The 44,380-nt window shown below is 69.7% G+C and carries 33 protein-coding genes; 7 read left to right on the top strand and 26 right to left on the bottom strand.

What is annotated here, in order from left to right:
• A partial coding sequence (locus ACZ6ZQ_RS28195; RefSeq protein WP_469771310.1) for an LAETG motif-containing sortase-dependent surface protein occupies window positions 1-963 on the top strand: 963 nt, incomplete at its 5' end.
• Window positions 964-1,114: 151 nt separating this feature from the next.
• A complete protein-coding gene (locus ACZ6ZQ_RS28200; RefSeq protein WP_469771311.1) occupies window positions 1,115-2,734 on the top strand; it encodes an IS200/IS605 family accessory protein TnpB-related protein in 1,620 nt (539 codons plus the stop codon).
• A 35-nt stretch (window positions 2,735-2,769) separates the two neighbouring features.
• On the opposite strand, the gene ACZ6ZQ_RS28205 is transcribed toward ACZ6ZQ_RS28200, so the two are convergent.
• From ACZ6ZQ_RS28205 to ACZ6ZQ_RS28240, 8 genes are all read right to left on the bottom strand, one after another.
• A complete protein-coding gene (locus tag ACZ6ZQ_RS28205; protein WP_469771312.1) occupies window positions 2,770-4,614 on the bottom strand; it encodes a GMC oxidoreductase in 1,845 nt (614 codons plus the stop codon).
• Window positions 4,615-4,653: 39 nt separating this feature from the next.
• Window positions 4,654-6,279 (bottom strand): succinic semialdehyde dehydrogenase, encoded by a 1,626-nt coding sequence (locus ACZ6ZQ_RS28210; RefSeq protein ID WP_469771313.1) that lies wholly within the window; start codon window positions 6,277-6,279, stop codon window positions 4,654-4,656.
• 103 nt (window positions 6,280-6,382) lie between these two features.
• Window positions 6,383-8,197 (bottom strand): serine/threonine-protein kinase, encoded by a 1,815-nt coding sequence (locus tag ACZ6ZQ_RS28215; RefSeq protein WP_469771314.1) that lies wholly within the window; start codon window positions 8,195-8,197, stop codon window positions 6,383-6,385.
• A gap of 24 nt (window positions 8,198-8,221) precedes the next feature.
• Entirely contained in the window at window positions 8,222-9,874 is a 1,653-nt protein-coding gene (locus ACZ6ZQ_RS28220) for a serine/threonine-protein kinase (RefSeq protein WP_469771315.1), read from the bottom strand.
• A gap of 205 nt (window positions 9,875-10,079) precedes the next feature.
• Window positions 10,080-11,324, bottom strand: a complete 1,245-nt coding sequence (locus tag ACZ6ZQ_RS28225; RefSeq protein ID WP_469771316.1) for a hypothetical protein — start codon at window positions 11,322-11,324, stop codon at window positions 10,080-10,082.
• Window positions 11,325-11,450: 126 nt separating this feature from the next.
• Window positions 11,451-12,584, bottom strand: a complete 1,134-nt coding sequence (locus tag ACZ6ZQ_RS28230; RefSeq protein WP_469771317.1) for a M20 family metallopeptidase — start codon at window positions 12,582-12,584, stop codon at window positions 11,451-11,453.
• Window positions 12,585-12,661: 77 nt separating this feature from the next.
• A complete protein-coding gene (locus tag ACZ6ZQ_RS28235) occupies window positions 12,662-13,876 on the bottom strand; it encodes an acyl-CoA dehydrogenase family protein (protein ID WP_469771318.1) in 1,215 nt (404 codons plus the stop codon).
• Window positions 13,873-14,691, bottom strand: a complete 819-nt coding sequence (locus ACZ6ZQ_RS28240; protein WP_469771319.1) for a sugar phosphate isomerase/epimerase family protein — start codon at window positions 14,689-14,691, stop codon at window positions 13,873-13,875. The genes ACZ6ZQ_RS28235 and ACZ6ZQ_RS28240 overlap by 4 nt, the downstream gene beginning before the upstream one ends.
• A gap of 56 nt (window positions 14,692-14,747) precedes the next feature.
• On the opposite strand from ACZ6ZQ_RS28240, the gene ACZ6ZQ_RS28245 reads away from it, so the two are divergent.
• The gene (locus ACZ6ZQ_RS28245) at window positions 14,748-15,359 is read left to right on the top strand and encodes a dTMP kinase (RefSeq protein WP_469771320.1); all 612 of its coding nucleotides are present in this window, start codon (window positions 14,748-14,750) and stop codon (window positions 15,357-15,359) included.
• Here ACZ6ZQ_RS28245 and ACZ6ZQ_RS28250 read toward each other — a convergent pair.
• From ACZ6ZQ_RS28250 to ACZ6ZQ_RS28290, 9 genes are all read right to left on the bottom strand, one after another.
• The gene (locus tag ACZ6ZQ_RS28250; RefSeq protein WP_469771321.1) at window positions 15,314-16,087 is read right to left on the bottom strand and encodes a class I SAM-dependent DNA methyltransferase; all 774 of its coding nucleotides are present in this window, start codon (window positions 16,085-16,087) and stop codon (window positions 15,314-15,316) included. The genes ACZ6ZQ_RS28245 and ACZ6ZQ_RS28250 overlap by 46 nt on opposite strands.
• 75 nt (window positions 16,088-16,162) lie before the next feature.
• Window positions 16,163-17,362: an adenine nucleotide alpha hydrolase family protein gene (locus ACZ6ZQ_RS28255; RefSeq protein ID WP_469771322.1), complete on the bottom strand. Its 1,200-nt coding sequence runs from the start codon at window positions 17,360-17,362 to the stop codon at window positions 16,163-16,165.
• A 116-nt stretch (window positions 17,363-17,478) separates the two neighbouring features.
• Complete coding sequence (locus ACZ6ZQ_RS28260) at window positions 17,479-17,643, bottom strand: hypothetical protein (RefSeq protein ID WP_469771323.1); 165 nt, start codon at window positions 17,641-17,643, stop codon at window positions 17,479-17,481.
• Window positions 17,644-17,715: 72 nt separating this feature from the next.
• Window positions 17,716-18,429 (bottom strand): SDR family oxidoreductase, encoded by a 714-nt coding sequence (locus tag ACZ6ZQ_RS28265; RefSeq protein ID WP_469771324.1) that lies wholly within the window; start codon window positions 18,427-18,429, stop codon window positions 17,716-17,718.
• Between the two features lie 213 nt (window positions 18,430-18,642).
• On the bottom strand, window positions 18,643-19,584 hold the full coding sequence (locus ACZ6ZQ_RS28270; RefSeq protein WP_469771325.1) for a fatty acid desaturase family protein: 942 nt from the start codon (window positions 19,582-19,584) through the stop codon (window positions 18,643-18,645).
• 28 nt (window positions 19,585-19,612) lie between these two features.
• Window positions 19,613-20,878, bottom strand: a complete 1,266-nt coding sequence (locus ACZ6ZQ_RS28275; RefSeq protein WP_469771326.1) for a lysine N(6)-hydroxylase/L-ornithine N(5)-oxygenase family protein — start codon at window positions 20,876-20,878, stop codon at window positions 19,613-19,615.
• A 72-nt stretch (window positions 20,879-20,950) separates the two neighbouring features.
• Window positions 20,951-22,153: an ATP-grasp domain-containing protein gene (locus ACZ6ZQ_RS28280; RefSeq protein ID WP_469771327.1), complete on the bottom strand. Its 1,203-nt coding sequence runs from the start codon at window positions 22,151-22,153 to the stop codon at window positions 20,951-20,953.
• Window positions 22,150-22,893: a hypothetical protein gene (locus ACZ6ZQ_RS28285; protein WP_469771328.1), complete on the bottom strand. Its 744-nt coding sequence runs from the start codon at window positions 22,891-22,893 to the stop codon at window positions 22,150-22,152. Before ACZ6ZQ_RS28285 ends, ACZ6ZQ_RS28280 begins: the two co-directional genes overlap by 4 nt.
• Complete coding sequence (locus ACZ6ZQ_RS28290; RefSeq protein ID WP_469771329.1) at window positions 22,887-24,104, bottom strand: argininosuccinate synthase-related protein; 1,218 nt, start codon at window positions 24,102-24,104, stop codon at window positions 22,887-22,889. Before ACZ6ZQ_RS28290 ends, ACZ6ZQ_RS28285 begins: the two co-directional genes overlap by 7 nt.
• 683 nt (window positions 24,105-24,787) lie before the next feature.
• Here ACZ6ZQ_RS28290 and ACZ6ZQ_RS28295 point away from each other — a divergent pair.
• Both ACZ6ZQ_RS28295 and ACZ6ZQ_RS28300 read left to right on the top strand, forming a co-directional pair.
• A complete protein-coding gene (locus ACZ6ZQ_RS28295; RefSeq protein WP_469771330.1) occupies window positions 24,788-26,002 on the top strand; it encodes an MFS transporter in 1,215 nt (404 codons plus the stop codon).
• Window positions 26,003-26,106: 104 nt separating this feature from the next.
• A complete protein-coding gene (locus ACZ6ZQ_RS28300; RefSeq protein ID WP_469771331.1) occupies window positions 26,107-27,072 on the top strand; it encodes a hypothetical protein in 966 nt (321 codons plus the stop codon).
• A 43-nt stretch (window positions 27,073-27,115) separates the two neighbouring features.
• Here the strand turns inward: ACZ6ZQ_RS28300 and ACZ6ZQ_RS28305 are convergent, their stop codons facing one another.
• The 4 genes from ACZ6ZQ_RS28305 to ACZ6ZQ_RS28320 form a co-directional block, all read right to left on the bottom strand.
• Window positions 27,116-28,696 carry a serine/threonine-protein kinase gene (locus ACZ6ZQ_RS28305; RefSeq protein ID WP_469771332.1) on the bottom strand — a complete coding sequence of 527 codons (1,581 nt, stop codon included), beginning with the start codon at window positions 28,694-28,696 and terminating at the stop codon, window positions 27,116-27,118.
• A gap of 151 nt (window positions 28,697-28,847) precedes the next feature.
• Window positions 28,848-31,739: a protein kinase gene (locus ACZ6ZQ_RS28310; protein ID WP_469771333.1), complete on the bottom strand. Its 2,892-nt coding sequence runs from the start codon at window positions 31,737-31,739 to the stop codon at window positions 28,848-28,850.
• A gap of 192 nt (window positions 31,740-31,931) precedes the next feature.
• Complete coding sequence (locus tag ACZ6ZQ_RS28315; protein ID WP_469771334.1) at window positions 31,932-34,394, bottom strand: serine/threonine-protein kinase; 2,463 nt, start codon at window positions 34,392-34,394, stop codon at window positions 31,932-31,934.
• Between the two features lie 327 nt (window positions 34,395-34,721).
• Window positions 34,722-36,428: a glycerol-3-phosphate dehydrogenase/oxidase gene (locus ACZ6ZQ_RS28320; protein WP_469771335.1), complete on the bottom strand. Its 1,707-nt coding sequence runs from the start codon at window positions 36,426-36,428 to the stop codon at window positions 34,722-34,724.
• 221 nt (window positions 36,429-36,649) lie between these two features.
• On the opposite strand from ACZ6ZQ_RS28320, the gene ACZ6ZQ_RS28325 reads away from it, so the two are divergent.
• Complete coding sequence (locus ACZ6ZQ_RS28325) at window positions 36,650-37,891, top strand: nucleotide sugar dehydrogenase (protein WP_469771336.1); 1,242 nt, start codon at window positions 36,650-36,652, stop codon at window positions 37,889-37,891.
• Window positions 37,892-37,962: 71 nt separating this feature from the next.
• On the opposite strand, the gene ACZ6ZQ_RS28330 is transcribed toward ACZ6ZQ_RS28325, so the two are convergent.
• The 4 genes from ACZ6ZQ_RS28330 to ACZ6ZQ_RS28345 all read right to left on the bottom strand — a co-directional run bounded on the left by ACZ6ZQ_RS28330 (window position 37,963) and on the right by ACZ6ZQ_RS28345 (window position 42,481).
• The gene (locus ACZ6ZQ_RS28330; RefSeq protein WP_469771337.1) at window positions 37,963-39,087 is read right to left on the bottom strand and encodes a GuaB3 family IMP dehydrogenase-related protein; all 1,125 of its coding nucleotides are present in this window, start codon (window positions 39,085-39,087) and stop codon (window positions 37,963-37,965) included.
• A gap of 105 nt (window positions 39,088-39,192) precedes the next feature.
• Window positions 39,193-40,695: an IMP dehydrogenase gene (gene guaB / locus ACZ6ZQ_RS28335; RefSeq protein ID WP_469771338.1), complete on the bottom strand. Its 1,503-nt coding sequence runs from the start codon at window positions 40,693-40,695 to the stop codon at window positions 39,193-39,195.
• Window positions 40,696-40,862: 167 nt separating this feature from the next.
• The gene (locus ACZ6ZQ_RS28340; protein WP_469771339.1) at window positions 40,863-41,450 is read right to left on the bottom strand and encodes a sigma-70 family RNA polymerase sigma factor; all 588 of its coding nucleotides are present in this window, start codon (window positions 41,448-41,450) and stop codon (window positions 40,863-40,865) included.
• Between the two features lie 419 nt (window positions 41,451-41,869).
• The gene (locus tag ACZ6ZQ_RS28345) at window positions 41,870-42,481 is read right to left on the bottom strand and encodes a response regulator transcription factor (protein WP_003948568.1); all 612 of its coding nucleotides are present in this window, start codon (window positions 42,479-42,481) and stop codon (window positions 41,870-41,872) included.
• A 382-nt stretch (window positions 42,482-42,863) separates the two neighbouring features.
• On the opposite strand from ACZ6ZQ_RS28345, the gene ACZ6ZQ_RS28350 reads away from it, so the two are divergent.
• Window positions 42,864-43,187, top strand: coding sequence for a WhiB family transcriptional regulator (locus ACZ6ZQ_RS28350; protein ID WP_453660296.1), 324 nt, complete (start codon window positions 42,864-42,866; stop codon window positions 43,185-43,187).
• A gap of 93 nt (window positions 43,188-43,280) precedes the next feature.
• On the opposite strand, the gene ACZ6ZQ_RS28355 is transcribed toward ACZ6ZQ_RS28350, so the two are convergent.
• Window positions 43,281-44,171, bottom strand: a complete 891-nt coding sequence (locus ACZ6ZQ_RS28355; protein WP_469771340.1) for a LysR family transcriptional regulator — start codon at window positions 44,169-44,171, stop codon at window positions 43,281-43,283.
• Window positions 44,172-44,380: the final 209 nt, after the last annotated feature.

The following is a 44,380-nucleotide window of genomic DNA, read 5'->3' on the forward strand; positions in this document are numbered from 1 at the left end:
GGTGGCGACGCGACCACCGGCACGACGGGCTCCACCGACGGCACCACGGGTGGCGACGCGACCACCGGCACGACGGGCTCCACCGACGGCACCACCGGCGGCGAGGCCACCACCGGCACCACCGGCGGCGAGGCCACCACGGGCGGCGAGGCCACCACCGGCACCACCGGCGGCGAGGCCACCACGGGCGGCGACGCCACGACCGGCACCACCGGCGGAAACGGCACCACGGGTGCCACCACCGGCGGCGACGAGGAGGAGCCGGGCGAGGACGACGAGGACGCCGACGAGGGCGAGTGCGAGATCGCTCAGGTCGACGTCAAGCTCTCCGGCTTCCCGAACAAGATCGTCGCGGGCGGGGACTGGAAGACCTTCAGCCTCGACGTCAAGAACAACAGCAAGTCCGAGATCAAGGACTTCTACCTCTTCACCTTCGCCTCCTACGAGGACGAGCTGATCAGTGACGAGAACCAGCTGATCGAGAAGTACGCGCACTTCGAGTACAAGGGCACCGACGGCAAGTGGACCAGCGGCGGTAACCTCTCGGGCGCCAACAACGGTCTCTTCTTCGACGTCATCGACCTGAAGAAGGACGAGAAGCGCTCGATCAAGATGCGTCTGCGCATCGACAAGGCCGCCCCGGCCGGCAAGAGCCTCGCCCTCGCTGTCGGTGGTTACGACAAGGACGAGACCTGCTACGAGAACGGCGAGTTCTACGAGTTCGACGTTCTGAAGTCGGGCAGCGAGCCGGGCGACGTCGACGAGGCCAAGCCGAACGGTGACAAGCCGAAGGACGTCAAGCCGCAGGGCGGCGCCGAGGAGATCCCCGTCACCGGCAACCTCGCCGAGACCGGTTCCTCCTCGATGCTCCCGACCATCGGGATCGCCGGTGGCATCGCCATCGTCGCCGGTGCCGGTGTCGTCTTCGCGATGAAGCGCCGCAAGAGCGACGCCACCGCGTAACACCGCTCGTAGAGCACGCAAAGCAAGCGAGGGCTGCACTCGGAGGGGGGTGCAGCCCTCGCTGATTTGCGGTTGGCCGTTTCCTCGACAGCCCCGGTTCGTTGATGTGTTCGTCGCACATCAACGTCATGCGTGAGATCCGGGAGGGCTGGTGGGCAAGCCGCCGCAGCGACGCAGGCTCGCCGAGCCGTTCGTTGTACCGCGCCCTTCTGCGACCAGTGTCCGTACCCGACTGCGGGTCACTGAGGCCGACGCCGCCGTTTTGCGACAGGTCGGCGCTTATCTCGGATCGCTGGCCGGGCGCGATCTCGCTCTGCGCTGCCGCGCTGGGCTGAACCAGGAAGCCGCGTCATGGACGGTCCGGAAGCGGGAGCTGACGTCGCTGTCCTCCTCCCGGTGGGCCGGTTCCTTGACCAAGGCCACGCATGTTCAGTGGGCGTTGGCTCGCCGGGCGCAGGCGGCCAGGCTTGCGGAGCTCGAAGCCACCATCAGCAGCATTGAGGCGCGGCTCGCTTTGCCCATCGGATCGAAGGGCAAGCACCGGAAGGCCGGCGGATACCGGTCCAAGCGCGAGTGGTTCGGCAAGTCGCGGCGTCTGGCCATGCTCAGAGCCAACCGCGCCACGTTGGCCGAGGAATACGCGGTTGGGCGTGTACATATCGTGCGCGGCGGCAGAAACGTCATGAACGGGCGGCATCACATCGAGAATGCCGGAATGTCTGAGGCTCAGTGGCGGGAGCGGTGGGAAGCATCCCGAATGTTCCTGCATGCGGACGGCGAGTCGGGGAAGCTCTTCGGCAATCAGACGATCCGAGTCACCCTTGAAGGCGTCGTCTCGATCAAGCTTCCTGCGCCATTGGCGCATTTGGCCAACGAACGCAACGGGCGTTACGTCTTCAGAAGCTCCGTCGCATTCAATCACCGTGCGGTTGAGTGGGCCGACCGAATAGCTGGTAACGCCGCCGTTGCCTACACCATCCATTACGACGTTCAGCGGTCCCGCTGGTATGTAACGGCCAGTTGGCAGCCCGCTCCGATCCGGCAGCCGAGCATGGTGGCTGCCAGAGCCAGTGGCGGCATCGGGGTGGATGTGAACGACGACCACTACGCCGCCTGGCGACTCGACCGGCACGGCAATCCGATCGGCCGCCCCAGGACGATTCGCTTCGACCTCTCCGGTACCGCCTCGCATCGGGATGCCCAGATTCGGCATGCTCTCACGCGACTGCTGCGCTGGGCCAAGGTGTGTGGGGCAGGCACGATCTTCATTGAGGATCTCGACTTCACCGAGTCGAAGTCCCGCGAGCGGTTCGGTCGGAACAAGCGATTCCGGCGGTTGATCTCCCAGTTCCCCAACACACGGCATCGCGCCCGGCTCGTCGCGATGGCTGCCGAACAAGGGGTCTCGGTCATTGCCGTCGATCCCGCCTACACGAGCATCGACGGGGCCCGCTTCTGGCAGAAGCCGACGAGCAGCCCCGCGCCGAAGACCACCCGGCACGAAGCCGCGAGCATCGTTGTCGGAAGGCGCGCCCTGGGTTTTGGGGCGAGGCGTCGGACACCACCGCCCCCGCGTCACCAGAGTGATGACGCGGGGCATCGGGATGCCCAGGCCCCGCCTCGAAGCTCTTGGTGCGAGGGACCTCGCCCGCCCGGGACAGGACCGCGGCCACGAGCTGCGTCGCCGCCCGGGATGCGAACGCGGGAGACCAGTTCGTCCAGGACCGTTCGGGGCGAGCGCAGTGAACCTGCCCTCAAGCAGGTTCACTGACAAGGAACGGTGCAGCGCTCTTCTGTTGCCTGGAACTACTTCTTCGGCGGGACCGCCGGAATCCCCAGGAACGGCAGGTTCAGCGCGCCGAACGCGTCCGCCGGGACCGCCGGGGACTTCGGGGCGACCGGGGAGAGGCGTTCGTACGAGCCGCCCTGCTCCGGGCGGGGGTCCGTGTCGCCCTTGTTGGGCCAGAAGGACATCGCCCGCTCGGCCTGGGCCGTGATCGTGAGGGACGGGTTCACGCCGAGGTTCGCGGAGACCGCCGCTCCGTCGACGACCGAGATGCCCGGGTGGCCGAAGAGGCGGTGGTACGGGTCGAGGACGCCCGACTCCGCGGAGGCGCCGATCGGGCAGCCGCCCAGGAAGTGGGCGGTGAGCGGGGTGCCCATCAGTTCACCGACGTTGGAGCCGGCGAAGCCGTTGATCTCCTCGGCCAGGATCGAGGCGGCACGGGTGGCCTCGGGAATCTGCTTGGGGTTGGGGGCGCCGTGGCCCTGGCGGGCGGTGAGCAGCCCCTTGCCGAGGCCCTTGGGCTTGCGGTACGTCGTCAGCGAGTTGTCCAGTGACTGCATGACCAGGCCGATGATGGTCCGTTCCGACCAGCGGCGGTTGGACAGTGCACGGACGGCGAGCCAGGGGTGCTTGATCATGTTGCCGGCCCAGGCCGCGACCCGGTGCGTCGCGCTGTAGGGCACCTGGAGAACGGTCATGCCGCCCATGGCGTTGGAGCCCTTGCCGTAGCGGACCGGCTCGATGTGGGTGTTGGCGTCGGGGTGGATCGAGGACGTGATCGCGACGCCGCGCGTGAAGTCGACCTTCTCCTCTCCGTGCCGCTTGCGGTAGCGGCGATTGTCGGTCTGCGCGCCCACGATCGCCTCGGAGTTGGTGCGGGTCAGCTCGCCCAGGCGTCCGGAGATGCGCGGCAGCAGCCCGGTGTCCTTCATCCGGTGGAGCAGGGTCTGGGTGCCGTAGGTACCGGCGGCGATGATGACGCGCTGGGCCGTGAACGTACGCCCCTTGCCCTTGCGCTTGTTGTCGCTGGGGAGCGTCTTGACGGCGAAGCCGCCGCGCGAGTTCTCGGTGACGGCGACGACGGACGTCATCGGGTGGATGACCGCGCCCGCCTTCTCGGCGAGGTAGAGGTAGTTCTCGTTGAGGGTGTTCTTCGCGCCGTGGCGGCAGCCCGTCATGCATTCGCCGCACTCGGTGCAGGCGCGGCGGGACGGACCGGCCCCGCCGAAGTACGGGTCGGGGACCTCCGCGCCGGGCTTGGCCTTCGCCTTGCCCACCCCGTCCTCGCCGGCCTCGTCCTCGCCTACGGCGTCTCGCCCGTCGCCGAAGAAGACACCCACCGGAGCCATGTGGAAGGTGTCGCCGACGCCCATCGCCTGGGCGGTCGCCTTCAGGTGGACGTCGGACGGGGTCATGGTCGGGTTGAGGCGGACCCCGAGCATGCGCCGCGCCTGGTCGTAGTACGGCTTCAGCTCCCCCTCCCAGTCCGTGATGTCCTTCCACTGCGGGTCGTTGAAGAACGGCGCGGGCGGTACGTAGAGCGTGTTGGCGTAGTTCAGTGACCCGCCGCCGACGCCCGCGCCCGCCAGCACCATCACGTTGCCGAGCAGATGGATGCGCTGGATGCCGAAGAGGCCGAGGGCCGGGGCCCAGAGGTAGTTGCGCAGGTCCCAGGAGTTCTTGGGCAGCGTCTCGCGGGTGAAGCGGCGGCCCGCCTCCAGGACGCCTACGCGGTAGCCCTTCTCGGTGAGACGCAGGGCCGAGACCGAGCCGCCGAAGCCCGATCCGACGACGATGACGTCGTAGTCGTAGGCGGATTCCGCGACACTCTCGCCCTGTTTTTGGGCAGGGAAGTCCTCGGGCATGGCTCTCCTCGTCAAAAAACGTGCGGGTACCGGGTCTTGTTAGCGCAGGCGCAGGGCCTTCATCGCCTTCAGCGACATGCTCATGAAGGCCGCGTACTTCTCGTCGTCCATGCCGAAGGACGGGGCGAGCGGGATCAGCCGCTGCTGGGCGACGGTCTGGGCCTCGGTGTACTTGAGGATGCCCTCGGAGCCGTGCCGTCGGCTCAGACCGGAGTCCTTCATGCCGCCCATCGGAGACTGCACGCTGCCGTACGCGGGCGCGTACCCCTCGTTGATGTTGACGGTGCCGGTGCGCAGGCGGGCGGCGACGGCGTGGCCGCGCCTGCCGTCCTTGGTCCAGACGCTGGAGTTGAGGCCGTACGGGGTGGCGTTGGCCTGCTCGATGACGTCGTCCTCGTCCTTGAAGCGGTAGATGGCGACGACCGGGCCGAAGGTCTCCTCGGTGCAGACGGCCATCGGCGCCTCGACGCCGTCGAGGATGGTCGGCTCGTAGAAGTACGGGCCGATGTCGGAGCGGTGCACTCCGCCCGCCACCAGGGTCGCGCCCTTGGCCACGGCCTCCTCGACATGGCGCTTGACGGTCTCCAGCTGGCGCTCGCCGACGAGGGAGCCCATGTCGGCGCCGTACGCGAGGGAGTTGCCGAGGCGCATGGCCTTCGTGCGGGCCGCGAATCGCTCCACGAACGCGTCGGCGACGGACTCGTGCACGTAGAGCCGTTCGATGGAGATGCAGAGCTGGCCGGCGGAGGAGAAGCAGGCGCGGACGGCACCGGCCGCCGCCTTGTCGATGTCGGCGTCGTGGAGCACCAGCATGGCGTTCTTGCCGCCGAGTTCGAGGGAGACGCCGATGAGACGGGCGGCGGCGCCCTGGGCGACCTCGCGGCCGGTGCGGGTGGAGCCGGTGAACGAGACGTAGTCGGCGTGCTTGACGACCTCGGGGCCGACGACCGGGCCCTCACCGAGGACGACCTGGAACACTCCGGCCGGCAGCCCGGCCTCGATGAGCAGGTCACGGGCCCAGAGTGCGGTCAGCGCGGTCTCGGTGTCTGGCTTCATGACGACCGCGTTGCCGGAGACGAAGGCGGGCAGGGCATCGCCGACGGACAGCTCCAGGGGGTAGTTCCAGGGGGCGATCTGGCCGACGACGCCGCGCGGCTGGCGCAGTTCGGTGGTCCTGGTGAGGACGGGGACGACGCCGGTGTGCCGCTTGGGACCGAGGTAGGCCGGGGCCTTGCGGCCGTAGTGGCGGGAGGCGACGGCGACGGCCAGGACCTCTTCGTGGGCGTGGAGGCGGGCCTTGCCGGTCTCCAGCTGGATCAGGTCGAGGACTTCGGCCTGGCGCTCCAGGATCAGGTCGTGGAAGCGGAGCAGTACGGCGGCGCGGGCGCGGGGGGAGGTGGCGGCCCAGGCGGGCTGGGCGGCGCGGGCACGGGCGAAGGCCTCCGCGACGTCCTCGGGGGTGGACTCGGGCAGGTCGGCCAGCTTCTCCGCGGTGAAGGGGGAGTGGTTGGCGGTACGGCCGGAGCCGACGACTCCACGGGTGAGCTGGGCGACCACCTCGGGCGTGACCACATCGGCGGCGGTGCGCGCGCCTGGGGCGGCGGCGGTGGGGTTGGTGCCGAGGGGGCCGGTGTGCTGGGCGGCGGGGGCCTGCGAGTCCGTCATGGGGGCGAGAGTATGACGCAATCAAGACTTTGGGTACCCGTCGGTAACAGCTTTTCGCCAGGTCCTCACATCGCGCCAGCGATCACTGGCAGATAAGCCCTGATCAGGGGCTTGTGGCCGTATCCGACGTTCCCGTCGCCACTTTTCCGAGTTTGACGCGGTCCCGTACGCCCTTGAAGAGGTCGATGCCTTCGGCCTCTTCCTTGCCGCCCTTGGGCATCTCGACGAGGACGGTGTACCGCTCGTCCTGGTCGGTGAGGACGTAGAGGGCCATGCGCCGGACCGTGCGGCCCGTGTCGCCCTCCTGGGCGTCGTACGTGACGTCGAGGAGAGCGGCGTCCATGCCGTCGAGGTTGGTGGGCACGACGGTGCCCTTCGCGTTGGCCGCGGTGAAGCTGCCGCCGCGCGCACCACCGTCCTTCAGCCACGTCAGCTCGCGGCCGGCCCAGGCGACGGGGGTGCCGGTCTCGGCGTCCGCGCGTTTCAGCTCGATCCAGGAGGGGTTTCCGCGCTCCTCGAATGTGATCTCTTTGTCCTGCGCGAGCTCCGCCTCCGAGGTGACGAGCTCGCGCCGGTACGAGGCGGGCACCGAGATCTCCGCGTCGAGCCGCGACTCAAGATAGGGGCGCCAGCGCCAGGCGTCGGGGGTGGGCATCGCCCCGGACGTGCCGCTGCGCGCGGGGGCGGAGGCGGACGCCGGGGGCCGCGTCCGGTCGTGTCCCTGCTCATCAGCCTCATCCGTCTTGTCCGCCACGAACCATGCGGCCACGCCACCGACGATGGCGAGCGCGCCGGCGCCTGCGACCGCGGCGCAGAGCCGGGCGCGTCGGCGACGTGCGCCACCGCGCCCGGGTGCGTCCGCGTCCGCACGCCCCGACTCGGCGTCCGGCCCGACCGCGGAGCCGGGACGGCCAGGGCCGTGTGCGGCATCTGCTCCGGACCCGGCGGTGCCCGGCCCTGCGGGCGCAGGCGGCCGGGCGGCCACCGCAGGGCCGCTGTCGCCGTCCGGGCCCGGCCGGGACGGGACGCGCCCGGCGGGCCCGGCCGCCGGGTCGTGGCGCGGGATGCGGAGCGCGGCCGTTGCCGAGTCGGCCCGGGTCGTGGCCACGGAGGTGAGCTCCGCCATGACCTCCTCCGCTCCCGGCCGCAGGGACGGGTCCTTCGCCAGCAGGCGGACGATCAGTGGGCGCAGCGGCCCGGCCTGCACCGGCTCGGGCGGATCGGCCGAGAGGATCGCGGCGAGGGTGGACTCCAGGGTCGTACGGCGGAACGGCGACCAGCCCTCCACCGCCGCGTACAGCAGGACCCCCAGCGACCACAGGTCCGACGCCGGAGCGGCCGGCGCGCCCGACATCCGCTCCGGGGCGATGAACTCGAGCGAGCCGACGAACTCCCCGCTGACGGTGAGCGGTTCCTCGCCCTGGATGCGGGCGATCCCGAAGTCGGTGAGGACGACCCGCTCGTGGGCGCCGAGCAGCACGTTCGCGGGCTTCACATCGCGGTGCACGATGCCTTGCGCGTGCGCCGCGCCCAGCGCGCCCGCGACCGCCAGCCCGATCCGGGCGGTCTCGGGCGCCGGGAGCGCCCCGCGCCGCAGCCGCTCGTGCAACGACTCGCCGCGGATCAACTCCATGACGATGTACGGGATTCCGTCCTCGACGACCACGTCGTGGACGACGACCGCCGCCGGGTGCTCGACCGTCGCTGCGGCCCGCGCCTCACGGCGGAGCCGCTCGTACAGCCGCTGCCGGGACGGGTCGTCCCGGTCGCCGGGCAGCCGCGGCTCCTTCACCGCGCAGTCGCGGCCGACGACTTCGTCGCGGGCCTGCCACACCGTGGCCATGCCGCCGGAGCCGAGCCGTCCGGTCAGCCGGTAGCGCCCGCCGATGAGCCGCCCGGGCTCCGTCGCGTCCCCCACCGCTCCCCCGATCCGGCCAACGGGTCACAGACCCTGGATCTTGAGATGCTTCACGACGTTCGCGAAGATCTCCTCACCGTCCTGCCGCGCCGCGCCCTCCGCCGGCATCTGCACCCGCAGCCGCCAGTGCACCTTGTCCTTGCCCGGCACGACCAGCTCGTGCCAGCGGTAGCGGATGGGGTCCTCGTTGGTGTCCCCGTAGGTGATGAAGTCGACGGTCGTCTCGAAGGCCTTCTTCTCCTGGTGGGTGACGTCCTTGGACTCGACGTCGGCGTCCTTGATCTCCGTACCGTTCTTGCCGCCCTTCGAGTACCAGGCGTCCCACACCTCCTTCTTCGGTTCGAGGACCTCGTCCGCGTTGTCCTTCGAGATCTGCATCCGCTCCAGATAGATCGCGAAGACACCACTCGGGTCGCGGTAGTCGACGGCGAAGCCGCCGTCGAACTCGGAGCGTTCGTACTCCTCCGGTACGGCGACGTCCGCGGCCAGGATCTCGCTCTCCGGACGGACCTTCCACCCCGCCGGGAGTTCGTCGCCGCCGAACGGATCGACGATCACCAGGGCGAGGGCGAGCGCCACCGCGAGCACTCCGCCGAGGAGTCCGAACTGCGCCGGACGGTTGCGCTGCAGCACCGGCGGCACCCAGCGGGAGCCCGTGCCCTGGGCGGCCACGCCGCCGTGGACGCGGGTCGGGTCGGCCGACGGCTGCGGCGGACGCGCCACCGACTCCAGCGTCGCCCGGATCTCGGCGGCGTCCGGCCGGGCCGCCGGGTCCTTGCGCAGCAGCTGCATCACCAGCGTGCCGAACGCCCCGGACCCGCGCGCCGGTACCTGCGGCTCCGCCGAGAGCACGGCCTGGAGCGTGGCGGGCGTGTGCGAACGCCGGTACGGGGACACGCCCTCGACCGCCGCGTACAGCACCACACCCAGCGACCACAGGTCCGACTCCGGTCCCGGCCGCTGGCCCAGCACCCGCTCGGGCGCGATGTACTCGGGCGAACCGACGAACGCGCCGGTCTCGGTCAGCCCCTGCTCGCCCTCGACCTGCGCGATGCCGAAGTCGGTGAGCACGACCCGGTCGCCGCGGCCCAGCAGCACGTTGTCGGGCTTCACGTCGCGGTGGAGGACGCCCGCCTCGTGCGCCGCCGACAGCGCGCCGAGGACCGCGAGTCCGATCCTGGCCGCCTCCCGTACGTCGAGCGTGCCCTCCTGCAGCCGGTCGCCGAGGGACTGGCCGCGCACCAGCTCCATCACGATCCACGGCTTGCCGTCCTCCATCACGACGTCGTGCATGGTGACGACGGACGGATGGTCGATACGGGCCGCGGCGCGGGCTTCCCGCTGCATGCGCAGATACACGTTCTCGCGCTCACGGTCGCCCAGATGCTCCGGTACGCGCGGCTCCTTGACCGCCACGTCCCGGTCCACGACCTCGTCGTGCGCCCGCCAGACCGTCCCCATGCCGCCGTGGCCGAGACGGGAGACGAGGCGGTAACGGCCGCCGATGAGCCGTCCCCTGCCGGGGTCGGCGGCGGGCGCCGGTGCCGCGCTGACCTGTGTCGGTACCGGGGTGGGGCTGCCCTGCGTCGGTACCTGCGGCCCGGCGGGCGTGGGCACCTGAGGCGGCCGGATTGCGTAGCTGGTGGGCTCGTTCGCCCGTCCCCCGTCGTTCGTCATGTGCACATCCTGGCGAAGAGCGTTTGACGTTGCCACTTACGGGGTTGAGCGATGCAGAGCCGTGACAGAGTTCACCGGGCCCGGGTGTCCACAACCTCCCGGGACAGAACACCTGCCGGCCCCTGCCCGACCGGACGGCCGCGGGCGGCACTCGCGGCGGTGGAGCAGGGGCCGTGGAGCAGGGGCCGTAGGGCGTGGGACGTGTTCAGGATCCGCCGCTGGTGGCGGCCTGCTTCTCGCACCCCTTCAGGAACGTCAGTTTGGACAGCAGGCTGCGCTCTGCCCGGACGCCCAGCCGCTTCAGGTGCTCCTCGACCAGGTCCGTGAGCCGGTCCAGCTCCGAGTCCAGCAGAGCGTGGTCCGCGCCCTCGTGCACACGTGTCTTGAGGTACTCGATCTCGGCCTGGCGCAGCTTGTACCCCCCCGCCACCGTGACGTCGTCGATCTCGATGCTGAAGCAGTGCCCGGTCTCCGCGGACTCCAGATTGACGTCGAAACGCGCCCTGACCAGTGAGGGCAGGCGGTGGAAGGAGTACGCGGGGTATTCACGGGCCAGGAACGCCTCGAGGTCGTCGTCCGGGATGTCCAGGTTCAGCCGGAAGGTCTCCCCCCGCCTGAGCGCGTCCTGTTCAAACTTCTTGATCTTCATCAGATAGCGGCCGTCGGGCATCTTCGTGAAGCCGAAGTAGCCTGCCTGCTCACGCGGGCTGAGCACCTCGAAGGTCTCCTGCGCGTACTGCCAGCGGGTGAGCTCGTACCCGGGGTCGAGGAAGAACCCGGGGTACTGGCCCTCCTCGGCCGCCGCGCACATGGCCTGGGCCAGTTCCCAGATGCTGACCTCGTCGAGGAGATCGACCTTCTGCTCGATCTCGATCTCCGGTTCGAGGACTTCGAAGGCGCTGCCTTCGAAGAGGACGGCGCCGGCCAGCCGCGAGGAGTAGGTGAGCGCCTCGGCGACCAGGTCGGACAGGGCCGTGCCGGGGGCGTGCGCGAATCGGGCCACCCGGACGAAGAGCACGCCGGAGGAGCGCACCCGCGAGCACATCATGACCTCGGTGAGCTGCCCGGAGCCGGTGCTGTGCGTACGCAGCAGCATGAGCGGGGCCAGGCAGGCCAGTTCGTACTTCTCCAGGGAGGTCACCGTCGCGCCGCTCGCCGGGGCGGTGAGTGCGGTTCCCGGGCCGAGGCCCGCCCACACCGGCTCGGCAGGGTCCGCGGGCGCCTGCTCCCCGCTGCCGTCCAGCACCAGGATGCTCCGGGCGGCGGTGTCCGAGGGACGCAGGTGCTCGGTGGCCCGGTGCGCCCCGCCGGGCTCAGGGGCGAGTTCTGCGGCGACGAGGGGAGTGTTCTTGCTCCCGGCCACCTGGTACTGCCGCGAGATGTCCCCCAGTACAAGGTGCCTGGTGACGTGTGCGGCTGCCGGCTCAACGCCGGCCGTGGAAGCGTGCATTGCTGGCTCACTCCTTCAATCCCCCTGCGCGGTGCAGGTCATGTGGGGTCGTGTGGTTGGGGAGTCGGCTCGTCGTGCGGGCCGGACCGGATGTGACGTCCGGCAGCGGTCCGCTCCGGCAGCGGCTCACCCCCGCAGCAGGCTCAGACACATCTCGGCGGCGGCACGCAGCTGGGAGACCGGAACGCGTTCGTCGACGCCGTGGGCGAGCCGCTGCTCCCCGGGTCCGCAGACATAGGTGGGGACGGCGAACCGACGGCGCAGGGTACGGGCGTCGGTCGGCCCGGGGTAGACCGGATCGGGATCACCGGACGCCCCCTCGGAGCGGCAGGCGGCGACCAGCCGGTCCCACAGCGGTGTCACCGGGCTCTCGGATGCCGCCGAGGTCATCAGCAGTTCGCTGCGGCAGGTGATGTCCTCGGCTACGCAGTCGGCCACCAGACGGCGTACGGCCTCCTCGGTCACCTCGGGGCCACCGGGCGGAAGGCGCAGGTCCCACTCCGTCCGGCAGGTCCCGGGAACGGCGTTCACGCGGGTGCCCCCCGTGATCCGGCCCAGAGTCGCGGTGACCGAACCGCCCGTCGGGCCGCCGGCGAACCGGGCCGCCGCGGCCGCCGGCAGCAGTTCGGCGAGACGGCAGGACGCGAGTACTGCGGACACGCCCTCCTCCGCGCGTCCGGCCGGGGCTTCACGCCCCTCCAGGTCGATACCCAGCCAGGCCACGCCTCGCTCCATGCGGTGTGGCACCAGGGAAGTCGGTGCAAGGACCACCGCGCCCTCCAGCGGCGGCAGTCGCACCGTGTCGGCGAGCGCTTGCCAGCCGGCCCGCCCCCCGCGTTCGCCGTCGGCGGTGAACGCGAGAAGGAGGTCCCGGCGACCCGGCCGCCCCGCCGCATGGTGGGCGATCGCGGCTTCGACCGCGGCGGCGATACCGCCCTTCATGTCCGCCGATCCGCGCCCCCACAGTTCGCCGCCGGTCACGACCGCGTCGAAGGGCGGCTGTCGCCACTGGGTGGCTTCGGCCGGGACGGTGTCGGTGGCGGCGGTCAGCAGGAGCGTGGGCCTCGAGCCGTCGCAGGGGCCGTACCGCGCGAGCAGGTTCGGGCGCGAAGGCACCGTCTCGGTGACCCGGACCTCGTCCGCCGAGTCCGCGAGCATCTCGGCCAGGACACCGACCACGGCCTGTTCCGTGGTGAGGGGGTTGTCGCTGCGGGTCCGCACCAGCCGGCGGGCCAGGGAGACCAGCCGTGCCTCGTCCACGGCCGCCTCCCGGGGGGCGGGGCCGCGCGCCGACGCGGGCGGTACCGGAGGAGGGGAGGAGGGAGAGGAAGGTGTCGTCATGCCATGAGTCCCGGGTCCGTGCCGTCGCCCGAGGCATTGATGAACTCGGTCGCCTGAGGAAGGCCGTACGGCTGCATGTACTGGGCGGCCCGCGCGTCCCGCAGAACCCGGGAGGCCCGATGCCCCCATCGGTAGGCGGAGGCACCCGCGGCCGTCAGGGCGAGATCGGAGAGGGTGACGGCGGTGTCGTGCGTCCGCAGGCGGCACAGCTGCCAGTCCCGTGCCAGCGCCAGGGTCCCGGGGCCGTCCGCGAGGTCGTGGCTGTCCAGTCGGCGCAGGAAGAGCTCCACCAGGGAACGGGTGCCCGCCAGTTCGTTCTCGGACCTGATCGCGGCGGAGTCGATCCATACCCCGGGCCGGTCCGCGCCCGCGCGCCGAAGGGACCCGAGCAGGATGTGGTGTGCGGCGGTGGCCAGCCCCAGGTAGATCCCCAGCATGCCCGCGGAGCTGAGCATCCGGCCGCCCAGTGCCCGCGGGTCGTAGGAGCCCCAGGGGCCTCGGACCGCCAGGCTCCAGGGCAGCACCTCGGCCTCGTGGAAGCGCACCGTCTCGCTTCCCGAGCCCCGCATCCCCAGCCCGTCCCAGCCGTCGGCCACTTCCACCGCCGCCGAGCGCGGCACGATCGCACTGCCGAGGCGATCGCCGTGCGGGGTGCGGACCCGGAGCCGGACCGCGTAATGAGTGGCGGCGGGGGCTCCCGAGACCATGATCTTCTGGCCGCTGACGGTCGGGACCCCGCCGGCCGTCACCTCGGCCGAGGTACGGACGGTGAAGTAGCCCGCGCCCGCCTCGGTCGCCGCGCCCGCAACGAAGGCCGAACCGTCGGCCATGGCACGCAGCAGCCCGGCGGCCGCGGGATCCGCCTGACCGGAACCCAGCGCCAGGCCGCGGGAGAGCTGCATGTGCAGTACCAGGGCGGCGGAGGCGTCGGCCCAGGCGACCCGTTCGAGACAGGCGGCGAGGTCGAGGAGCGTGCTCACCCCGAGCCCGCCGTGGGCCTCGGTCACGGTGGCCCCCATCAGCCCGGCGGCGGCGAGTGCCCGGTGCGCTTCCCGGACGTAGCTGCCTTCGCGGTCGTGCCGTTCGGCGTCGGCCTCCACGGCCGTCAGGCACTTCTCGGCGCGCTCCACCGCCAGTTGCCCCTGCGGCGTGAGCGGTCGCAGGCACCAGGCGGTGCCGGGGCCCGGTACATGGGGCGAGGGGCCCGTCACCGGGCACCGTCCGCGGTGGGGAAGGGGTGGATGCCGTGGGTGCGCAGGAAGTCCACCGAGGGCTCCAGCCGCTTGCCGTCGTGGTCGATGCCCACCCCGACCATCACGTCCGCCTGCGGGGCGTACCGGCGCAGGCAGCGATCGAGTTCCCGCCAGTCCACCGTGCCGGTGCCCAGGGCGAGATCGGAGTCCTGGTCGCCGTGGTTGTCCCCGTACTGGACGTAGGCCGTGACCGGGCCCGCCAGGCGCAGCCAGTCGTCGAGGGACACCGTGCCGTGGACGTTCCAGTGCGCGACGTCGAAGCACAGCCGCAGCCGGGGTGAGCCGAACTCCTCGACCAGGGAGAGGCTGAGTTCAGGGGTGCGGTCCCACATGTTCTCCAGGAGAACGGTGACGTTCCCGAGCTCCTGGTCCCCGAGGAAGGCGAGCCAGCCGTTGCGCCATTGCCGGTCGTAGGCGGGCTCGTTGAGCATCGGCAGATGATTGCTGTGCAGTATGAGGAACTCGGCATCGAGCCGCTTCGCCCATTCGATGGATGCGGATATGCGCCGGGCCGAGGCTTCTCGTACGGCACGGTCGGGTGAATGGACGGCGATGTCGATGTAGGGACCGTGGATCACCTTGACAAGGTCGGCCGCCCCTGCGCTTTCCAGGAAATCCGAGAAATATTGATCCAGGATGTCCAAATTTTGCGGGTATGCCGGTTCGATCAGTTCGAAGTGAAACTGGTTCGATCTGGCCACATTGACATAGCGAGATATGCCGTGCAATCTTGGTTGAATAGTGACGCGAGGCACTTTAATCCATTCATGCATTCGTTTTGGGGGTATGAAAAGTGAGGCCAGAGGGGCGGAGCGGCTATCTTGTCGCGGTGGTGGGAATTGACGGGGCCGGCAAGACGAGCCAGGTGGGGAGGCTGGCCGAGTGGTTCGAGAGCCTGGGGAACCCCACTCGGCTCTTTTTGAATCAAACACAGCTCCCGGTCCGGCAGTCATTGGACGCCATCGCCGCGGAAGATGGTTTCCCGGGGCATCTCGAAATGATCGGGGCTGACACGATCAGGCTCATTTCGGCCTGTGCGAAGTTGTCGGCGCTCGCTCCTGTCGATGAAGTCCTGCGTACCCCCCGTGCGGTGGCGCTCGCCGATCGGTACACCGTCTGCCAGTACGCCGCAGTCCGCCTGCAGAAGGCGGACAACGAAGAATTCCTGCGGCGACTCAACCGGGTCCTTCCTCAGCCTGACCTCACCCTCTTCCTGAATGTCGACCCAGCGGTTGCACAAGAAAGAATCAAGTTGCGTGGCATCGACGAGGAGAGCCTGGAGTTCCTCGTCGATTTCCGGGAGGCCTACCGCTCCCTCCCGGAATTCGAGGATTTCGTCGTGGTCGACGGCAACGGTTCGTTCGACGAGGTGCAGGAACTCCTCCGCAAGGAGATTCAGCGTGCCCTGCCGGAAGCGGTGTCCTCGCCGGCCGGTGCGTAGACGCTGACGTGAGCGCTGGAGCCGGCTGTGAACGGGCGCCGGCTCCAGTTCTCCCACCGGTCCTCCAGGCGCAGCCCCGCTCGCCGGGCCATCGCGTCGAGTTCCTGCGGCCAGGTGTAGCGCACCCGGGTGGGGTAGAGGGCGAAGCCTTCGTCCGTGACCTCCAGATCGAGGGACTCGACGACCTGGGTGTCCGCTCTGTGCCGTGACACCTGCAGAAGCAGGCTGGACTCTCCGAAGTCCTTCACCCGCAGGGCCGGAGCCCCTTCGAACTGCTCGGGTGAGGGCACGAACGCCTCGACGACGAAGCGGCCCTCCGGCGCCAGGTGCCGTGCCACGCTCCGGAAACAGCTCTCCTGTCCCTCGGGATCGTCCACCAGGAAGAGCGAGTTGAAGGCCACCCAGATCAGCGAGAAGTCCTGGTCGAGGGTGAAGTCGGTCATGCTGCCCAGCGTGCCGGGCACGCGCTCTCCCCCGGGCGCGCGGCCGAGCTCCTCGAGCATCTTCGGGGAGCTGTCCAGCCCGTGGACGCTGACACCCTTCTCAGTCAGCGGAATGGCCAACCGCCCGGTGCCCACGCCGAGTTCCAGCGCCGATCCGTCGCCGGCCAGCTCGGCGAGCAGACCGACGGCCTCCGCCACGTCATTGCGTCCGGCCACCTGCCGGTCGTACACACTGGCCCGGGAATCTCCGTACGAGGCGGCATCCCAGTCCTGAAACGCGTTCAAAATACCCTCTCCTCGGCCGGCGTCCGCCGTCCTCCCGCCAGGGAGAACGGCCGACGCAGCGGGCTCTCCCGCGGCTCAGGCCTCGACCTTCGCCAGGAACTCCTGCCAGCGCGTCTTCTGCTCCTCCGTGGAGCCCTCGCGGCAGACGTGGTCGCGCAGGTCCTCGTCCCAGGTGATCGGCTCCGGGTCCTTGTCGGCGAGCTTGGACATGCCGTCGAGCAGCGTGTTGTCCATGCCCGGCAGCAGCTCCGGGATCCAGTACGCGAGGTAGTAGAAGACGCTGCGCCCAGGGCTGAAGCTGGGGTTGCGGTTCTCGTAGTTCTCGAGGCTGAAGGCCGGGTAGGCGCCGTCGCCGATCTTCTTCGGCACCTTCCAGATCGGGTAGCAGAAGGTGACGTCCCCGATCTTCCGGAACGGGGCGGGCAGCGGGAGCAGGCCACGTGAGACACGCGCGATGTGCTCGGCGACGATGTCCTCCCGGTTCGCGCCGGTGGCGACGTACTTCATGCCGCGCTCGACCGCGTAGCGGGACAGGACGCGGCGCAGCAGCCAGGTTCCCATGAACTCCAGGTCGGCGTCGGGGAAGAAGTCCCTGAACACCTGCTTGACCGAGCTGAGTTCCTTCAGTCCGGACAGCCGCGCCGTCTCCGACTCCTCGACCACGTTCAGGTCGATGCCGTGCGCCGTGCACAGCTCACGGGCGTTGTCGACCTGTGCGTCCCAGTCCGGGATGCCGAGCATCATGACGGGCACGACGCGCTCCGGTTCGAAGTAACCGGATTCCATCAGCGTGGACAGCAGCACGTTGGAGTCGCCGCCGCCCGAGGTCCCCACGACCAGGCCGTTGCTCCGGTCGCCCGGCCACTGCTTGAGCACGTCCGTGACGCTGGCGCGGACGAATTCGAAGCACTCGGCGGCGGACATCTGCGTGTGCACACGCTGGAAGGCCCCGCTGTCCTCGGTGGGGAAGGTCCACTCCGTGGTCGCCTCGGGATGCAGTCGCGCGTTGGCGGTCTCCACGCCGAGCAGCCCCGGAAGGTTGATGTTGCGGGTGACGCGCGCGAACACCTCGTCCACGTCCCCGTCGCCGGGTCGGGCCGTGGAGGCGGGAACGAAGACGGCACGCCGGTGCCCGTCGCCCCCGTGCCCCTCGATCCGGTAGGTCCACACCGCTGAGAGCGGGATGCCGTACAGCCTCAGCAATGCTCCGACGGTCGGTGCGCTCTCATGTTCAAGGAGGTACTCGCCGTGGTTGGTCTGCAACCGGACTCGCATATGCCGTTCCGTTTCGTCAGCAGGTGGATCATCGTCGATGCAAGTGCCGCTGGTGAGGCGCCGAAGCGCCTCACCAGCGGTGTCAGGACAAGAAGAAGTCCCGATGAGGGCTACGGTCAGCCGGTGGCGACGATCGAGTTGCAGCAGGAGACGGACTCCAGGCCGCTGTCCGTCGTGGCCGCCTCGCGCGCACCGAGCACGCCCAGGTTGAGGGCCGCGACCGGCTCGAACTCGACGAGAACCGCCGCCGGGGCGTTGACCAGACCGAGTTCGGTCTTCATGGTTCTCTCCTCTCATTGATGAGTGGTGCTTCTTTCAACCACGCCTGGTGACGTGGTTGTTCATGGCGGGCGTCAGGACGCCCGGTAGGGGAGGAAGACAGGCTCGGGATCCGGGGCGCCGGGGCGCAGCTGCCCCTCGGCCCGGTCGGCGATCCGCTCCGCGATGTCGCGGCAGTCGCTGATCCGGCCCTGGGCGGCGCGTTCACGCATCTCCCGTGCCTCGGGGAACACGCTCTCGGGCAGTTCCCACAGGGAACGCTGCATATCGGTGTCCATGGCGCCGGGAGACACGCAGAAGGCCCTCAGCCCGGCGGTCCTCTCCTCCGCGGCAAGGGCTTCGGTCAGGCGTTCCACCGCGGCCTTGCTTGCCGAGTACGCCGCCCAGCCGGGGCGCGCAGCGCGCGCCGAGCCGGCGGTGAGATTGACCAGTACGCCTTTGTCCGGACGGCTGCGGACATGCTCGGCGAATACCGAACTGCCATTGATCGCACCGATCAGATTGGTGCCGAGCAGCCGGTTCCATCGCGCAAGGTCGCCGTCCACGACATGAAAGGGATCCATGACGGCGGCATTGTTCACCCAGACGTCGATCCGACCGTGCCGGCAGACGACGGATTTCGAGAATTCACGCATCCGCTGCTCGTCCTGCACATCCATCGCACAGTGCATCGTGACGTCTTCCGACGTGCCGCCGGATTCGGTACGCGATATCCCTGCCACCAAGAAGCCGCGTCGCGTGAATTCTGCGCAGAGGGCTCGACCTAAGCCTCGACTCGCGCCGGTCACCACGCAAACGGGCAGGTGAGAGCCTGTTGACTTCGGCATTCCACAACCCCCGTTGCGCGATGAATGCAGCACAGATGAACGAATGCTTCAGTGAAAGTGAGGCTTCTTCTCATCTCCCCTTGCTGTAATAACCCTAGACTGGCCGGGGTGATCACTGCAAGAGTTTTCGATCTATTTTCTCGGCCGGAAATCGAGGCGCGTACCGCAGTTCATTCACTCAATGGATTCTTTGCCGCGTCTGCTGTTCCGGCGAACCTCATGGAGGACCTTCAGATAGAAGGAGACATAGCTGTCCTCGGCATGCGCGGCGTATCTTCTGGCGACCGGATGCCGTTCTGCCAGCCTGTTGATGGGCACCACCATCGCCGCATGGTGCTCCACATGGAAGTTGTTGCCGTTGGTGAACCAGCGACTGAATCTACTCCCGCTGATTGTTCGGGTATTGTGCAGTACGTCTGTATTGCCATCGATATCGCACAGGACATGCTCGGGCAGTTCCAGGAAGAAGTGGACCGGTATCGACAGCAGCAGCGGAACCGCCCACAGCATCGCCACGGTGCGGCCCTGCCCCAGGGCTGCCCCCGCGCAGGCCGCGAGCACCGCGATGCCGATGAGGCGGTACTCGTTCATGACCTGGCGTCTGGTGCGTTCCCCGATCTGTCCCCGGGTGTGGGTCCAGGCACCCGTGCAACTGCGGAGCACGTCCGCCCCGACCTGGACCAGCCGCGCCGGGTCCACCGCACCGCGGAGCAGAGCGTTCCAGGTCAGCGGCGCCCGGGTGTCGAAACCGAAGAACTCGCTGTCCTGGGGGGTGCCGAGGTACTTGTGGTGCTGCAGGTGCTGGACCCGGTAGTGGCTGTAGGCCGACAGGAGAGGAATCCCGAGCAGGACACCGACCGGCCGGTGGACCCAGCTCCTGCGGAAGGCCGAATGGTGCAGGCACTGGTGCTGCAGCTCCACCAGGTGCGTGTACATGGCGGCGAGCAGGAGGACTCCGGCGGCTGCCGCCGGCCAGGAACGGCTCAGCGCCAGGACACCGCCGGCGCAGCAGATGACGAGTGCCGCCGCAAGTTTGCCGAGAAAGACCAATTCATCCTTCCGGGACACTCGCGCCCGCTCGAACAGCACGGCCGGCGGCCCCATATCGGTGTCCACATCCCCTCCCCGTTCCCCTGCTGCGGTGCTACTGCCAGGCCACTGTCGTCTTGTCGGCGTCGGTCCGGTAAACCTGCCGTCCGGTCACCGAGTTGACGATGCGGGCGCTGCGCCAAGCCACGAGGGACAGCAGCGTGTCGTTGATGCCGTGGCCGGCCTCCGAGAATCCCTGTGTGTAGATCCGCAGGCCCTCCGGTCCGTCGAAGGCCACGGAGTAGTCGGCGTTCACCTCGAACCTGCCGTCGGTGACGGCCAGTTGCTCCTGGATCGGCTTGAGGTATTCCGGGATCTGCCTGCGGTACCCGGTGCACAGGATGACGAGGTCGGCAGGGAGCACCTCGGCGGCGCCGCGATTCTCGTCGTGCAGTGTCACCCGGTACTCGGATCCGTCCTGCTCCAGGGCGACGCCTCGGCGGGAGGTGAGCAGCCGGTGCCGCATTCCCGCTTTCAGCACATGGTCCAGGTGGTACAGGCGGCGGTAGATGGCGCCGAGCAGTTCGTCGGTGATCCCGTCCCCGCCGGCGTTCAGCTGCTCCGCGATCATCTCGGCGCGGCGCGCGGGCGGCAGCCCGTGGAAGTAGCCGGCGTACGCGGAGGAGAACCACTCGTTGGTGAACGGTGAGTCGTCCAGGGGCTGGAAGCCGGCCTTGCTGGAGGTCCAGGTGAGGGACGAGGGCAGCCCGTGCTCGTCGGACAGCAGATGGTTGACGACCTCGGCACCGCTCTGTCCGGCTCCGATCACCAGAACCCGGCGGCCCTTCCACTCGGGGCGCACATGGGTGAAGTCGCTGCTGTGCAGCACGTTCTTCCCCCGATGCGGCAGCGCGAAGGACGGAAGACGCGGTTCGGCACCGGAACCGACGACGAGGGTACGGGCGGTGCGGGCCCCGCCGCCGTCGCAGGTGACCTCGAAGCGGTCGCCCGACACCGAGACGGAATTGACCCGCGTTCCCCACCGCAGAGAGGGAAGCTGGGCCGCTGCCCACTGGTAGTACTGCTCGAACTCACGCCGCGAGCAGCTCAGGCCGTTGGCCTCCAGGAAGCGGAACGCCCTGCCCTCCTGGACGAGGAAGTTCAGGAAGGAGAACCTGCTCCTCGGGTCGACCAGGGTGACGAGGTCCCTGAAGTAGGTGACGGTCAGCTGCGAGTCCGGGAGCATCAGCCCCTGGTGCCACTGGAATCCGGGCTTGTCGTCCAGGAACCGCGTTCGCAGCTCGGGCAGCGGGTCGGTCAGGGCCGCGAGGCTCAGATTCGCGGGTCCCACACCGATTCCGATGACGTCGTAGTCAGACATTGTCGATCACTCCATGGGGGCAGCGGCAGGTCGGCGTCCCGAGGTGGCGGGCAGGACTCGGCGACACGTCGGTCATTGCCAGTACTCGTTCTGGATGCGGGCTATCCGGTCCATGAGCATGTCCTCGTCGTGAGCCTTGACCACGTACGAGTCGAGGAAGTCGGTGGAATGCCGCACTCCCCCGCGCCCGTTCCCGGCTCCGTGGTGTGCGATGTGCTCGACGACGCCGAGGTCCCCGAACCTGTCCGCGGGGATACCGCGCGACTCGCCTCCGCCGGGGTAGAACGCGATGAAGCCGCAGGTACCGGTGGCCGGGACGGAGCCGAGTGACACAGGCAGGCCGGCATCGATACGAATCTGCGCCTCGACGATGTTGAACCCGTACTGCCACTGGATGACCGGCGGGATGACACCACCGGGCGGCCGGCCCGCCACCTCGCAGAAGACGAGTTCGTCGGCTGCGGTACGGAACAGCTCCAGATGCGTGGTGCCGTCCTTGAGCCCCAGCGCGGCCAGAACGGCCGCGTTCATCTCGTGGATACGAGGGAGCAGCTCGGCGTCGTCGACGAGGACGGTCCCGAAGATGCCACCGGGAGAGTAACCGGACGGATCCGCGAGGTACTTGCCGACGCCGGCAAACCTGATCTCTCCGTCCACGACCACCGAGTCGCAGTGGTAGATCCGGCCCTCGACGAACTCCTCGACCTCGTACTGCGAGCCGGACAGGTCGAGGCCCGCAACCACGCTGCGGGCATGGTCGAGGGAGTCCACCATGTAGACGTCCTTGGCGGCGAGCCCCCATCGGCTCTTGATCACCTTCCGGCCGGTGCTCCAGTCCACCCGGTCGAGGTCCTCCGGGCGGTCGAGCGCGGAGAATGCCGGCAGCGCGGCCGCCCCGGCCTGCTGCACGGCCTCTTTCATCCGCACCTTGTCGCGGAAGCGCACCGCCGTCTCGTAGTCCATCCCGGGCAGGGAGAACTTCGAGCGCATCTCCGCCGCCAGCAACACCGCCCGCTCGTGCACGGCGATGACCCGGCCGATGGGGTGGTGACGCAGGGTCCAGGTGCAGATGTCCCGCCAACGGTCGAAATCCTCGGCGTCGCAGACGGCGACATGGTCCAGGGGATGGTCCGCGAAGCCGTCGAGACCGCCGTGGACCCGGTGACGGGTGACGAGATGGATGTCGATCTCCGAGACCGGCAGGATGTGACTGCCGCCCCGGTTGAAGTGCGAGTAGTGGTGCTTGTTGATGAAGAGCGCGGCCGCCTTGCTCATCGCCCCGCCTCCTTGCCGGATTCCGCGGGGTCCACGTCGAGGGGCCACTCCAGGGACCGTCGCACCAGGTCGAATCCCGTGAGCTGCCGGATCAGATCGGTTTCGTCGTCGTGACCGGTGGTGTGGCTTGCCGTGAGAATCCGCGCCGTGCCGTCGTGCAGCGCGAGGTGGACGAGGGCCGGGCCGTCGGTGAGTCCGGCCGTGTCGAGGAGGCCGTTCAGTGCCGCCCTGGCCGCGCGGTGCTCCTCGGGGGACAGACAGCGCTCCGGCACGAGATGCCCGGGGAGCGAAGGCGTGTGTCCCTCCTCCACGGCGGCGACCCATTGGTGCACTCCGCCCGTGCTGAAGGTGTGGGCCCTTATGCGCCGCTGCTCGCCACTCCCACCGCCGTCCCCGGCCGCGGCCAGTGCCTTCACCGCCTCGGCCGGGGTACCGATGGTCCCGAGCGTGGAGTTGGCCGTCGCCGCCGGTAAGGCTCCCCTCGCGGTCAGGGAGACGACGGCCGTGGGGTTGAGGGGGCGTAAGACGGTGTCGACGAAATCGGCGAACGAATCGTCCCCGAAATCGATCGAGTAGTAGTCCGTGTGGTCGTCGGCCAGTTCATGCACCGGCGCGCCGGGCCGCTGGACCAGTACGGTGCGGCATCCCAGGCCGTGCGCGGCTCTCGCCACGGGCACCGTCGCGTCGATGAGGACCAGAGTGTGACCACCAGGTCGCGCGGTGCTGTTCGCCCCTAACATTTCCCTCCCCAGGTCCCGCTGTCCGGATCCGTCTCGAAGTACGCGACCTCGTCCTCGACGCTGCGGAGTTCCCAGTCCTCCCTGCTGCGTATGTACCGGGGACTCTCGGCGACGATGGACTCGGTCAACGTCCGGACGCCGTCGAGGCGCCAGCGGACCGTCCCGGTGACATGGGAAGCGAGTTCCGCGGCGAAGGACTGGCAGGCCGCGCGGAGTTCCCCGAACCACCGCCCTTCGACCGCCTCACGCACCCAGACCTGCTCCAGGTGCAGCTTCTCCCTCAGCGTTTCGGCGTCCAGCGTCGCGGTTTCCAGGTGGCGGTGGGATGCCAGCAGCAGCCAGGCCGCCGGCGCCTCGCGCACTTCCAGAACCTTTGCCCCGCCGGGCAGGTGCTCCAGGCCGGTGTGCCGGCCCTGGCCGTGTGCCCCGACGGTCCAGTTCAGAGTGTCGATCAGTTCGACAAGGTCCATGCGCCGACCGTTGACCGCGACGGGAACGCCGGCCTCGAAGGAGACCGCCACCGACTCGGGGCCCGGGGTTTCCCGCCGGGCACTCCACCGGAAACAGGTCTCCGGTACCACGTGGTGCTCGGGGTCCTCGAGGATCCCGGACTCGAACTCACGGCACCACAGGTTCGAGTCGGCGCTGGCCGAACGTTCCGCCATCTCCTCCAGGCCGATGGCCCGCAGTTCTTTGGCCTTCTGCTCGCGGTGCACCGGTTCGAGTTCGTACGGACTGCCGTAGTGGCCCTGGAAGCCCAGCTGTTGCAGAGCGCCGTTCAGTCTGCGCAGCGTGTTCTGCGAGCGGTTGGCCGTATGCAGGACGACCTGGGCGCCGAGATCCTCGGCCGTACGCAGGGCGGCGCGTGCGAAGAGCGGCCGGCTCAACGATGAGCTGATGGGATACGACCCCAGGTAGAGGGCGTGCGCCGCGATCGCCGGGAGGACGAACTCCCTTGCGAAAGAAGCACGTTCGTCGAGAACGTGGAGGTGGGCACCCAGCCTGTCGGTGATCCGCCGGAGCTCGTGCTGCCTCTCGTCGCCGCCGACGTCCACGCTCACCGCGTGTACGTCGCGCGCCCCGGCCTGTACCAGCCGGTGCAGGAGATAGGAGCTGTCCAGCCCTCCGCTGAACAGCGTCACGACAGGGCGCCGCCAATCGACCTCGCGGTGCGTGATATCGCGAAAGGAGCGCACAGCCCTCGTTTTCACACTTCACGTCCTTCTGGCTCAGCTGCCCGCCGAAGGGCAGTGTCCGCATTCGGTCGACCGAGACTTTTCTCCTTGGCCGGCGGTCGCCATCAACCGCACTGTCAGGACTGTTCCTTGCGGGGAAGCGCTGAATCACGAACAGGGCCACTCAGAAGCCCTGCCACGCCGGAAAGACTTCACTTCAGGACGAAGTGCAGGTCTGCCAACAACATGTCGAACGAAGAAAGGGCGATGGTGCTGTCAATTCGACCAGAAACGCTCGCGATCACTCCTCGACAAGATCGTAGGCAGACCTCCCTTTGTCAGTCAACAGCTTTCTGTGCACGGGGAGTTGGGCACGGTCGAGCAAGTCACCCAATAGGGACAAACGTCTTGACTGTGGGCAAAGGTTGCATAATTTGAAGCCGATTTCCCATTCCGTTCGGGCTTCGTCGGGCAACCCTTGACACACTGTCAACCTCCGGCCCATGATTAGCGTGATCTTGTTCAGGTCGTGGACTTATTGGCAATGTGGCCATTGGCACTTGCGCAGGGGGGCGAGTGAGGCATGAAGCTCTGTCGTGTCCGACGTCGGCTCATGTGATGTCGACTCTTGTCACCGGACTCCGGGACGAGCCCCCCTCATTCCCCGATCGCGACCCCCACGGGTGCCGCGTACTTATTCAGCTCCGTGACGGTGCCCCGTGACAGACATTCACGCGCCCGCATCGGACAGGCAGGTGTCCGACAAGCGAGTACTGCGCGTCCTCATCGCGTCATCGGTGCTTTCAAAGGTTGCCGACTGGCAGCTCGGAATTGTGATTCCGCTGGCCGTGCTGGCCGAGTCGGACTCCGTCGCCATGTCCCTGGCCCTGTTCGCGCTGCGCGGCGTGAGCTACGTGGCGTCCCCGTTCGTGGGAGCGGTCATCGACCGGTTCGACAAGCGGACGGTCCTGGTACTCGGACTGATCCAGCAAGCGGCCTGCCTGGCTCTGCTCGCCGTGTCGCTCTCCAGCCCGCCGGCTGTCGCGCTGCTGGTGCTCCTCTCCGGAGTGGGCAGTGTGGCCTGCACCATCACGGGCCAGTTCGTGATGATTCCCCAGCTGATCAGCCCGCCGGGCCGCCCCGTGGCGGTGGCCAAACTGAACTCCGCCGTGGAGCTCTCGAAGGTGGTCGGCCTCCTTCTGGGCGGCGTCGGCTTCACGGTCTTCGGCCCGTCCGTCGCTTCACTGTGCATCGCCGGCCTGTACGTACTGGCCGGTCTGATGGCCCTGGTGCTGCCGAGGATGCCCTCCGTCCAGACCGAGATGAACCTGCGCCGTGATCTGGCGGTCGGGTTCCGCTGGGTGGGAAGGAACGAAATCCTCTGGCTCGTCGTCAGCATGTCGATCATCAATATCGCCATCGGCCAGTTGGAGCCGGCGCTGATCACCGAGTTCGCGCGCGGAGGGGTCAACACGAGCGTCATCTCGGTGCTGATGGCAATAGGCCTGTTCATGGGAGCGGTCGCCAGTCGTCTCGCCCCGTCCATTCTTCCCTCGTGGAGCACGGAACGACGCATCCTGGCGGTTCAGGTCGTCGCCTTCGTCGGACTGGCGTGTATCGCCGTCCCGGTACTGCCGGTGCGCATCCTCGGTTTCATGGTGGAATGCTTCGCCGTCGCCGTCAGTAACGTCGCATCCATCACCTACCGGCAGGAGACCATTCCTCCTGATCTGGCGGGCCGGGTCAACGCGACGATTCGCATGTTCATCACGGGTGCCGTACCACTGTCCGGTTTCCTGTACGCCTGGGCGAGCCGCTTCGACGGGTACTACTACTGGCTGCCGACTCTGATCCTCTGGGCAATAGCGATCGGGATCTGGACCCTCTACACCCGGTACCGGGAGCGTGTCACGGTCGCGGCCCCTTCGCGATAGGAATCACACCGACCGGAATCACAGCCACAGGCCGCAGACATCACAGTGGCAGATATCGCAGGACAGGAACCGCACGGCACGGACCGCACGACAGGAATTGCGCGATGGAGATCGTTGAACAGGACCACGTCGTTGTTGCCTCGGTAGATCTCGAAGAAGCCGAAAAGCGGGCTTGGGAAGCGGCCGGCACATCGGTCGACGTGGTCAGGCTCGTGGGCTCCGAGGAAGTCAGTGACGAGGTCCTGTCCCACTTGAGGTTCATGGCCCGTCCACGCTGGCTGAACTGGTGTGCCCCGGTGGCCGGTTCTGAGGACGAGTTCCTGGGGGCGCTTTCCGGAACGGAGCGCAGGAACGTCCGTCTCGGCCGCCGGTTCGTCGAGGAGCAGCGGCTTCGGCTGTGCGTGCAGCCGCGGCTGACCGAGGAGTTCATGGATGAGTTCCTGGTCGTGTACGACAGCCAGATCGCGGACATGCCCCGGGGGAAGAACTTCGCTCGTCGGTGGCGGGATCGTCTGCTGGCAGCGGCCGACGAGCATGTGAGCGTGGGCCTCAGCGACGGCACCAGCATGCTCGCCGGGTCCATATGGCGCGTCCGTCCCGAGCGGTCGGTCCTGCAGATGCGTTTCTCCGCCGCTTTGCCCGGAGCACGATCGGGCCGCGCTCTGCGTGTTCTCTATGCGGAAGCCATGGCGTACGCCCGCGAAAGCGACCTGGCCTACGCGTCCCTGGGCAACGATCCCGCACTCTTCGGGCAGGTCGTTCAGCCCGGCCTGTTCAACTTCAAGAGCCGCATGGGCTTCACGCCCGTCCCCTCGGAGCTGCTCGACCCCTCCCTCGCCGGCGAGTTCGCCGACAGGATCCTCAGCCTGCGGTCGTTCTCCGACCCCTCTCTCGTCGTCACCTGGGGGCAGCATCGCGGAACACTGCCCACCTGGCCCGATGCGGTACGCGGCGGCATCCACGATCTCCTGGTCGTGTCGGACGGCCCGCCCGAGGGGCTCCTCAGCCGCTTCCACGGGAAAGGGTTCCGGCAGTCACGGGTGGTGACGGTGGAGGAGCTCTCCGGATGACCTGAGCCCCGTCCGTGAAACGACGCGCAGAGTCGTGACGGAGTCACGGGGTCGGAGGCCGCCAGCTCTGCACCATGGTGTCGAACTGCTGCCGCATCGTGGGCCAGTCCTCGGCGGGACCGGCCATGAAGAGCGCGTACTCGGTCCCGTCCTCCTCGTAGTAGACCTGGTCGATCGCGCGGCGCCTGCCCGGATGATCCTTGATCTCGGTCCAGGTGAACTCCCAGATCGCCGAATCCGTCTGGTCGCGGTAGGTGTTGGGGTGGAGGATCACCTTCTTGTAGTCCGCGCGCTTGTCGACGATCTGCTCCAGATCGAGCAGGTGCATGTACGGATTCTCGTAGTCCGGCGACGGGTCGATGCTGATGCGGATGCGGTGGCGGCCGCTGTCGGGCGTGTAGTCGATCTGGTTGCCGTCCAGCTGCCGCGTCCAGCCGTCGGGTACGAGCAGGCTGAAGCCCTTGGGGTCGGTCACCCGGTGCCAGCCGGCGGGTACGGAACCGGTCTTGGCGGGCCCTGGGGAAGACGGCTTGGTGGCCCCTGGCGTGCTGCTCGGGCCGGCTGAGGTGCCACCGTCCCCGTTCCCGTAACGCATCGCGAGGAATCCCGCCCCACCGCCGACGACAGCGGCGAGCACGACGACGAGCAGTGCCCTGCGCCAGCGGCCGGATCGTTTCCGTGCCGTCGTGGTGGGGGCGGTGTGCGGCTCAGGGAGCGACGCGGTAGCCGCCCGCCGGTCCTCGGCGTCCACCGACTGCGTCGGTACGTACTCGTGCGCCGACTTCGGACGGCGCCCCTCCATCACCTCCAGCAGCATCCGCTCCGCCTCGGGAGTCGGCGGGCGCTGCTCGGGCTCCTTGCGCAGCAGTGCGGTGATGACGGGGCCGAGCGGTCCCGCGTGCTGGGCGGGCGGCGGCTCCTCGGTGACCACCGCCTGCATCGTGGACAGCGGTGACGTACGGCGGAACGGTGAGGTCCCCTCGACCGCGGTGTAGAGCGTGGCGCCCAGGGACCACAGGTCCGAGGCGGGTCCGGGGTCCCCGCCGCGTACCCGCTCGGGAGCCAGATAGTCGATGGAGCCGACCAGTTCACCGGTCCTGGTGATGGTCGAGTCGCCCTCGATGGCGGCGATGCCGAAGTCGGTGAGCAGAACGCGGCCGTCGGAGGCGAGCAGCACATTGCCGGGCTTGACGTCGCGGTGCAGCACTCCGGCGGCGTGCGCGGCGCGCAGTGCGCCCAGCACGTGCAGGCCGATCCGGGCGGCCTCGGCAGGCTGGATCCGGCCGGACTCCTTGGCCGCGTCGGCGAGTGACGGCCCGTCGACGTACTGCATCACGATCCACGGACGGTCGTCGTGTTCCAGGACGTCATGGACGGTGACAACGTTGGGGTGGGAGATCCGGGCGGCGGCGCGGGCCTCCTTCTGGGTGCGGGCGTGCAGCACCGTCCGGTCGGCCTCGGACACGTACAGACCGGCGGTGAGCTCCTTGACCGCGACCGTTCTGTGCAGGAGTTCGTCCTGGGCGCGCCAAACCCTGCCCATGCCGCCGCGGCCGATGCTCTCGGTCAGCCGGTACCGGCCGGCCAGCAGCAGTCCTGCGTTCGTGCCCGAGCCTTTGCTCACGCTCTGTGTGTGTTCCACGTGTCCCCGCCCCGTTCCTTGGAAAGACAGGTTACGGAGAGGAAGTACGTGCGGGGAACCGGGGGCCGCTCAGTAACTCGCACCGTGATCCGATGGTTGCGCGGCGCGGTCGCTCCCGACGGCGGGCGAGACGTCATCCGTTCGCCCGGTACGCGGCCGTGGCCTGCTGGTAGATCTCGGTGACCTTGTCGCGCCGGTCCTCGGGCCCGATCACCTGCAGCACGTGATAGCTGTCGCCGACGATGAGCGCGAGGTTGCGGACGTACACCTCACGACCGGTGCTGTCCTGCCAGGTGAACTGGCCTTCCGCCATGGCCTGCTTGCCCACGTCGATGCGGCGCAGACCGGATGCCGTGGACCAGGAGGAATCGCGGAACGGCTGCAGCTCGCGCTCCTTGTTGCGCTGATACGCCATCGGGTCCGCGCCGTTGGCCCGCACGGAGTCGCGGCCGGGGACGACGATCAGCGTGAAGTCGCCGCCGACGTAACGGACCTGACCGCTGTCGTTGATGGGTCTGCGCTGCCAGGTCTTGTCGACACCGACCCGGAAGCCTTCCGGGTCGACGCGCATGACGTACCCTTCGGCGAGGTCCACGGCGGGCGCCGAGGTCTGCGGCTGCTGTCCGTCCGGAGTCCGGGAGGGCTGCTGGGCGTCCTGGGACGAGCCGCCGGTGTCCGGTGACCGGCCGCCCCCGGGCGCGCTCGATGCCGTGCCGGCCGGGGAGGACGACGGCGGCTGTTGGCCGGTCTTCGGCATGAACAGCACGGCGTACGCGACCGCCGCGGCGAGCGCGAGCAGAATCAGGAACAGGAGGAGGCGGCCGAGCGACTTCGGGCCGCGCGGGCGTCGTTCGCGTCGCTCCTTCACCTTCTTGTGGCGGTGGCGGCGGTCGCGGACAAGTGGGGCGTCGGGGGAACCGGCCCGGCGCCTGCGGACGAGCTCGCCACGGCGGCGCACGACGGGCAACCGGGTGCCGTCGACCGACGGCAGGGGCACGACCTCGGTGCCCACGTCGGGCTCCGGCGCGGACCGGACGAGCGAGCGCAGCCAGCCGCGCAGCTCCTCGAAGTCGGGGCGCTCGGTGGGGTCCTGGCGCAGCAGCGACTCGACGACCGGGCGCAGCGGCCCGCACTCCTCGGCGAACGCGGGCGGTTCGGCGCAGACGAGCTGGACCAGCTCGGCCGCGCTCTCCTCGGGGTACGGGGCGTGGCCCTGCACCGCGCGGTAGAGCAACGCGCCGAGCGCCCACAGATCGGTGGCCGGGCCGATGGGCGGCGCCAGCTGCCAGTTCTCGTGCACCGGTCCCGCCTGCTCGGGCGCCCAGCGCTCGGTCACCGCCCCGACGACGGCGATCCGGGCCTGGCGCGCCCGCTCGGCGGCGAGCGGGGTGGCGGGGCCGCGGTAGGCGGGTGCGGGCCCGCCGGCGACCACCTCGTCCCACCTGCCGCCGGCGGGTACGGGCTCGGCGTGGACGGACGCGGGGCTCTGCCGCTGTGCGTCGGCGCGCAGGGCGTCGCGGGTGGTGCTCCCGTACGGAGACGGGCCGCCTCCCGCCGGGAGCGGTGCGGGGCCGTCCGTGCCCGGCCGGGGCCCGTCGTGCCAGGTGCCTGCCAGCTCCGCACGGCGGGGGCCGCCGGGCGGATCCCCGTACGGGCTGCGGGGCCCGGTCCCGTAGGTGTCTTCGGCCTCGTCGGCGTCCTCGGCGTCGTACCCGTCGTCGCTGTCGTACGCCTCGTCGTCCGCGGGCCGGGACCACCACTGCGGCGCGGGCAGTCCGGCGCGCGGGGCGGGAAGGGCGCCGCCGGGACGTGGCGCGGGCAGGGTGGCGCCGCGGCCGCCGTCCGGCTCGTCCCACACACCGGGGTGGTGCAGCCGCTCGACACCGTCGGGGACGCGCCCCGAGGGCGGCAGAAGCCCCGGGTGGCGGTCGTCGTCGCCGTGGAGCTCTTCCGCACCGCCCTGGCCATGACTCCCGGCCTGGGAGCGGCCCTCGGCCGGGGGCTGCGTCCAGGTCCGGTGGCGTGCTTCGTCCTGTCGGCCGGCTTCCTCCTGCGACTGGTGGCGCACGAGGCCCCCGGGCCCGGCCTGTCGGTTCTCGTCCTGGCGGCGGTCGTCGTCCTGGCGGCGGTCCTCGCTGACGCGGGCCGCGGCGCGGGCACCCGCCCGGTAGGCGGCGATGGCACCGGCGCGTGCGGCCCGCGAGTCCCCGGCGGTCTCACCGAATCCGTACCCGTAGGCCGGAGCTGTGTACGGGCCCTCCGCCCGGCCGGCGCCCGGCGGGGGGCCGGGCGCGGGTGCCCCGCCCACGGCCGTCCTGCCGTACTTCTGCGGCGGCAGGTACGGCTCCGCGGTGTGCACGGGATCGGCCGGATCCGGGGAGTCGTCGACGAGCTCCGCGTCCTCCACGGGCTCAGCTTCCTCCACGGGCTCCGGCACCGGCGCGTATCCGCACAGGGCCTCCTCCGCCGCGCCCGCCGCGAGGCCCGTCAGCACGACCCGGCCGTCGTCGCAGACGAGAACCGTACGGACGGTGATGTTGCGGTGGGTCCAGCCGTGTGCGTGGAGGGCGCGCAGGGCCGTGAGCACGTCCGAGCCGATCTCCGCCGCCCGGTAGGGATTCAGCGGTTTCTCCGCGAGCAGCGCCGCCAGCGGCCGTGCCGCGACGAGTTCACTCACTATCCAGAGCGAACCGCCCTCCGCGAACACGTCGAAGACCTGGTCGAGGCGGGGGTGGTCGGGAATCTGCGCGGCGGCCTGGGCGGCCTCGACGGCCCGCCGCACCGCCGGATCCGTGGGCCGCCGGGTGGTACGCCCCGACGCCCGGCGGGACGCGGGAAGCCCCCCGAAGCCGTCCGCGTCGAGCACTTCGGCTTCCACGACCTCCGGCAACGGCAGTTGACGGACGAGGACTTCCTGGCCGCTGTAGGTGTCGAAGGCGCGGGTCTCGACCAGTTCGTACTCGTCGGAGGGCGGCAGCGGCAGGCGATAGCGGTCGGCGAGCACCCGTCCCGCATAGTCGTCCACGACGCCTCCCCACAGCGCTGTTTCCCGGCTCGGTTCACCTCCGGGGCGCGCCGGTCCCTGTCGACGCGCTCCTTCGGCTCACTCGCCGCCTGTCCCCCGGTCCCGAGGACCGCACGAAACCGTCAATTCCGGTCGTTCACCGGCCTGTTGCGGCTGCGTTCGGTCCACGTCCTCTCACGATACGTGGCCTGGTCAGTCCTTGGGGGCGAACGTGTCGAACGCCGTCTTGCGCAGCGTCCTGCACTCCGCGCCGTCCCACTCGCTCGCCTTGCAGCTGATCATGATCGAGTAGCCGTGCTTGGCATCCACCTTGAAGCCGCGGTTGAGCACTCGTACCCGCTGACCGCTCTGGTTACGCTCGAAGCTCCAGTCGGCGACCGTGGGGTAGCCCTTGTAGGCGACGGTCTTGATACCGAGGTGCTTGTAGCCGTCACTGCTGCCCCTGACAGCGCCGAGCGCGGCCGTCCATGCGGCCTTCGCGTCGTCCCCGGGGCTGTTCGTGAAGTCCACCTGGACGCGCGGGAAGCCGCCGTCGGCGCTGAAGATCGCACCCGAGTTCTGACCCGCGGTGCCGGTGCGGCGAAAGGCCTTCGGCATCGCCATGGTGAAGTGGAACTGGTCGTTGGAGACCATCACGTACCCGGCGGGGATCCCGCCCGCGCCGGCGCCGGTGCCCTTTCCGCCGGACGGCTGGGTGCCGCCCGTGCCGTTGCTCCCGCCGCCGTCCTTCCCGTCGTTGCCCCCGGTGGAGCCGTCGCCCCGGCCCTGGTCCTTCTGACCGCTGCCGCCGCCCTTGGCACCGTCCTTGCCCTTGGCGTCGCCGCCCGCGGTGGATCCGGCGGTCGTGCCGTTCTTGGGCTTGCCCTGGCCGCCCTTGTCGTCGTCCCCGCCCAGCGCGAGGACGAGCACGGTGGACAGGACGGCGAGCGCGGCGACGACCGCGATGACGACCAGCGTCCGCTTGGGCACCACATCGGTGAGCGGCGCCCGCACGGGGGCCGTCCGCGTGACCGCGGGTCCGGGCGCCGGCTCGGGGGCCGCGGCCTTGGTGGCGGCGGGCTTCGGCTCGGCCTTCGCCGCCGCGTTCCGCACGGAGCGGAGCGCGCCGCGGACCCGCTCGGCAGCCGCGTCGGCGGCGTCCTTGGCGCGGTCCCTGGCGGGAACGGCGGGCTCGGGCGGGAGCGGTGGCAGCGCGACCACCCGGGTCGCCTCGGGCGACGGCTCCGGCCCGGCCGGCTGCTCCGGCGTGTGAACGACGTCCAGCAGCAGCGCCCGCGCACCCGCGTCGTCGAGCCGCTGCGCCGGGTCCTTGGCGAGCAGGCCGTAGATGACCTCCTCCAGCGGCCCGGCGTTCTTCGGCGGGTCGAGGGGCTCGGTCATCACGGCGGTCAGGGTGGCGATCGCGGAGCCCTTGTCGTACGGCGGGCAGCCCTCCACGCTCGCGTACAACAGCCCGCCCAGCGACCAGAGATCGGCGGCCGGGCCCGGCTTGTGGCCGCGGGCGCGCTCCGGCGAGATGTACGAGGGCGCGCCGACGAGCATGCCGGTCGAGGTGATGGAAGGGTCGCCCTCGACCTGCGCGATGCCGAAGTCGGTGAGTACGACCCGGCCGTCCTCGGCGATGAGCACGTTGGACGGCTTCACATCGCGGTGCAGGATGCCCTCGCGGTGCGCGGAGCGCAGTACGTCGAGAATGGCGAGGCCGACCTCGGCCGCCCGGCGGGGCGTCAGGATGCCGTCCTCGCGCACGGCTTCGGCGAGCGACTTGCCCTCGACGAGCTCCATGACGATCCACGGCCGGTCGTCCTCGTCGACCACGTCGTAGACCGTCACCGCGCCGTGGTTGCGGATCCGGGCGATCGCCTTGGCCTCGCGCAGCGTGCGCGTGATGAGGCGGCGCTTCTCTTCCTCGTCGATGCTGTTGGGGAACCGCAGTTCCTTCACGGCGACCGTGCGGCCGAGCGTCTCGTCGACGGCCCGCCATACGGTGCCCATGCCGCCGCGTCCGAGGACGCCTCCCAGCCGGTACCGCCCGGCCAGCAACCGCCCCTCGGCGGTCGTCTGCCCGCGCCCCTGCGATGCGCCGCTCCTGGCGGCCTCGGGCCGCCCGGCCCCGGCTTGCGCACCGGAGTGGGCGCCCGGCGTGGCGCGCTTCGCGTCACCGCTCCCGGCACCCCGCACCGCGTCGGCCTTCGCCGCGTCCCGCACGTCCTGGCGGGCCGCGGCCGCGTCGTCCTTCGTGCCGGACTCCGAACCCTTCGCCGCCCCGCCGGACTCCGATTCCTTCACCGCGCCCGGCTCCGATTCCCTCGCACCGGCACGGCGGGCGTCCGCCTGCCCGGACTTCACGCTGTCGCCCGCAGTCGACGGCGCGTCCTTCTTCACCTCAGCTTGCCCGGCGGCCGACTTGGCGCCGCCGGCCTCGCCGGTCCCGGTGTCCGGCTCGGTGCCCTTCGCACCACCGCTCCCGGCACCCCGCCCCGCGTCGTCCGCTGCGTCGTGTCCGGCGCCCGACATCGCGTCCTTGCCCGTGCTCACGCCCGAACTGCCGTCCTCGCGCCCGACCGGGCCCGCGGCCGGGACACGCCCGCCGCTTCCGTCCGCGTCCCGCAGAGGGCTCCGTGTCGTGTCCCGCGACTGCTCCGCCTCCGACATGCGTCCCCTCTGCGATCCCTGATCTTCGCCCGCGCCTGCCGCTATCCGCGCGATGCGGTAACCCGCCCTGGAAGAGCCCCCATTCTCTCTCACTCCAGGACCGGCCGGTCTCCCGGGTCCACCGTGCGTCAGGAGGGCTCCGGAGGAAGGGATTCCGCTGGATCCTAGTGCCGCGATCGGCAATGTTTGCCCGTCAAGGAGCGTCGTCCGGTGCGTGCCATCGCAAGGCGGCCGGAGGTCCTTGTAGCGGAGCTATCAGGGCTTTTGGCCAACGCAGCGAGGGTGCGTGCCGGGCGGCGCGACAGGGCAAAGCTTACCGGGAGGGCACTAGATCGGGACGATGTCCGGCGCCCCCAGCCGCGCCGCGTCCGCCGTCAGGTCGTCCGGCTGCCGCTGCGACTCGCGCTCGGCCTCCACCCGCTTCTCGTAGTGCTCCACCTCCTTCTCGATCTGCTCCTTGTCCCAGCCGAGCACCGGGGCCATCAGCTCCGCGCACTCCCGCGCACTGCGCGTCCCCCGGTCGAAGGTCTCGATGGAGATGCGGGTCCGTCGCGTGAGGACGTCGTCGAGGTGGCGCGCTCCTTCGTGCGAGGCGGCGTAGACGACCTCGGCCCGCAGATAGTCGTCTGCGGCGGCGAGCGGCTCGCCGAGCCTCGGGTCGGCCGCGATCAGCTCCAACAGCTCCTCGACCAGGGATCCGTAACGGTTGAGCAGATGCTCCACCCGGACGACATGGAGGCCGGTGCGCGCCGCGATCCTCGCCCGTGCGTTCCACAGGGCCCGGTATCCTTCGGCTCCCATCAGCGGCACGTCCTCCGTGACGCAGTCCGCGACGCGCTGGTCCAGTCCGTGCACCGCCTCGTCCACGGCGTCCTTCGCCATCACCCGGTAGGTCGTGTACTTCCCGCCGGCGACGACGACCAGGCCGGGCACCGGGTGCGCGACCGTGTGCTCGCGACTGAGCTTGCTGGTCGCGTCCGACTCCCCGGCGAGCAGCGGGCGCAGTCCCGCGTAGACCCCTTGGACGTCGTCGCGGGTGAGCGGCACGGCCAGCACCGAATTGACGTGCTCCAGCAGATAGTCGATATCGGCGCTGGATGCGGCCGGATGGGCCTTGTCGAGGTCCCAGTCGGTGTCGGTGGTGCCCACGATCCAGTGCCGTCCCCAGGGGATGACGAAGAGCACGGACTTCTCGGTGCGCAGGATGAGTCCGGTGGTCGAATGGATCCGGTCCTTCGGTACGACCAGATGGATGCCTTTGGATGCCCGGACATGGAACTGGCCCCGCTCGCCGATCAGGGCCTGGGTGTCGTCCGTCCACACCCCCGTGGCGTTGACGACCTGCTTCGCCCGGACCTCGTACTCCCCGCCTTCCTCCACGTCCTGCACCCGGGCGCCGACGACCCGCTCCCCCTCGCGCAGAAAGCCGACCACCCTGGCCCGGCTGGCGACTTGCGCGCCATAGCTCGCGGCCGTACGCACCAGGGTCGCCACATAGCGGGCGTCGTCCATCTGGGCGTCGTAGTACTGCAAGGCGCCCACCAGGGCGTCCTTCTTGAGGCAGGGGGCGACCCGCAGTGCGTTGCGCCGGGAGAGATGGCGATGGACGGGCAGGCCGCGTCCATGGCCCGAGGACACCGACATCGCGTCGTACAGCGCGACGCCCGATCCGGCGTAGAACCGCTCCCAGCCCTTGTGCTGCAACGGGTAGAGGAAGGGCACGGGCCGGACGAGATGCGGGGCCAGCCGCTCCAGCAGCAGTCCGCGCTCCTTGAGCGCCTCCCGCACCAGCGCGAAGTCCAGCATCTCCAGATAGCGCAGACCGCCGTGGATGAGCTTGCTCGATCTGCTCGATGTGCCCGAAGCCCAGTCGCGGGCCTCGACCAGGCCGGTGGACAGGCCGCGTGTCGCGGAATCCAGTGCGGTGCCGGCGCCGACCACTCCGGCACCTACCACCAGCACGTCCAGCTCGCGCTCCGCCATCGCGGCGAGCGCCTCGGTGCGCTGCGCGGGTCCCAGTGTCGCTGTCCTCACTGCTGCCTCCCGTCGCCCCCGTTGGCCAGGCTCACAAATTTGATTCTGTCCGCACTCCCCGACTTCAGCCACCGCCTGTGGACAACACTCGGGCGGCCAGAGCCTCGCAATGCCACATGTCGGTCATATTTACTCCTAGTCTGACATTGCGCGTGCTCGTTCTGTCCACAGCACTTGCACACTGCGTCACCCTCGGCTATTGGGAAGGACGGCTCACCGCCATGCCCGCAGATCTCGCCGTCATCGGACTCGGCCACCTCGGACTGCCACTCGCCCAGGCCGCCGTAGCCGCGGGCATCGAGACCATCGGATACGACACGGACCCCCGCCCCGTCGCCGAACTCGCCGCGGGGCGGCCGCCCGTGGACGGTTCGCTCACCGCCTCCGAAATCCGCCGGATGCTCTCGGGGGGCTTCCGGCCCACCACCGACCCGGCCGAGCTGGGCCGGGTCCGTACCGCCGTCATCTGCGCCCCCACACCCCCGGGCGCGAACCGCACGCTCGACCTCACCGCGGTCGGCGACGCCGCCCGCGCCCTGGCCGCACGGCTGCGCCCGCGCACCACCGTGGTGCTCGAATCCGCCGCCGAGCCCGGCACCACGGAGAGCTACCTCCGCTCCATCCTCGAAGAGGGCTCAGGCCTGCGCGCGGGACGCGACTTCCATCTGGCGTACTCCCCCAGCCGGCTCGACCCGGGCAACCGCACCCACGGCTACACCGGCACCCCCAAGGTGATCGGCGGGCTCACCCCCGCCTGCACCGAATCGGCAGCCGCGTTCTACGGCCGCGTCACCGACAAGGTCGTGCGCGCCCGCGGACCGCGCGAGGCCGAGGCGGTGAAGCTCCTGGAGACGAACTTCCGGCACGTCAACATCGCCCTGGTCAATGAGATGGCGGTGCTCTGCCACGGCCTCGGCATCGACCTCTGGGACGTCATCCGCTGCGCCGAGACCAAGCCGTTCGGCTTCCAGGCCTTCCGCCCCGGCCCGGGTGTCGGCGGCCACGGCGTCCCCGTCGACACGGTGGGCACCCACCGCACCCTGCGCCTCGTCGAGCTCGCCGGCCAGATCAACGAGCGCATGCCGCAGTACGTGATCCAGCGCGCCGCCACCCTGCTCAACGAACACGGCAAGTCCGCCCGCGCGGCCCGCGTCCTGCTCCTCGGCATCACGTACAAGCCGGACCTCGCCGACCTCGAAGGCTCCCCCGCGCCCGAGATCGCCCAGCGCCTGATGGAACTGGGCGCATCGGTCAGCTACCACGACCCGTACGTCCCCGACTGGCGCGTACGCGACCGCCCGGTCCCCCGCGCGGACTCCCTCTACGAGGCGGTGGCCAACGCGGACCTGACGATCCTGCTCCAGCACCACCGCACCTACGACCTCCAGAGCCTCGCTGTGAAGGCCCAGATTCTCCTGGACACCAGGGGTGCCTCCCCGGCGGGCACGGCGCACCGTCTGTGAGGGCATGCGAAGGGCCCGGCACCCTCACGGTGCCGGGCCCCACCCGCGTTCGAGCCGCGTACGAACAGACCTCAGCGCTTGTGCTGGGAGTCCGCGACGGTCACCTCGACGCGCTGGAACTCCTTGAGCTCGCTGTAGCCCGTCGTCGCCATGGCCCGCTTCAGCGCGCCGAAGAAGTTCATCGAGCCGTCCGGGCTGTGCGACGGCCCGGTGAGGATCTCCTCCGTCGTGCCGACGATGCCCAGGTCGACGAGCTTGCCGCGCGGGACGTCCTCGTGGACGGCCTCCATGCCCCAGTGGTGGCCGCGGCCGGGGGCGTCCGTCGCGCGGGCCAGCGGGGAGCCCATCATCACGGCGTCCGCACCACAGGCGACGGCCTTCGGCAGATCACCGGACCAGCCCACACCGCCGTCCGCGATGACGTGGACGTACCGGCCGCCGGACTCGTCCATGTAGTCGCGGCGGGCCGCGGCGACATCGGCGACGGCGGTGGCCATCGGGACCTGGATGCCCAGCACGTTACGGGTGGTGTGCGCCGCGCCGCCGCCGAAGCCGACGAGGACGCCGGCCGCGCCGGTGCGCATCAGGTGCAGGGCCGCGGTGTACGTGGCACAGCCACCGACGATGACCGGGACGTCGAGCTCGTAGATGAACTGCTTCAGGTTCAGCGGCTCCGCGGCGCCCGAGACGTGCTCGGCCGAGACGGTCGTGCCACGGATGACGAAGATGTCCACACCCGCGTCGACGACGGCCTTGGAGAACTGCGCGGTGCGCTGCGGCGACAGCGCGGCGGCCGTGACGACGCCGGAGTCGCGCACCTCCTTGAGGCGCTGCCCGATCAGCTCCTCCTTGATCGGGGCCGCGTAGATCTCCTGCAGACGGCGGGTCGCGCTCTCGGTGGGCAGCTCCGCGATCTCGTCGAGGAGCGGCTGCGGGTCCTCGTACCGGGTCCACAGCCCCTCGAGGTTCAGCACGCCCAGTCCGCCCAGCTCACCGATGCGGATCGCGGTCTGCGGGGAGACGACGGAATCCATGGGGGCGGCCAGGAACGGCAGCTCGAAGCGGTAGGCGTCGATCTGCCACGCGATCGAGACCTCCTTCGGGTCCCGGGTGCGCCGACTCGGTACGACGGCGATGTCGTCGAACGCGTACGCCCTGCGGCCGCGCTTGCCGCGCCCGATCTCGATCTCAGTCACGATGTGTGGCCTTTCCCTCTACGTCTGCGCCTACCAGTATCCCCGACACACACGTCAGGGGCGGTCCCGGCCATCCCCGGAACCGCCCCTGACAAACCCGTGCGACTACTTCCTGCTGTAGTTCGGCGCCTCGACCGTCATCTGGATGTCGTGCGGGTGGCTCTCCTTGAGACCCGCGGACGTGATCCGTACGAACCGGCCGCGGTCCTGCAGCTCCGGCACCGTCCGCCCGCCGACGTAGAACATCGACTGGCGCAGACCGCCGACCAGCTGGTGGACGACCGCGGACAGCGGGCCGCGGTAGGGCACCTGGCCCTCGATGCCCTCGGGCACCAGCTTCTCGTCGGAGGCGACACCCTCCTGGAAGTAGCGGTCCTTGGAGAAGGAACGCTGCTCGCCACGGGACTGCATCGCGCCGAGCGAGCCCATGCCGCGGTACGACTTGAACTGCTTGCCGTTGATGAACATCAGCTCGCCCGGGGACTCCTCGCAGCCCGCGAGCAGCGAGCCGAGCATCACCGTGTCGGCGCCCGCGACCAGGGCCTTCGCGATGTCGCCGCTGTACTGGAGACCACCGTCGCCGATGACCGGGATGCCCGCCGCCTTCGCCGCCAGCGAGGCCTCGTAGATCGCGGTGACCTGTGGAACGCCGATTCCGGCGACGACTCGCGTCGTACAGATGGAGCCGGGGCCGACGCCGACCTTGATGCCGTCGACACCGGAGTCGATGAGCGCCTGGGCGCCGTCGCGGGTCGCGACATTGCCGCCGATGACGTCGACGGACGAGTTGGACTTGATCTTGGCGATCATGTCGCCGACCAGCTTGGAGTGACCGTGCGCGGTGTCGACGACAATGAAGTCGACCCCGGCCTCGATCAGGGCCTGGGCACGCTCGAAGGCGTCACCGGCGACACCGACGGCGGCGCCGACGAGAAGCCGGCCCTCCTTGTCCTTCGCCGCGTTCGGGTACTTCTCCGCCTTGACGAAGTCCTTGACGGTGATGAGCCCCTTGAGGATGCCCGCGTCGTCGACCAGCGGAAGCTTCTCGATCTTGTGGCGGCGCAGCAGCTCCATGGCGTCCACGCCGGAGATGCCGACCTTGCCGGTGACCAGCGGCATCGGGGTCATGACGTCGCGCACCTGCTGGGAGCGGTCCGTCTCGAAGGCCATGTCGCGGTTGGTGACGATGCCGAGGAGCTTGCCCGCCGCGTCGGTGACGGGGACGCCGCTGATCCGGAACTTTCCGCAGATCGCGTCGGCCTCGGCAAGCGTGGCGTCCGGGTGCACCGTGATCGGATCGGTGACCATGCCGGACTCGGAGCGCTTCACCAGGTCGACGTGGTTGGCCTGGTCGGCGATGGAGAGATTGCGGTGCAGTACGCCGACGCCGCCCTGGCGGGCCATCGCGATGGCCATCCTGGCCTCGGTGACCTTGTCCATGGCGGCGGACAGCAGCGGGATGTTCACCCGGACGTTCTTCGAGATGAACGAGGAGGTGTCGATCTGGTCGGGCGCCATGTCCGACGCGCCTGGCAGCAGCAGCACGTCGTCGTAGGTCAGCCCGAGTGTCGCGAATTTCTCGGGCACTCCGTCGACGTTGGCAGTCATGACACCTTCCCCAAATGGCCTTGATCGGTGCGGATGTCCATGCTAACGGGATCCGAGGGTGTCTCATTCCACGATCAAGATCGATGAGCAGCTTTGTACGTTCACACGTACGTAGGTCATACGTACGGAGGGGGCGTCCGGTTCAACCCGGCCGCCCCTGGTCACCGCTACTGCTCCGCCAGTGCCCGCAGCCGGCTCAGCGCCCGGTGCTGCGCCACCCGCACCGCGCCGGGGGACATACCGAGCATCTGCCCGGTCTCCTCGGCGGTGAGTCCGACCGCGACCCGCAGCACCAGCAGCTCCCGCTGGTTCTCCGGGAGGTTGGCGAGGAGTCGCTTGGCCCACTCCGCGTCGTCGCTGAGCAGCGCCCGCTCCTCCGGGCCGAGCGAGTCGTCGGGCCGCTCGGGCATCTCGTCGGACGGCACGGCCGTGGATCCGGGGTGCCGCATGGCCGCGCGCTGCAGATCGGCGACCTTGTGCGCGGCGATGGCGAAGACGAACGCCTCGAAGGGGCGTCCCGTGTCCCTGTAGCGCGGCAGCGCCATGAGGACCGCGACACAGACCTCCTGAGCGAGGTCCTCGACGAAGTGACGGGCATCACCGGGCAGCCGGTTCAGCCGCGTCCGGCAGTAGCGCAGCGCGAGCGGGTGCACACGGGCCAGGAGATCGTGCGTGGCTTGCTCGTCTCCGTCGACGGCACGGTGAACGAGTGCACCGATGGCCCCGTGGGCAGTCGCCGCCTCGTCGTCACGCATCGGTCCATGGTGCCTTGGCTGCCGCTGATCCGTGGCACCGTGTCCGTAGTTGTGCACCGAAGCGTTATGAGCAGGTGCGCCGGAAGTCATCTCCTGCGCCCTCCCCTTGCGCTCGACCGACTCGTTCCTGAGGAACTCCACACCTCAAGGATGCGGCATCGCGCGGGAAACATGCGCCCCCCGTCGCCGACCGCCCCGCCCACCGCCGGGTCAGCGGGGCTCATGATGCCTGCGGGACCCCTGGGGCGCACCGGGCGCGCCAGTTCCTGCGGCTCGCCTCCGGGGCGCCCCAGCGGCTGTCGACGATCAACCGAGCTCGGTCCCTCGTACCTCGGGACCTCTGCACGCTTTTCTTTCCGACAGCCGCGCGCCCCTTCGGCTCGCTCGCCAGGAGTGGTCCCGGCCTCACCCGGCACCGCTCAGCGGACCAGGCCCCAGCGGAATCCGAGCGCGACGGCGTGCGCCCGGTCCGAGGCGCCCAGCTTCTTGAACAACCGCCTGGCGTGCGTCTTCACCGTGTCCTCGGAGAGGAACAGCTCACGCCCGATCTCGGCGTTGGACCTGCCGTGGCTCATTCCTTCGAGCACCTGGATCTCCCGCGCGGTGAGCGTGGGCGCGGCTCCCATCTCGGCCGAGCGCAGCCTGCGCGGGGCGAGCCGCCAGGTCGGGTCGGCGAGCGCCTGGGTGACCGTGGCCCGCAGCTCGGCGCGCGAGGCGTCCTTGTGCAGATATCCACGCGCGCCGGCCGCGACGGCGAGCGCGACGCCGTCCAGGTCCTCGGCGACGGTGAGCATGATGATCCGGGCGCCGGGGTCGGCGGAGAGCAGCCGGCGGACCGTCTCGACGCCGCCCAGTCCGGGCATGCGTACGTCCATCAGAATCAGGTCCGAGCGGTCGGCGCCCCAGCGGCGGAGGACTTCCTCGCCGTTGGCCGCGGTCGTCACGCGCTCTACGCCGGGCACGGTTGCGACCGCGCGGCGGAGCGCCTCTCGGGCGAGCGGGGAGTCGTCGCAGACGAGGACGGATGTCATGGCCGCCCTCCGCAGCTGATGCGCGTCACCTTGAGCCTCCAGGCTGGTTACGTATCGTCACCTGTGCGGTTGACGCCCCCGGACATCTGCCCGAGCGCTTGTTCTCTCAACCGCCTCCGCACTCTCAACGACGGTCACTCGAAAGAGTTACGGGTGCGACGGGCACCTTCGGCACTCTACGTGAGGACCCATGAGCGGAGGAGAGCGACACAGCCCATCGACGCGCCACATGGCCGCTATGCCCCATTTAGCGGCATTTCTTCCCTTTTGCTGGTGTCTGTGGCTAGATTCGCAATGAGTCATATTTACATCTACTTACACCGTAGATGTACGGTCGGACCTTCAGGCATCCACTCAGCACGGTTACAAGGGGACATGCGCTATGGCAGATTTCTCCCGCCTTCCCGGACCGAACGCCGATCTGTGGGACTGGCAGCTGCTCGCGGCATGCCGTGGGGTAGACAGCTCACTCTTCTTCCACCCGGAGGGGGAGCGCGGCGCGGCAAGGAGTGCGCGCGAGAACTCGGCGAAAGAGGTCTGCATGAGGTGCCCGGTGCGCGCGGAGTGCGCGGCGCACGCACTGGCAGTGCGGGAGCCCTACGGGGTATGGGGCGGACTGACGGAGGACGAGCGTGAGGAGCTCATGGGGCGGGCGCGGCACCGGCTGATCCCGGCAGGCGGCGCGGGCGGCAGCCCGCACGGCTGACATCCAGGCCGTCATCTTCGAAGAAACGTTCCTGCACCGACCGGCCCAGTGACGGGCGACGGTGCAGTGGTGGAGCGGCGCAGTGGCGCGGGTTCAGCGAGCGGCGGCCAGTGCGAGCTGGTCCAGGGTGGCCGCGACCGCGGGGACCTGAGCCAGATCAGGGAGGGTGAGAGCAACGATTTCGCGGTGCACCGACGGCTCCACCGCCACCGTACGGGCGCCCTTGGGCAGCACCGACTCCAGCGCGAGCTCCGGCAGTACGGCCACGCCGAGACCCGCGCCGACCAGTCCGACCACGGCCGGGTAGTCGTCCGTGGCGAAGTCGATCCTGGGCGTGAAGCCGGACTCCTCGCAGACCGCCACGAGCTGGCGGCGGCAGCGCGGGCACCCCGCGATCCACGGCTCCTCCGCCAGATCGGCGATGGAGACCGCACCGGCGTCCACGAGCCGGTGCCCCTCGGGCACCAGGCCGACGAGCCGGTCGCTCAGCAGCGGCCGTACGACCAGGTCCTCCCACTCCGCACCCGCCGGGCCGTACCGGAAGGCCAGCGCCACATCGCAGTCGCCCTCGCGCAGCATCTCCTCCGAGCGCGGCGGCTCGGCCTCGACGAGCGAGACGCGCGTGCCGGGGTGCGCCGCGCGGAGGGCGGCGAGTGCGGTGGGCACGAGCGTGGAGCTGCCGCTGGGGAAGGACACCAGGCGGACCCGGCCCGCGCGCAGACCCGCGATCGCCGCGACCTCCTCCTCGGCCGCGGTCAGCCCGGCCAGGATCCCGGCGGCATGGCGCACGAGCACCTCGCCGGCCTGGGTCAGGCGCATCTCCCGGCCGGTCCGGATCAACAGCGGGGTCCCGGCGGAGGTTTCGAGCGCCTTCATCTGCTGGCTGACGGCGGGCTGGGTGCAGCCCAGCTCGCGCGCCGCGGCGGAGAAGGACCCGGTGGCGGCCACGGCGCGCAGGACGCGGAGATGGCGGGCTTCGATCACCCTGCAAGCATAAGGCCCTCTTGGGGTGCGAGCTAATTTTCACTTGGAAGCTTTGGGGGCTCGGCCAGGGCCTGTCCGGTCGATCTGCCCGGCAAGATCGGCCGGACAGGGCCTAGGGCCTGTCGTTCGGATCAGGCCGGCAGCGACATCTGCGGCTACCGCCGCGGGGCGAGCGGGGTCTGGCGCGTGCAGATGCAAGGCGGAGGAGG

This window comes from Streptomyces sp. NPDC053673 (assembly GCF_055585225.1).

Excerpts from the sequence above, each read along its gene's own strand:
- ACZ6ZQ_RS28300 (WP_469771331.1), top strand. The coding sequence starts at position 26,107 with ATGGAGATCGTTGAACAGGACCACGTCGTTGTTGCCTCGGTAGATCTC.
- ACZ6ZQ_RS28255 (WP_469771322.1), bottom strand. The coding sequence starts at position 17,362 with ATGCGAGTCCGGTTGCAGACCAACCACGGCGAGTACCTCCTTGAACAT.
- ACZ6ZQ_RS28225 (WP_469771316.1), bottom strand. The coding sequence starts at position 11,324 with ATGCACGCTTCCACGGCCGGCGTTGAGCCGGCAGCCGCACACGTCACC.
- ACZ6ZQ_RS28345 (WP_003948568.1), bottom strand. The coding sequence starts at position 42,481 with ATGACATCCGTCCTCGTCTGCGACGACTCCCCGCTCGCCCGAGAGGCG.
- ACZ6ZQ_RS28210 (WP_469771313.1), bottom strand. The coding sequence starts at position 6,279 with ATGACGGACTCGCAGGCCCCCGCCGCCCAGCACACCGGCCCCCTCGGC.
- guaB (WP_469771338.1), bottom strand. The coding sequence starts at position 40,695 with ATGACTGCCAACGTCGACGGAGTGCCCGAGAAATTCGCGACACTCGGG.
- ACZ6ZQ_RS28350 (WP_453660296.1), top strand. The coding sequence starts at position 42,864 with ATGGCAGATTTCTCCCGCCTTCCCGGACCGAACGCCGATCTGTGGGAC.
- ACZ6ZQ_RS28325 (WP_469771336.1), top strand. The coding sequence starts at position 36,650 with ATGCCCGCAGATCTCGCCGTCATCGGACTCGGCCACCTCGGACTGCCA.
- ACZ6ZQ_RS28260 (WP_469771323.1), bottom strand. The coding sequence starts at position 17,643 with ATGAAGACCGAACTCGGTCTGGTCAACGCCCCGGCGGCGGTTCTCGTC.
- ACZ6ZQ_RS28220 (WP_469771315.1), bottom strand. The coding sequence starts at position 9,874 with ATGACGAACGACGGGGGACGGGCGAACGAGCCCACCAGCTACGCAATC.
- ACZ6ZQ_RS28205 (WP_469771312.1), bottom strand. The coding sequence starts at position 4,614 with ATGCCCGAGGACTTCCCTGCCCAAAAACAGGGCGAGAGTGTCGCGGAA.
- ACZ6ZQ_RS28315 (WP_469771334.1), bottom strand. The coding sequence starts at position 34,394 with ATGTCGGAGGCGGAGCAGTCGCGGGACACGACACGGAGCCCTCTGCGG.
- ACZ6ZQ_RS28240 (WP_469771319.1), bottom strand. The coding sequence starts at position 14,691 with ATGCATGAATGGATTAAAGTGCCTCGCGTCACTATTCAACCAAGATTG.
- ACZ6ZQ_RS28340 (WP_469771339.1), bottom strand. The coding sequence starts at position 41,450 with ATGCGTGACGACGAGGCGGCGACTGCCCACGGGGCCATCGGTGCACTC.
- ACZ6ZQ_RS28285 (WP_469771328.1), bottom strand. The coding sequence starts at position 22,893 with ATGTTAGGGGCGAACAGCACCGCGCGACCTGGTGGTCACACTCTGGTC.
- ACZ6ZQ_RS28275 (WP_469771326.1), bottom strand. The coding sequence starts at position 20,878 with ATGTCTGACTACGACGTCATCGGAATCGGTGTGGGACCCGCGAATCTG.
- ACZ6ZQ_RS28280 (WP_469771327.1), bottom strand. The coding sequence starts at position 22,153 with ATGAGCAAGGCGGCCGCGCTCTTCATCAACAAGCACCACTACTCGCAC.